This window comes from Deltaproteobacteria bacterium HGW-Deltaproteobacteria-18 (genome assembly GCA_002841885.1).
In the GTDB taxonomy this organism is placed as follows: domain Bacteria; phylum Desulfobacterota; class Desulfovibrionia; order Desulfovibrionales; family Desulfomicrobiaceae; genus Desulfomicrobium.
Window position 1 is genome coordinate 1 of record PHBE01000019.1, and the last position, 55939, is coordinate 55939.

Genomic DNA, 55939 nt, shown 5'->3' on the forward strand with positions numbered 1-55939 from the left:
GCGCAGGCAAATTCATCCTGGAGAAAATATCGTCCAATCTCCCGTCATCGTCCTTGGCCATGAAGCGGCGATATCCTCTCCGAGCCTCGTCCAGATGAGTGGAAAATTCCTTCAGCACAGGCTCACGATAGAGCCACTGCCGAGCCTCGTCGTCGGAAAGATACCCACGGTGGCTGCTCCATTCGTATTCTTCGAGCTTCTTGACCATGCCCGCCTTGAGAGGGTTGTGATGGATGTAGCGGACAAGGCCGAGCAGATATTCGTCCTCATCCACCAGGATGGCCTTGTATCGGCCGCGAAAGAGCTGACCGTCATGGTCGTGTCGGCGGTTGAAGGTTTGCGTGTACACACCGCCGACATGTCGCATGATGCGATTGATGTTGGCTTCGGGAGTGCGCAGGAGCAGATGGTAATGGTTGGGCATCAGGGCATATGCCGCGACCTGGGCGTTGAACATTTCGGAGACGGCTTCGAGCAGATCAATGAACGCTTGATAGTCCCTGGAATCCACAAAAATCTGTTCATGCCTGCGGCCACGGTTCATGATGTGGTACCAAGCGCCGGGGTATTCGATTCTTAAGGGTCTTGCCATGGGATTCGCTTAAACTCATAGGCAGGTTAAGTCAACGCGAGACTTGACCCCTATTTTGATCTAAGTCAACGCGAGACTTGCCCCCCGTTTGACCCCTATTTTGATCCCCCATTCCTCTGGTTGGGCCGTGCTCAAGGGCGCCGAGACCATATCGCTGTCAAACTTGGGTGACCGCGCCATATCCGCTGCAGTCAACGCGGCGTCGAGGCAGCGGACGTGGAACAAGAAATTGTCAAACATCGTCGCAGTCAGCCAGGCCGAATGCAAGGTTCAAGCAGGCTGAGGAGTTCGTGGACATGGGGTTCATCCTCTGGGTTTTCATCGCTGTGAAGACCTAATGAACCCCAGGTCTCCCATTCTGTGCGCATAAGGCTCAATGCAGTGCTGGTGCTCATCGATGAACCCCGGCGCTACGGCCAAGCCTTTGGCATCAATGGTTTCGATGTCCGGAATCTTGTCAGCTGAAATAATGGCGATTCGACCATCTTTGATACCAGCGCTGGATACAGCATCAAGCTCGCTTTCCGGATCCTAAGATGTACAGCTATTCTATTTAGCTAGAAACGATACACGCCCATAAGTCCGAGGTAAAATTGATTTTCATTACCTTCGTCCTCAACGATTGGGCTGTCGGCTGCATCATTCAAAAGATATTTGTAACCCAAATTGCCAACGACAGACCAGCACTCAGTGAATTTGTAGTCAGCGTTCACATACAGGCCGACATCTTTGAAGCCTCCGTCATCAACGCTGTAGTCCTGGAGCGTGCTTGAACCCCGATTACCTGCATCGATCCCGAAGTAGGTGTCCATATAGTTTTCGCTGGCATAAGTGCTTGAGACTCCAAACGTCATATTGAAGTAGTCGGAAAAGACATGTCTGTAATTACCGCCCAGGGTGACGAGAAAGCCGTCATGTTCGCCGGAAACGTCCGCAGCAAACTCAAGAGATGCACTCCAGGCCCCGAAGCGGCCTGTGAGAAAAAAACCACCCTCCACCGCAGCGTCAACATCCTTCATGGAATCGACCTGGTCGTTATCCACGTCGCCTCGCTCCATTCGGTACTGAAGCAGCGGACCAAACTCGATTTTTTTGTTCAGGATGTTCCCTTTCAGTTGATTGCCTTTTAACATTACATACTTTCCATCGTCCCAGTTATAGCGGGCATAAAGCAGAGGGACGGCGGTATAATCTTCCGACCCCTCATATTCTGGAACCATTCCCAGACCAAGTCCTATGGACGTGTTGAAATCCTGCGCAATCGCGGCCTGAGACAAAAGCAGGATGCTCACACAAGAGAAAAGCGCAAGTTTTAAGTTCCTCATTACTTTCTCCTTATCCGTGGTTAGGGTTAATGAGATGATAAATCTTGGGGCGACAAAGCGCAAAGAATCCAGAAATGCATCATCTGTCGCCACCGCCTGCGATGCTATATATGCGATATACAATTTTGCAAAAAGCAAAGGGGTCAAGTCTGCCTTTGGCTTTTATCAAGTACACGCATGGCAAATTTATTGCTAGTTATTCTCTGTTGCGCATCATTACAAGCCTATTGACTCCCAGGAATTGAATCGATCGAAAATTAGAACTCCAACATTCCAGTATCCCCAATAAAACTCACCGTCGAAACCTCTCTCTTCCCAGTCTGCAGAATTTCCGCCTTGTAGGCTCCTTTCCTGATTTCAACCTCTTCGCTCTGCCCCTTCCTGATCTCCATGCGGACCACCTCGGCGTTCTTGGTGTCGTAAAGCGTCACGTACGTGTCCGTTTTGGCCGAAAGCGTCAGTATCCCGTATTCCTCTGAGCGTGGGACTTTTTTTGGTTTTGGAAGTTCGTGGCGTTGAAAAACTACGGGAGCTGCGGGAGCCGGGGGAGTCGCAGGCACCGGTGAGGAAACAGTTATCGATGCAGGTGCGGCTGGTTTATGCGTGGGCGATTTTGGTGAGTTCAGGAGTACGGCTACAATCAGAAAAATCCCAATTATACCTGCCATCTTTAGCAGATCGAGTTGCCGTTCCCTGTCCGTCTCGTCCGCGCTGTTCCCGAATTTTCTGTTGAGGTTGAGAATATGCTGTCTGGATGTCTCTCGGGATCGTTCCAGCATGGTGCCGTTTATCTTGAGCAGGATGCGCTGCACCTCGCTTTCCGTCAGGAGGGGAGTGTTTTTGGCGTGGATATACCTTGGCAGACGACCGCTGCGGATGACGTTGTCCGGCATGTCCGTCTTGAACTCGGCGTCTCCGGTGAAAACGACCACGGAAAAGAGCTTGTCCTCTCCGATCTGGAGCAGGGATTCGAGTTCCTTGATGTGTTTGTAGTTCTGTCTGAGCGGGTTCTGGAACGAATTTTTGCTCTTGCCGAAGGTCTGTGTCCATTTGGGATGGTTCGGGTTTCCGAAGATCCATCCACTCATATTCTTTGTTTCGATGACGAAGACGCCGTATTCCGAAATGATGATGTGGTCGATCTGCGTGGTGCCGTCTGCCGTGGGGAGGGTGACGTCGTGGAATTGGCGATAATCATCCTGGTCGAGTTGAGTCGAGACGGTTTGTCTGACTAGGAATTCTCCAAGCCAGCCCTTGAATGATCTTGAAGGCAGTACGCCTTTTAAGACCACGATAACGATGATCGCCAAAATAATCAGCAACGGGCTTATCATGGGCCTGCCATCCAAGATCGGGTGGCCAAAGCGGAGCTTCGCAGGGAGAGGAATGCTGCGGGGATGGCGTATTTATTCATATAAAAGGGCTGTTGATGTACAAATTCTTAAGCATAAAGAATTTGTGAATGGTGTTAATTAGCAGCACAATTTGGAAGGATCAAGGGGGGATGCTGTATGACATCGAAGAAAAGTCAGTACGCACTTTTTTTGATGAGAGACAGGATGAAGCCGTTGACGCAAATGCGTCCGAGCTGTTTTCAATGACGAGGGGATGCGTGGCACAAAAAAAAGGTCCCGGACTGAAGTCCGGAACCTATACGTCCTTGGTGCCCTCACCATGACTCGAAAATGGGCTAACCGGGACTGGGTAACCCAAAAGCGCTTGTTCGTGGTCCTTGCGTCGCCGAATTTGCATCGTTTCGCGAAGAGCCAAACAGCGCGCTTACTCGCTAAGGGTGAGTCTTTTTACTTGCATGAATCGAGTACTCAAGGCTTGGAGCGCTTCACCACGTCTGCTTCCAGCAGCATTCGTACATAGCGCGTATACGGGATGCCCTTGGCCTTGGCCTTGGCTTTTACGGCCTCCAGCAGTCCCACGGGGATGCGCATGTTCAACGCCCCGTCCTTTGGCTCGATTTCAAATCGCATTGGCTGGAATCCGGAAAGGTCATATTGCGACAGATCGGCTTCCTCGACAAACTCTTCGGCGTCCGCATCGCTACGAAGCGACGGCATCTGTTTAGATTTGTTGTTCATAGTGATCGACCTCCTTTTTGTGCATATAGCGGGCGCTAATCGGTCGTAGCTTTGTCCAGCCATCAATTTTCTTCAGCATGAACACGAGGAAAACATAACGCCCCGCCTGGGTTTTCCCGATGGCCCTCATACGCGGCTCATCGGGGCAAGGGTCGGGCATGACGGAGGGTTCGCCTAATAACACCTCTTCGATTTCTTCACGGGATACGCCATGCTTACCGCATTTAGGCCAGTTGCCGCTATCCCAGTCGAATCCCGCAATTTGCATTATTAAAGTATAGTCATTTGTGTAGACAAAGGCAACTCGGCCTCTGGAACTCTTCACCATATTCTGGCGTTTACTTCGCATCGCGGATGTTGCGCCTGGATGGATTCAAAAGATGGGGGAAATGCGTGGCACAAAAAAAAGGTTCCGAACTTAAGTTCGGAACCTATACGTCCTTGGTGCCCCCACCATGACTCGAACATGGGCTAACCGGGATTAGGAAGCGCTAAGGATGATGGGAATCAGCCAGACACCGAACGAATATGTCGGATTATAGTCAGTTTTGTGCGCTTCGGGTGGCGTTTCGGGTGGCGTATCACTATGTAGATTTTGAGATCGATTGACCAAACATTCGGTTTAACAGGCCGTTGAAGAACGGTGATCTGCTGTGTCCGCGCAAAGGCAGGGTGCGGTATGTCATGCATAAGCGGTCTGGCTTTTTTCGTTTCCTCGCATTTAACCATTTTTTGGACGACCTACGAATTTCCGTTTTCAGCCAGTTAGCCGTAAGAAGGCGAGGTAGCAGGACGAACCATTACCGCAGTCCTCTGGCTGCGCTCGTTCATGTGGCGGCCTGCCCAGTAATCGCGCGGTACCGGGCAGGCCTTGAAATTGGGGGCAGGAATCAGATGGTCTGCTTTACCGACGTGATCGTCACTTCGAGAAGCCGGGTCTGGAAGGTGAATTTCGCTTTCATCATGTCGAAGTCTGGTCCGGATCTGATGAACTTGGCAGTGCCTTCAAGCAGAAAGCCCGTTCCCGGTCCCATCTTTCCCTGCACTTCCTTGCTCCCGAGAGTAAGTAGCACCTTGTCGTTGATCTGTACTTTCTTCTCTGTCTTCCTCATTTTCCAGGCAGGAATCAGGATTTTTCCATCTTCGGTCAGGTGAAGGTAGGAATTCCATGTGTTCACGACATGCGACTCGTTTTCGGCGCAGGTGACAATGGACACTACCCCTTCTGAGCTGACAACATCCCTGAATATTTGATTAAACATTTTTTACTCCGTGGCTGAGGGTTATTGTGGACAACATGTGTCCGCGATAGCTATGATCAAGGGGCGTTTTCGTCAAGACAAAAACGGGGCGAGTTGGTTACAGGCAGGGGAACGAAAGCTTGGAGGTTAGCCGTGCAGTTTAGTATCGGGGTAGAGTACGCGTTTCATTCTCTTTTTTACATGGTGGAGATTCCCGGCCGCAAGCCGCTTGGAATTAGGCAAATCGCGGAACTGAACGCTATTCCGGAGAGTTATCTGTCAAAGGTCTTCGCGAAGCTCAGCAAGGCCGGGATCGTCAGGTCCATTCCTGGTGTGAAGGGCGGTTACGAACTGGCCAGAAATTCCGAGAACATTTCCTTCTGGGATGTAATTGAGGCTATCGAGGGGCCGTCATATTTCTTCCAGTGCGCGGAAATCAGGAAGAATAACATCTTTGTGGATGACCCTTTGGCTTTCACGGACAAATGCCCTTGTCTGATCAAGGTCGTCATCCAGGAAGCAGAGGAACTGCTCCGGACCAGCCTGCGCGCTAAATCGCTACGCTGGCTGCACGACCAGGCGCATGCCAGTTTCCCTGAAAGCAGAAAGAACGCGATATTGGACTGGATCAAGGCGCTTTAACCCATGGGCCGAGGGTTTGGACCTTGAGAATAGGAAGACATATATAAGCTGAACGTCTCGCGAGTGTGGATGAATAAAAAAATCCGACTAGTTGATAACTAATTGGATTTTTTTTATTCATCTGGCGTCCTCACCATGACTCGAATATGGGCAAACCAGGATTAGGAACCGCTCAGAATACAGGGAATCGGCCAGACACCAATCGGATTATGTGGGGTTTGATTGATAATGCCTAATAAGGTGGCATCTCGGGTGGCGCTTTGGGTCATGCAAATTTGTCAGAGTTCTGTTGAAGCAGAGATGGCACGGAACTGCTCAGAACACGCTACGAAAGCCTTGACGAGTTCTGGGTCAAAATGAGTGCCTGAATGATTGACGATCTCTTCAATAGCCTGCTCGTGTGTCCAAACGGATTTGTAAGGTCTTTCACTAGTCAGTGCGTCATAAACATCTGCGATGGCAGTAATCCTTGCTGATAGTGGAATATCCTGTTCTTTAAGCCCGTGAGGATACCCTGTCCCGTCCCATTTTTCGTGATGATAAAGGGCGATGTCGCGAGCTAACGCCAAGTAACTGTCCTTGCCAAATTCTTTCCTGAAAACTTCGTTTGCTTGCAACAACGCTTCGCCAGCGATGATGGTGTGTTGCTTAATGATGTTAAACTCATCTGGAGTTAGGGCTTCTGGCTTGAGGAGTATTTGTGTAGGAATGGCCGTCTTTCCTATGTCGTGAAGCAAAGAAGCGAGTGTGACATCGTGAATGTAGGAGTAAGAGTGTGATAAAATATAATCTTTGTATATACTTGAAGATTTAATAATTTGATCAATTATTGCACTTGTATATTGTTGAATTCTTTCTAGATGCTGTCCTGTTGCGGCGTCATAGTGCTCAGCAAGTGAAGCAAGGGCGTGTATTGAAACGATCTGTGTTGCTTTGATTTCGCGAGTTTTTTCTAATACGGCACTTTCAAGGGACAAATTGCTAGTTGTAAGCTTTGATTCAAATTCGGTTCGAAAAATATTTGATATGCTTGCTTTGAATAATAAGGATGCAAATATTGCTGATAGAATTGTCCACATTAATGACGTGCAGATACGAAGCGCAAAATTATTGTTCATAATTGTGCGTTCTTGTTCTGAAATGTCATAATATATTTCGAATGCACCTTTAAACTTATCTTTGAGAACTGGTAGATAAACTTCTGCAACGCTTGAGTTGATACGTTCTCCTTCCATGGTAAGATTTTCTTTGCGCACAACTTTTGAATAAATTCTACCTTTTGAAACTATTTTTTGAAAATATTCATGCTGATTAATTTGGCCTATTTCATCATTTGTCGATGAAAATAATATCTTACCTTGGGAGTCAAAAATCCTGATTTTCAATATATTAAAGTCTAAAAGTAAATTGTTAATATCAGCTACAAACTTATCAGATATATCAATATCATCGTTAAATGTAAAAATATTCATTGATTTTCTGATATGGTTCGCAGTCCTCTTTGCTTCTGATTCGATGCTCATAAACTGAATTTCATTAAATTTTGGTATAATGAAAAACTCTTGGAAAAGAAGTAAAGATAATGAAATTAAAATAAATAAAAATGTAATTAATTTCAAAAACGAATTTCTGAAAATATTTAATATTACTTTCGATGTTAATATTTCGTTCATATATTCAAAATCCTGAATAAAGTTGTGAAATAATCAATTAATAGTATTATACATGGAGTGCATTTTGCGCTTTAGGCTTGCATATAAGTATGATGATATAAGGGTGCCTGTCTGAACTCTTAGAATTATTATACTCTTAGGGTGAAATTGGGCCTGTACGCCACCAGTTTTGTAATATTCTGATTTATAAGGAAAAAATTAAATTATCCGCGAATGTAGAAAAAAAGAAAGGTTCCGGCTAGTCTGTAACTATCCGGAACCTTTGATTGTTGGTGCCCCCACCATGACTCGAACATGGGCTAACCGGGATTAGGAACCGTTCAATATTCCGGGAACCAGCCAGACACCGGCCGGATAATATCGGATTATGATCGGTTTTCGCTGAAAAAGGTGGCGTTTTGGGTGGTGTCAAGTACGGGTTCTGTGATTTTTGTCGATCATTTGGGGAAAATATTTCGAAGCTAGTAGTTGACAGTATGGGTCACCGCGGTATAAAAATTGACAAATCAGTTGATAATTTATGCGGAATTGATCGGAGGTTTGATGTTAACAAGGACTTTGCCTTTCAAGAAGTTTTTAGACATGGAGTTTCCGCTTGGTTTTCAATCCCAGCTTCCTTTGGCTCTGGAGACGGCTTACTCGGAAGCATTTGAGGTCGGTCGCGTGAGTGGTTTGTCAGAGGGTGGAGTGACAAAGTTGTTGCCACCGCTTGAGAGTGAGCGCTTGTCGGATGCGCAAGGCCTTTTTGCACAAAACGCTGTTCACAATTTGGCATCTAGGTTTCCGTCGTTAAAAGCAAATTTTGGTTCCAATTCAAAAAGAAGACAGCATGTTCAAGTTAGATCAGAAAATACATTGCTAACTGTCCATAGAGTATATGCGCCTGAGTCAATGCCAAAAAATGCTGTCTATAGAAAAACAAATGCTGTGCAAAATATTCGTTTTTTCTCATTCGTAAGTGATTTTTTTGATCAAGATGAAAATATGACGTATATGTATTTATTGCATGGTGCATCAATTCAAGATAAATCTCAACTTGGATTCGTCACAATCGCTATTCCTGACCATGAGAATAAACGGTGTTTAGTTTCTAAAACCATTTTTATGCACTCAGATTATTCTGTAACATCTGAAGCTATAGAAATTGAATCTACAGCTATGATTACTTTAAAAATCGGTGCGAAAAAGAAGAAAATTACATCATTATGAGCAATTCGGTTTTATTTAATCGTTTTCGTTTAATAGATGCAAGAACTGCCAGGGGGTTAACACAGACGCAGCTTGCAGAAATTTCTGGTATCAAGAAACAATCTATTTCATGTTACGAAAATGGAAGACAAGTTCCTCGGCCTGAGAATATATTGAACTTGGCAGAGAAACTTGGTGTAACGTTGTCTTTTTTGCAAAAAGAAAGTTTTTCGTACTCCAACAATACAATTTATTTTAGATCCCAGCGGGGATTGTCCGCAAAAGAGTGGAAAAAAGCAGAAGTTAAGCTTCGGTGGTTTGAGGAAATTTTGTCATATTTTGAAGAGTATGTTGACTTAGTTTCTGTAAATATTCCGGATAAATTTGATGTTAGCGATAGGCTGGGCAGGGTAACTGCTGACGAAATTGAGGATATTGCGTCCTCTCTTAGAGAATATTGGGGTCTTGGACTTGGTCCAATATCGAATATTACTCGACTCATGGAGAATAATGGGGCGATAATTATTCGAGTTCCATTCGATGTAAAAGAAGAAGATGCTTTTTCGCAGTGGGTTAATGATTCAGCTACTCCTGTCGTAGTTATGGTTGCTGAGGATCCGAGTGCTTGTCGTGACAGATTTAGCTTGGCCCATGAGTTGGGACATCTAGTCTTGCATAGGGATGTTATTCGAACCCAGGATAATTTAAATCTTATAGAAGAGCAGGCTAATATGTTTGCGTCTGCATTTCTTCTTCCAGCGGCTTCGTATCCTAGAGAATTTAGATTTCCGACATTGGAAATATATCAAATGCTCAAGGAGCGCTGGAAAGTTTCTATCAAGGCTCAAATATTTCGATCAAAGGCTTTAGGACTAATTACTGAAGAGACTGCGCGTAATTTTTATATGAATATGGCGAGGCGAAAATGGCTAAAAAAAGAGCCATTGGACGAATCTATATCTTTTGAAGAACCAAAAGTTATCAAAGATATCGTTGCATTGTTGGCCGAGCAGCTTGATATTGATGTGGAAGATATTGCTGGCGCAACGGCGATCTCAGTGCAAGATGTTGTCCGTTTATGCAATTTGGAAGAATATAAGGTGAGTGAATGTGATATTACCCCAGTTTTGCGACAAAACAGGTCCAAGGTTCTGAAATTTTCGGGAAGTAAAATTGAATGTATTTAATGTTTAAAGTCTTCTAGACCACATTGAGTTGCAAGCTAGCTCTGGTCCCGTTGGTATACCGTTGGGTTCGTGTTTTCGCTTTATCCGAGTCTCTGCCAGCGTGCGGGAGTCCCGTAGCTCTGCTATCACTTCAGTCTGCATTTGGTTGTCGCGCAGGTGTGCAACGTCGGTCATCCCGTTGCTGAGATTCAAGAACTATTGCGCCACTGTTTCTGCGAACAACATGTGTCTATCTGCTGTCACTTGTGTTGTTTCAAGTCTGTATGATAATAAAGTAGTTATTAATTTAATTCGTTAATTAACGAAATGCACATTACTCTTTCCCAATGGTTTATGAATGGTGCTGAGTCGATAACAGGTTGTAGAATGACATTTTTTGCTGTTTCTATATCTAAAGAAAGTAAAGTTAAATCTTCGATTTGTCTTAAATAAATGCCAAGTCGTGATGCGGCTTCTAGTGAATACCGAAATCCTAAATCAAATGACACAAAATGAGTCATTGCTCTTCGCTTTTGAGATGGAGTCCACGCGTCTGGCGGATTAACGTAAAATTCCATTGCGTCACAGTCATCGGTGTCAATTATATGTCTAGCATGTAGCCATTGCTCGTGAAAAAAGCGGTCATCATCTAGATATGGATGCAATATGTGCTCTTCTTCGCAGGTTGCAAATGTATGTCCTTTGCCATCCATGTTGCAGTCCCTGCATGATGGAATCAGATTTAACGGAAAAATTGAGAACTGTGGGAAGTGCGCTTTGGGGAGGTAGTGGTCTAGGTTTTTTGGGCGTCCAATACCACCGCAAAAAGGGCATTTTTCTTTGGCTGATGCCATTATGATATCATAAATTGGTCGGGCTGGTTTGTCCTGATCTACGAAATAAGTTGAATATAATTTTAATAAGTCAGATCGAGACATGTTTCCTATTACAATCTGATTCTCATCGATGGTTTTCGGGGTAGGTTGTATGGTATAGAGTGATCCAGTTGGTGCAAGTCTCTCATAATTTTCAGCTTCAGATATTAAAATATCACTGCTGCTAATTACTTTGCCTCGAAAATCTGGGTTTCCTGTTATTCCTGAGCAGCATCTATTAATTGTTTCGACATAATCGAATGTTGGATGATTAAGTTTCAACATTAATCATCGCTCCTGTCGCGATGCATGACAAGTGCTTTTAGTAGCGAGCGAGCTTCTAGTCCAAGTTGATTGTTGTAATAGCCAATAATCTCTTTATAAGATCCCCCATCTGCAACAGATTTGACGAGTATATCGTGAAATCCTGATTTCGTTACTTCGAGTCCAAATACTTCTCTGGTCAATATTCCAACGTTTTCGCCGAATGTTTCAATGTCAGGTCTGTGTGTTTCTATCGCAGTTCCGACTCTGTTTATTTTCCATGAGCATGACTGTGGAATTTCTTGAAGTACAACAGGTGAGTGCGTTGCAATAATAGAAACGCCGTTTCTGTCGTAAAGTAACTCAGAAAGTGCACGGAGAAAAGCCGATAATAGAGGCGGATGAAGATGGCTTTCTGGCTCATCGATGATAACTAAAGTTTTCTCTTCAACTGTTGCAACAAGTCGTGTAATGGTTAATAAGACGACTGCGTGACCAGAACTTAGGCTCCCTATGATTTCTACAGCTTTTCTTTTAAGATCATCACCTGAATACTGAGCTATCTTTTTTAGCTGCATCATTTCAAAATTTTCGTCAGATTCGAGTGTGCTTATTGCCTTTATCCATCGACTTTGTTTGTAATTATCGATTAAGCATGAACTTATTGCGTTGGCAAAGTCATCATACAAATCATTAATTTTTTTAAGAGAACATCCATTTTTTTTTAGGCCGATATTAAAATAGCATGTTCCTAAAGATGGATTTGGTTGATCCTGTGGCGGTTGGAAAGAATCAAATGCACTGAATGAAACTGAAACTAGGCTACTGAAGTAGTCGTTTGATATAGGTTGAGGACTGAATCCCCCTAGGTCGTAAAATTTTGCAACCGAATTGCCTTTGCTGGTAATGGATTCAACCATGTTGTTAAGAAGCGTGGTCTTACCAGCGCCATTGCGGCCGATAATTGCATGGATGTTTGTACTCGGCATTGATTCAGCTTCAACTCTGAAACTCAAATCTATGCCAGCCACGCTGCTTGTTTCAGGTCTAACAAATTTGAATTCAAAATTTGTAAGTGGAGCGTGTCCGTTTAATACTCTATGATATTGTCCTTTAATAACGGATAGGCTTACAGATCTAAGTAAAGATGTATGGAAAACTGTTTCATGTTTATTGTGTTCAATTTTGCTTTGGTCGTGGACAATGTCTCTTAGTCCCGCAAGTACGCTATTTCTGATTGATCTGGTTAATGTTGATATTTTTCTGTAATAATCTACATCTTGTCCAACTGAAAAAAATGAATCTGGTAGACTTTCAAACTCGGGATCTAGTATTGAATAAGACGATTTGTCTGTTGTTTGGCCAGCAAACCCAATTTTGATATTTCCAATTCCGTGCAAAATGCCTTCTTCGTCATGAATGCTTAAATAAAACATTGTTTTGAATGAAAAATCATCCCAGTAGTCAATCATAAGATATGCTGTATTGATCCCTGTTTCTGGTATTTTCGCATTACGTTGAAGGATTATAAATTTCATTTTGTTTTTATCTCACATATAATTATTAGTTGATTCAGAATTACATTGTAATTCTGAGTGTTTTGTTCTTTATAACCATTGGTCGAATTTGGCTAATTTTTGTGATTTAAGAATCTACACAATAATGATTTGGGGCGTTCTCGTCGTGGTCCAAATAACGACATTTAGGGCAAATTTTCATAGCGTTCAGTTCTGTTCAATGTAGATGGATAGTTTCCTCTTCTTCATCAATTAAAAAATCTTGCTTTTTGTTTATCCCGTCGCCAATTATTTTTGCATTATATTCACCATACGGAAAATCAATCACGACTAAATCGTGCGGGGATATACTTTTCATCATAACTAATTTATTAGTTTTCTTATTTCGTATTACTACTGAAATCGTATTGAACGAAGTAAATAGCACTCTGCTAATTTCACCCTCAGTATTACTTTTTTTGGGGTATGATTTTGGTGAGGATATTTCATTGAAATTGTTTGTTACCGCTATCTCGTTGTAAACTGATTTTTGTGTTGGTTCTCCCGGCATTGATTGGCTAGGTCCAGGCATGGAGTTTCCAGTCACATTGATTTTTAAGATATTCCACCATTTATATTTTTCATAGGAGTAAAATTTAGTTTCAAACAGCTCGCCTTTTCCTGAATAATTTGAAACTTTAATATGCGCAGAATGTGATTTTCCCTCGTCGTTTATGACGTGAACAATTGCTTCGAGAGGATTTCTTGGTTGTCCGCTACTGACTCGGCCGCTAATGGTGACTTCGTTTCCTTGCTGCCAAGCATGAACATTCGAAAATATGTGCCCCTGTGATTCCCAATTACCTTCAGCAAAAGCATTAGTTCCCAAAATCAGCAAGCAGCCTGCCAGGAATATCAATTTTTTCATCTTTAAGGATCCTTTCCAAAAGAGCTTCTCTTCTTACTATTTTTAAAATTGTATTTTGAGATTCATCGGAAAGGGTATCTGCTAATTGTCCAATTTTCAATGAAGTCTGATTTTGTATGACATGGGCGGTGCGACCTGTGAGTAACCACATCGGGTCAACGCCAAATTTTTCAATTAAAGCTATGATAGTTTTGGCCCTTGGCTCTGACTTATTGTTCTCTAATCCCGTCAATGAAGGTTGCGAAATCTCAAGATTTTTCGCAAAAGCTGTTGTTGATAAATTATGTTTTTCACGAACTGATTTTATCCGATCGCCAATTGTCTCTTTCATAGCTTTTCCTATTGACGAGATTAAAAAAATATGAGTAAGAAAGGTTAACTTTTGAAGTTCATAGCATTTCCTTTCAAAAGTGAATTTTTTTTGCCTGCTTTAATAGGATTAACTATTCAATATATAGGTATATTTATGAAGAGTATCGTCTTCAGATCGGCGACCCGAAAATTGTCTGACCTTTCCACGGAACTCCTCCGTTCTGGCGAGTCGGATCTGATGCTTGAAGTCCAGCGCATGATTGTCCGGCTTTTTGAGATTCAGGACCAGCTTACCAAAAAGAACGAGGCGAAGCCATGAATCAGCAGTCATTCCCGCCCACGGCAAAAGTTCACTTCACGTCCATCTATGGCATCCAGGAAGCCGAGCTTTACTCGGATCTTCTTCAAGGGTTCCTCGACAATCCCAAATCGTTGGCCGGTGAGGTCCATGTCGAGCAGCCCTATTACCTCGCCGATACGGAAATGTTCCACATCTATATCAAGTTTTTCCCGCTGAAAGAAGAATTCCAGAACGTTGAACTCTGCTTGGAGTTCATGCGGATGTGCTTGCAGCGTGAACATATCAAACTTTTGAAACAACATCTTGGCATGTAGGAGGTACAACCCATGCAAAACGGTCTCATTTTCTGCGGTGCATTACTTGGCAAAAGTCACATCAAGTGGGGCGCAAAGGCTGATCGTAAAGAAGGCGAAATGCTGAATCTGTATATTTGCCCCAAGGCCAACGCTGGCAGCCTGGACGTTAAGCCTGAAGAGGTCATGGTGGCCACGGCTGATATCCCGATGGTCGAAACCAAGCTTCAGGCAATGAAGCAGTTCGACACGGTATTCCTTCAGGTTGAAAAACAGCGCGAACGGCTTGTTTTCAAATCCTTCGTGGATCTCAAGTAATGAAACGAATTTCCCTCTTCCTACTTTTGCCGATGGCCCCGGCAACGTGCCTGGCGTCCTTCGTCAAAGTCTGTCCGGATCTGGCGGGATGCGCTGAGTCTGAAATGGTCTGGCTGCAGATAGACCCGTTTGGCTCGCATCTGGATCCGGCTTTGATTGCTTTGGTTGTGGGAGGGGGCTTGCTCCTTTGGGGCACTGGCTGTGGCATCGGGATTTATCTGAATTCAATTCGGAAGTTCCGATAATCCGTTTCTTTATCAAATACTCATGGAGTTCATATCATGTTTGGTCGTATCAAATCCGGTTTCAAGTCCTGCTGCACTTTCGTCAAGAAACACGTTGGAAAGGCCCTTACCGTTCTCGGTGCCGGTACCGCTACCGTTGTTCAGTCCGTCCCGGCCCGTGCGGATCTGCTGACTGATACCCAGACGGCGATTTCCGGCGCAGCTGCCGACGCCCTGACCGTGGGCGGTTACGTCGTGGCCGGTGTGGCCAGCCTGATCGTGATCGGGCTCATCATCGCCCTGGTTCACAAGGTCAAGTAGGTTGTCACAGTGGAGATCATCCTTGGTTCATACTTGGTGATCTGCTTCCTGTTTGGTGTGAGAACAACGCTGTACTAAGGGGGCTTCGGCCCCCTTTTTATTCAAAAAGGCGCATTCTTATGTTGGACTCCAGGATTGTTACTCGAATTTTATTTTTTCTATGCGTCATCGTGTGGGGTGTCGTTGGTTTTGAGATATTGGCTTTTGCATCCTCAAGGTTCGACGTGGTTTTGACACCAGATCAAGCATATAATTCTGATGTATCTGTCGGAACTTATATACCTGGTTACAATAATGGCTATTATGTTGTTTACTCTATTGGAACAAAGGTTATTGGAACTTCTGCAACATCAAATACTTCAACTAAACTTATTTGGTATTCTTCTGGAGGAACAGGAAATCCTGAAACTTCACAAAGTTTAGTTAGATTTAGAAAATTTACATATAGAGAAATCACCAGCGGCCCAAATACAGGAAAATTTTACACAGATTATCAAGATCACTTTGTAAATTATGTAACTACGCCTCCAGCCAATCTTCCTCAAGACACAGACGGTGACGGCGTAAAAGATGATATTGATCCATGCCCGGATTCCTATGATGAAAAATTTAAGCTGTGGCGTTTAAAAAATGTTTGCACTGGCTCATACTATGTTTTTCAGATTACTGGTGAATGTGGCGTTACTGAGACATATACAAATCCAATATATAATAGTCAAAAGTCAGCGATAGATGATGCATCGGCGAATCCTGATTGCGCTCCCGTAAGCGCTATGGGTTCTGCGTCAATGTCCGCTCAAGATTTTGAGAACTGGTATGCACAGCATCATCCTAATGTAAATGTAGGCGGTTCATCTCCCGACGACGCTATCCCTGATCTATCAATTCCTGACCCTACAGGTGGTAATTCAACCGTCCATATTCCACCAAAGCCAGTTGATGCCTCAGACCCAGATAGTCAAAAAGTAATTGACCAAATTGAGCGCATGAAAGTTGCGGTTGAACAGGCCGTCCAATTATCCGGCCAGAATGTTGTGGGGCAAGTTCAAGTTACAGGCGACCAAATCGTTGCTGGCCTCAAGGGTGTCACGAACGCGGTCAATGGCCTTTCAATGGGCGGCGTTTCTACGGCTGTGAATTCGGCTGCGGCCACGGCCCATTCCGATTCCCAGGCCATGCTTCAAAAATTGGAAGAGATTAAAAACAAGCCCGTCTCAAATGCCACGGCAAGCGCAACTCTTGAGCTCCCATCCGTGTCTGTCTCTGGATCTTTCACCATTCCTGAATCTGGTGTTTTGGAACCAGTGTCCGAGGACCGCGTTATTGCCGCGAAACAACGATTCATGACTGCCTGGGATAATCTCAAGAACTCTTTCACCGGCATATTTGATGTGAGTCTTTCCGGTTCCGGATCTCTTCCCGTTTGGACGTGGCCGATGCTCGGCCAGAACGTTGTGATCGATTTCAACGAGTATTCAACTCAGCTGAATTGGATCGGGCTTGCGCTCTTGTTTATCGCTTCTGTGTACGCAATATTTATCGTTTTTGGAAATTAGAGGTCATTATGGACTGGGTAGTTAATCTTTTTAATATGATCCTGTCAGGATTTCAGGAAGTCATAAATTTTTTCACTGAAGATATTTTTGCTTTGATCATTAAGCTTGGTGATTTTCTATACTCATTCCTTGAAATGCTTTTTTATGACTGCCTTTATTACTGCATCATAACGCTGCAATACTTGATCGATATTTTTTTGCAGAATGTTGATTTGGCAGATTCTGTTAATACGCAATGGACATATTTATCCGCAGAACATCGAGCGGCTGCTGTGTTCTTTCGATTGCCACAAATCATGACAATTTTCGTTTCAGCTATGTCTGTTCGTCTTTTGCGTGCGTTAATCCCTTTCTTCTAGGTGCATTATGTCCGTAAAAATACATCACGGCCCCCCAGGATCTTATAAAACTTCCGGCGCAGTCATGGACGATTTCGTTGAAGCCGTCTTCTCTGGTCGCGTCGTGATCACCAATGTCCGGGGCCTGAACGATGAATCCAGAGTCAGGGAAGTGCTTTCCAAGGAATTTCCTCGGCGCAAAATTCCGGATTCCTTTGAACTGGTCTGGATCGACACGGAGACAGAAGAGGGCATTTACGCGATTCAGTCTTTTTGGTCCTGGGCGGATTGCGGCGCGTTCATCCTCATAGACGAAGCCCAAGCCTTTTGGCCTTCGGAAATGCGGCCAGGTGATTGGGCTCCTTTTGCGCTTCGTGGCGGTGTTGATGCTGCACGCATCCAGGGCCGCCCGCGCGACTATCCCGACGCCTGGACCCGTCATCGTCATTTCAATTGGGATATTGTTCTCACAACTCCGGATATCAAGCTGTTCCACGCCAAAATCCGTTCTGTCTCCGAAGCCGCCTATATCCACAAGAATCAAGCGCTGATTGGCATTCGTGGCCGCTACCTTGAGGGCATGCACCTGGCTTCCAATAACGGTTTTTCCTCGGACCTCTTTTCCGTCCGTCATCGCAAAATTCCATCATGGGTTTTCAAGCTCTATCAATCCACATCCACGGGGGTGGTCAGTGACACCAAAGCCGGTCAACCAATGTGGAAAGATCCGAAAATCATGGGTCTTACCATCTTTGTCCTTGTTATTGTGGCGTTTCTTGTCAGTCGCGGAAACCCTCTCAAGGTTTTTCGTCCCAAAGGCCCGAACGCTGATTCGGTTGATGCGCAAAACGCTTCGGCTGCGCTGGATCCGGCGTCCGCTGCTGTTCCTGGGCGTCCTGTTTCTGATCCGTTCAATGATCTGAGAGGCAAAACGATCTGGCTCCTTGGTTCCCAGTCCTACAAAACCGAGACTTGGACCATGGAAACCCTTCTTTTCGAGCTTCAAGGCCCTGACGAAACCACCGGGGCAATCATCACTTCCGATGCTCTGATCCATCTTGGCTATTCGATTACTCGGATCACGCGCAACCTGGTTTCCGTCGAGCGTGACGGCCAGGAATACTTTATCCGATCACGCGGGGTGCAAAGTGAGAAGAAAGATATTCTGTAGCCTTGTTCTCTTTGCCTGGGCCTCGTTTGCCTACGCCGGGAAGATCAATTTTTCGTTTTATGACGCTCCGATCCGAGACATTGCCGTCACCGTTTCAGAACTGACCAATACGGCAATCAGTGGATCCTTTGGTGATAAGCGCATGACCTTGGTGGCCGATGACATGGAAATCTCGGAGGTCTTGCCGATTTTCAGTTCAACGCTTTCCAGCATCGGCTTGACTCTGGTCAAAACCGATTGGGGCTATGTGGTCCGGACCGTCGAGCAAGGCGTGGATCCTGGTTCCGGCTGGTCCGTTCACACGCTGACGTTCTCCAAAGCCGAGGATCTGAAAAACGCGCTGACTGCCGCGCTCGGAACATCCGGCGCGGTGTCGGCAGTGGGAGACAATCAAATCCTGATCACCGGCCCGTCTGATCAGGTCCGCAAGTATTCATCCATGGTCCGGGCTCTTGATGTTGAACGCGCTCCGGACGTGGAACGCTTCCCCTTGAAGCATTTTCGCGTTTCCACGGCAATCGAACGGCTCAAATCTGAAAACAGCCAGGCCAAACTGATCCCGGATTATTGGGGCCACGCTGTCATTGTCCAAGGCTCCATTCAAGACCGAATGCTCATCCAGGCGACTCTTGCCGCTATGGATCAACCATCGCCGGGGATCGATAGCCGGGTCATCCCGATTCATACGCAGGATCCGGAGCAGATCCTTTCCATCATCACCGGCCTTTATGACGGCGTGTCCTCGTATATCGCCGGAAAATCCCTGCTTCTCTCCGGACCATCAGACCAGCTTGCAGCTGCCGAACGCATGATTGCCGAACTTGACGGATCTTCGGTCCAGGTCCGCGTGGAATGCGTGATTGCTTCGCTGACGGATCAGGAGTTCGAGGAACTTGGCATCCGGCTTTCCTCCGTCACGGGCAACGTCTCTGCCAATCTGAATTCCGCCGGCATCGCATCGCTAATTACTCCCGGCCCCGGCCTTCTGGTTGATATCGTCTCCGGTACGTTTTCCGGCTCTCTGGTTGCTGTCGAAACCAAGTCAAAAGGCGAAGTTCTTTCCTCGCCGGTGGTGTCTGCTCTTTCCGGACACCCGGCCCGTATCGTTGTCGGCCAGAACGTGCCTTTCATCGACAAGCAGACCAAGACCCAGTCCGGAGAATCCGAGTTCTCGGTTACGCGCCAAGACGTTGGCGTTTCCCTCTCCATAACGCCCAAGGTCGAGGGCGATTTCATATACCTGACGGTTGCTCAGGAAGTTTCCAACATCGACCCTTCCAAGACCAACGCCGTGGATCTGGTGACGGAAAAGAAGCAGATCGAAAGCACGGTAAAACTGGCTGATGGCGAGTCGATCTTTCTTGGCGGGGTGAAGTCCTCGGAGAAGGGTAGCACGCGCGAGTATGTGCCTATTCTCGGCTGGATTCCGCTTGTTGGTGAGATCTTCACCTATCGCAAGAAAACGGAGACCAGTCGGAATTTGGTCATATCCTTGCGGCCAACGATAATCCGTCAGTCTATTTGATCTTTGACTTGAGGTTTTCTGATTCTGAGTTTTCACCCCCTCCCCCTTCACACCCCTTTGAGGGGCGGGGGGGTGAAAACGCCTTTTAACATCGGTGTCGCGCCGAGCTTGGAACGGCAAAGCCAGTGCCACAGGGGTTTATTGTGGCGCGGGTTTGCAAGTGGAAAGTGAGCCACGGATCGAGGCTGCCGGGCGTGTTTGCGTTAGGGATGTGAACCCGAATGGGCTGAGACGATGAGGGGTTTATTCATTGGCTCAGTCTGGCCCGCGAGTCTTCGAGTGGTCGCCAGATTCCAGCCCGGCCCAGAGGGAAACGCCCAATATATTTGAGGAGAGGACCATATGGACCAGCTATATTTACAGATTTTGCATATCGTAATGCTTATCGGGCTCCTTTTCATGCTCATCGAGTACCGGAAAATCCGCACTTACGTCCGCCAATGTCAGCCAATTATTCAAGACCTTTATCAGGAATATCTGAAAAGCGACCCGTATTTTGTGGATCCCTTATCAGACGAATCAAGGACAGTCCCGAGCGCAAACCGGAGGAGCCGGACGGAGCCCCCGGAGGGAGGCGACGACGGAGCCGCGCGAGGGGATCACCCCCAAGTCTAACAGGGGGTGAACAAATTACATGTCATAAGTTTCTATATATTTAATTGTCCTTAATTATTAAGTTTTCTTATTTTTGAGGTTGCCATGTCAGATTTAGTTCATGCCGTTGAAATTGAGTGTCCCAGTGAGATGTGGACCGAGTGTCCAAAGTGTCAGGAACAAGTGAATGTCATTGATGCACTAGGAGGCCCCGAAAAGGCGTTTCCCGAATTACTGCGCGGTTTCCCGTCACCGACTCCGCACACTTGCAAGATAGTCGCAAACTTCGAATTTTCCTGCTCATCTTGTGGCTATCCCATGCGCGGCGTCTCCTTCAATCTCGAACAAGGCTGGTGAACCATGCTCGTGTGCAACTCCATCGACACGATCTGCCTAACGATCAACCTTGACCGCCAAACGCAGATGTACCTTTTGAACTGGCAATTCCGGCACAACCTGATTCCCAAAGGCATTTACCCGACCGACGCCGGAATCCCTCGTTATAAGTGGGGCCTGGAGCATGACGGGATCCGGATCTATTATTCCGATTCGGAAGTCCTGAAGCCGAACTGTTTTATCCGCTTTTCCTCGGAGTACATCCAGCGCGTAGGCTATCAAAAAGCGTATGCGCGTTGCTGCGGCCTCCTGAAATCCTTCGGTGTCCATCGGCCTGGGCGTGGCCTCAAACTCTCCCAGATCGACCTTGCCTTTGACTTCCAATCCGATCTTTCCCGGTATCTCGACAATCCGGCCTACCATGTGAAGACGCGGCTCCAGAACACGGTTTCCCGCAATGAAGCTGAAGGGCTTGTGTGGCGTCTGTGGGGCGTGGGTGGCTCCCGTGGCTATAAAGTCCGCGTCTATGACAAGCGGCAAGAGGCAAGCGCCGTGGTGGGCAAAGAGTACTGGCACGAGGTGTGGACCAATCAGGGCTTTACGCTGGAAGAACCGATTTGGCGGATCGAATACGAAATGCACCGTGACTTCCTCAAGGAATGGAAGATCGAGCGGCTAAGTCAGTTCCTGAACGCGCAACAGTCGATCCAGAAGCGTCTTTTTGACCTCTGGTCGATCAAGATCCGCGATGACTCCAATGTTTCGCGGTGCTCCAATGTCCCGGAATATGAATACCTGATCGAGCATTTCAGCCAGGATTTCATTGAACATGAAGTGGACCGCCGCCCGGAGGCTTACGAGCGAGCAGCGGACCAGCAGCTGATCCGCGCAGTCAACGCGCTGGTGGCATCGGTGACGAACAAGGCCGCCGCATTTTTCGCCAGGGGCCACAAAGTCCTCAACGCTGAGACCTTGGTTTCTCAACGTGTCGCGGGGTTCAATCGTCTGATCAAGGAAACCAGCCTTGGCAGCCCGGAGCAATTCCTTTTGGCGGCCACGGCTCTTTTGCAAAAGAAGGGCTACTATTACACGCCAGCCCACCAAATGTTGGAGGTTGCAGCATGATACACGTCATCGAACGAAACGAGCAATTCGGGATCCAGATCCTTCGGACCGGCAACGTTCAAGAGGCGTCCACGTTCATCATCGAGGGCGGATTCCCGGAAGCCAACGACGCGGCCCAGGACATGGAAGCGGCATATTATGAGGATCTGACCGCGGACGTTTACGTGGTCATTGATACACGCGGAGAAGGGTATGATTACGAAGTCATGTCTGTCTGATCTTGGCGCCCGATTGGACCGCAAACAGGTCCAGGCCATGCTTGGCATTTCAGAGGATACGCTGTTAGCTGATCCCGTCCGGTTCGGCGGTGTCTGGCTTGGTCCCCGAAAGCTGGTGTTCTTTGAAAAACTCATATCCGAAGCGATAAGGGAACTATATGCCAACCAAAAAGATCAGAAAAAACGGGACAATGTGGATAGGGCGGGTGAAACTCCCGAATGGGAAGCGAGTGGAGAAGGCGTTTCCGACGAAGCCGGAGGCGATGAAATGGGAGTCCATCCAGCGGTCCGCGCTTTCGCACGTGAAAACGGGCCTCACCTGTGGCCACTGGCTGAACCGAAGAATTGAGGAATATCAAGCGCGTGGTCTTGTCTCACTCGATGAGAAGAAAAGGTGCTTTTCTCGTTTCTTCGTCGATGTTGATGAGCATTTACCGGCGGCCATGATGACGCCTGGTCATGCTCTTCGTCATCTTTCCAAGCTGGCCGTGGAGATATCCGGCGATCGTGCGAACAGGTCCAAGCGTCACTTGATTGAAGCCTGGTCCTGGGGCGTTCGATTCCTCGGGCTGCCGCCTTTGAATCCATTCGCTCATGTCCCTGATTATCCTACGTGCTCCAAGGAACTCATTGTGCCCAAGGAAGATGATTTCTGGTCAGTCGTTGACCAGGCGCAGGACCAGCAGGAAAAAACGGCAGTCCTCTTCTTGTATTATACGGCTTGCCGTCGTGGTGAATTGTTGCGGCTCAAGTGGTCGGACATAGATTTTGATCGTGAAGCCGTTCGGCTCTCATGCAGGAAAGGGCGTAATGCTTCTTGGTTTTCTTCCTGGGTCCGGATTCCAGATGAACTTATCCAAGAGTTGAAGCGCTGGAAGCTGCAAGCAGGTCTAGGTTTACAGGTTTTTCGTATTCCTTATGCATTCCACTTTATTCAAGTCCTTTGCCGACGTGCGGGAGTTCCGCAGTTCGGCTTTCATTCCATCCGGCATCTTGTGGCCGTGCAGCTGTACCGCGCAGGGCACACGGTAGCCGAGATTCAAACCCTCCTTCGCCATCGATCCCCCCAGACAACGGAGATCTATCTTCGTTCATTGGGTGTATTTCAGACTTCAGAGGCCGTTGTGGAGTCGCTAGGGGTGGCGCGTCGGGTGGCGCGAGAAAAAAGAAAGGTTCCGGGTAGTCTATAACTACGCGAAACCTTTTTCAGATCTGGTGCCCCCACCATGACTCGAACATGGGCTAACCGGGATTAGGAATCCCGTGCTCTATCCACCTGAGCTATGGGGGCGGTCCGTTGTGGAGCAAATTCATTAGGCGAGGCGGGGGGTAAAATCAAGCATATTTCCCCTTTGAAAAAAGTCTTCGCGGGGTGCTTCCGGCCGGGAGGGGACGCGTCTCTTTCCCGGGAGAGGGCAGGAACGCGTTGAACATCCGTGCGGCTTTGTGTATTCTTGGTAAGTTGCCTGATTTCTCATTTCGGGAAAGGTGCGCCAACGAATCAAAATGGGTGATAAGCGATGGGTACATACGTTGCTGCTTCAGGGCCGGGTCAGGATGCCTATGGAGCCACGATCTTCGATTACGCCCTGGCCGGGGGCAAGTTCGTGGCCTTGACCGATGATGCGGCTTTTGTGGAACTGATCAAGTCGGTCCTCTATCACAGCATGGGCTTGTCGCGAAAATCATTCCATCATTTCACGCGCCTGGCCGATCTTTTCGAGCTTCTGCACGAGGACAAGGGGGGCAGATTCGTCATCTGCCTCGAACGTCGCGCGGCGGAGGCGGACATGTCTCAGGTCATGGAACGCATCATGCGGCTGTGCCCCGGCGCGGGCATCATCGTCCTGACCCAGGAAGTGGACCAGTACATCACGGCGCTTCTTGTCGAACAGGGCGCGCACAACATCATCACCAAACCCATTTCCGTGGCCTCGTTCAGCGAGAAACTGGCCTTCACCATCGCCCCCCAGGGCAAACTCAGCAAGCTCATCGAAAAGGGCAAGAAGCTGCTCGAAGCCGGTGGCTGGGGCGAGGCTCTGCTTGTGTCCGACGACATTCTGCAGCAGAAGTCCGACAGCGCGGTGGGGTTCATGATCAAGGGCGATGCCTATCTGGGTCTTGAAATGACCTCCCGGGCCGAAGAGATGTACCAGCGTGCCGTGAAGAGCGCTGAACTTTACCTGGCTCCGCTCAAGCGTCTGGCCGCGCTCTACGAGCAGGCGGGGGACGCCGGGAAGCAGCTTGAATGCCTGCGCCGGCTGAACGATATCAGCCCCCTCAACACGCAGCGCATCCTGCTCATCGGTGAGCTTGAGATCGCCCGCGGCAACACTGCCGTGGCCGAGGAGATGTTCCGCAACGTGATGCATCTGGCGCAGCGCGAAGCCAACGAATTTCTGTCCAACCTTTCGAGCAGGATCGCCGACATCTGCGCCAACCGCGATCCGGATATGGCCATCCACTATTCGAAAAAGGCCCTCGATCTGCGCGGCGACAACATTACGGCGGCCGATATAGCCACCGTCACCATCCTTGGCATCTCCCTGCGCAAACAGGGCAAATGGCGGGAGGCCATCGCCGAGTACCTGCGTGTGCTGGCCGTTGTGCCTGGTAGCGCGACCCTGCTCTACAACATGGCCATGGCCTACAGCGAAGGCGGCGAAGCGCCCAAGGCGCTCAGAGCGTTGGAGAAGGCTTTAAAGCTTGATCCAATGTTGCCCTCTTCAGGCAAGAACGTGGCTTTCAACATCGGAACCATCTTTCAGAAGGCTGGCCGAAACGGGACGGAGTTTTTCAAGAAAGCCTATGAACAGGACCCCAACGACAAGGTGCTCTGGTCTGCTCTGAAGCGGTCCCAGGCTCTGCACGAAAATATCTGACCGGCCCCGGCCGGGTTGTTTCTTTTTTTCATCCACAAGGAGTATTCATGGCAGCCCATCCCCTTGCCGGCGCATCCGTGCCGGAATCCATGCGCATAAATGTGCCCCGGCTCATCTCCGACTACTACACCCTGACGCCTGATCCTTCGCAGGCGGATCAGCTTGTGGCCTTCGGCACGTCAGGACACCGGGGCTGCGCTTTCAAGGCGTCCTTCAACGAGCCTCACATCCTGGCCATCACCCAGGCCGTTTGCGAATATCGCGCATCAAAGGGCATAGACGGCCCCCTGTTCGTGGGCATGGACCCCCACGCCCTTTCCGAGCCGGCCTTGCGCACGGTTCTGGAGGTGCTGGCCGCGGCCGGAGCGGACTGCCGGTTTCAGCAGGGCTTCGGATACACGCCGACGCCGGTCATCTCCCACGCCATATTGACCTACAACCGTGGCCGCGCCTCAGGACTGGCCGATGGCCTGATCATCACCCCTTCGCACAATCCGCCCGAGGACGGCGGCATCAAATACAATCCGCCCCACGGCGGTCCGGCCGGGACCGACGTTACCGGCTGGATCGAGAAGCGGGCCAACGCGCTGCTCGAAAACATCGGCTCGGTGCCGCGCATCCCCCTGGCCCGGGCCTTGAAGCAGGGTCAGTGCCGGGAGCATGACTTCATCCGTCCCTATGTCCTTGATCTGGAAAACGCCATCGACATGCAGGCCATCAAGAATTCGGGCATCAGTATCGGCGTCGACCCTCTGGGCGGGGCCGGGCTGCCTTTCTGGGAGCCCATTGCCGAGCATTACGGGCTTGATATCAAGGTGGTCAGCACGGTCCTGGACCCGGCCTTCATGTTCATGAGCCTCGACAAGGACGTCAAGATCCGCATGGACTGCTCTTCGTCCCATGCCATGGCCAAGCTCATTGCCATGAAGGATTCGTTTTCTATCGCCTTCGCCAACGATCCTGACGCCGATCGCCATGGCATCGTCACCGCCGGGCATGGGCTCATGAACCCAAATCATTACATTTCCGTGGCCATCGACTATCTGCTCGCGCACCGGCCGAACTGGTCGCCCTCGGCGCAGGTGGGCAAGACCCTGGTCACCAGTTCCATGGTCGACCGCGTGGTGGCGGCGCATGGACGCGGGGTGCGGGAAGTGCCGGTGGGATTCAAGTGGTTTGTGGACGATCTTCTGGCCGGGACATGCTGCTTCGGTGGCGAGGAGAGCGCCGGGGCATCCTTTCTGCGCCGCAGCGGCGAGGCCTGGACCACGGACAAGGACGGAATTCTTCTGAACCTGCTCGCCGCCGAGATTACCGCCGTCACCGGTAAGGACCCGGGGGACATCTACAGGGAGTTGGAATCGCGGCACGGCAGCCCCATCTACGAACGCCTGCAGGCACCGGCGGGCATGGCCCAGAAGAAGCTGCTCTCGTCGCTCTCGGCGGAGCAGGTGACCTCGTCCGAACTGGCAGGAGAGCCCATCCTGGCCAAGATCACCCATGCCCCGGGCAACGGCGCAGCCATCGGCGGCCTCAAGGTGGTCACGCAAAACGGCTGGTTCGCGGCACGCCCTTCGGGCACGGAGGACATGTACAAGATCTATGTGGAGAGTTTTCTGGGCCGGGAGCACCTGGAGCGCATCAAGACCGAGGCCCAGGATATGGTCGACGGGGTGCTGGCGGGGGCGTGAGGCCGCTGAAAAATCCGTTCTGGACTGCGTTGCGTGTCGATTTTGAAGGCCTCATGTAGCCGGCTACACTTCGCCCTTCAAAATCGACACACGCCTTGCCAGAACGGTTTTTGAGCGGCCTCGCCAGTAGACAAATCCCTTCCGGACTGCGTTGTGCGGGATGTGTCCTGAAGACCGAAGAGACTGGATCGCCGCGTCGAAGACTCCTCGCGATGACGTGTTTTTTCGGATCTCATCACGAGCATAATGCGGTACGTCATCGCGGGCGAAGCGCGGCACGTCATCGCGGGCGAAGCGCGGCACGTCATCGCGAGCGAAGCGCGGCGATCCATCCCCGGACTCACCAGTACGGATGAACGCAATTCCCCGCGCAGCGAGATGTCGTTCCCGCGCAGGCGCGAATCCATTCCCGACCCTTTTTTCCAACAAGAAACGCCCGCCATCGTTTCCGAGAGCGGGCGTCGTGCCGTCATTGCTGAAAATTACTTTTTCTTCTTGGCCCGTTCGCGGCGCAGCCAGTCGTACCAGGCATCCATGCCTTCGCCGGTGGTGGCTGAGAGGGCGAAGATCTCGATGTCCTTGTTGATGGAGCGGGCAAAGCCGCTGGCGCGTTTCACGTCGAAGTTGACGTAGGGCAGCAGGTCGATCTTGTTCAGGATCATGACCTTGGATTCGGCGAAGATGAACGGATATTTTTCAGGCTTGTCGTCGCCTTCGGTCACGCTCAGGATGGTGACCTTGTAGTCTTCGCCGACGCTGAATTCCGCAGGACAGACCAGGTTGCCCACGTTTTCGACGACGAGAATGTCGACGCCGTCCACGCCGAGTTTCTCAGCGGCGTCGCGAACCATGGAGCTGTCGAGATGGCAGCCGCCGGCGGTGTTGATCTGTACGGCGCGGGCCCCTGTGGCGGCCACGCGGCGGGCGTCGTTCTCGGTCTGGCAGTCGCCTTCGATGACGGCCATGTTGAACTCGTCCTTCAGATCGGTCAGCGTCCTTTCCAGAAGGGACGTCTTGCCCGAACCCGGCGAACTCATCAGGTTGAGGGTCAGGATGCCGCGGGCGCTGAGCTGGGCGTTGAGTTCAGCCGCGACTACGTCATTGGCCTCGAGAATATTGCGTACCACATCGACTTTCATGCTTTCCTCCACGTTATTCGGCTTCGATGTTATCTATGTAGAGTTCACGGCCGGAGATGATCTCGTGTCCCAATTCCGTCGTGCACTGCGGGCAGGGCATGATGACACGTTCTTCCAGGCTGGGGCTGAATTCGTGGCCGCACTGACGGCAGCGCACGACCATGGGTCTGACCTCGGTTTCCATCTTGGCACCCGCAAACGGAGTGCCCACGGTCAGGATTTCAAAGGAGGTCTCGAGGGCTTCGGGCACAATGGCCGAGATCTGGCCATAGACGATCTTGAACGAGTGCAGTTTGGTGAGGCCGTGCTTGGCCATTTCTTCGCCGATGATCTTGATCAGGCTTTCGGCAATGGACAGTTCGTGCATGTTGACTCCCTAACAGGTTGCGAAAAATGGTGGCCTGCTTTGTTGCTGCGGACAATTCAGATCCCGGGTGCATGCAAGAATGTCTTTGCGGGCACGCTTGCGCTTCGTCTCCGGGTTTTCTTTGTCCAAGCAGGTCGCCATTTTTGAACAGCATGGAAATTTGAAGTTTTTCAACAGTCAGCCAAGAGCTTATGAACGGCGCTCCGATGCGTAAGCCGTGTCCAGGGCATTGTCCAGAGCAATGCGGGACCTGGTCAGGACTCCGCCGGAAAGAGTGCAGCGGTACATCTCCCAGTCCTGGTGGTTGATGATATCGATGACGCCGCGCACGTCCGGGCCAAGAAGGGGCAGCAGGCCTTCAAGATCGCTGTCCACATCGAGGAAGACGCCTTCATGCACGAAATCAAGGACGTGTCCGCTGATCTCGCATTCGTATGCGGTCAAATGTTCCAGGCATGATTTCAATTGTTTGTCATCCAATCCGGCCAGATGGCCGTAAACGCGAAAGTCGTGGGGCATGGGCAGTCCTTGGGAGTTCAATCGGGGAGAACAAAGCAGGTGTAACCTTCGTGGGAGAGGACGGACACAAGGAATGGATCGGAAAAACGCCGATCCAATATGGCGATCTTGCTTTTCCCTCCCAGTACCGACCACGCCGGGACCTGAACCGCGATGCGGTTTTGCGTGCCTTCGTGCCAGGATGCCTGGATCATGCCCTGGCGCAGCAAGTCCTTGTCGCGCAGCAGTTGCAGCAGGGAGGCGAGCGTGTCGGGCATGTTTTTCCCGAAGGTTTCTTCGGGATTGCTCGGGTTCATGGCCCGGATAATCTCCAGATGCGTGGCCACGGGAACATATATGGATTCGCGTGGCCGGGACGGCAGACGCGAAAGCTCGTTGAACTGGTCCAGTTCGATGAGCTTTACCTGGGCCGCATCGAGCACCTCGTGCAGACCCTGGGGCAGAAGCGGGGAGTCTTTGGTCTGCCTGGACCAGATCATGTGTATGTTTTTTTGTCCGCCGCGCTCCATGATGGCTATTTGCGGTGAAAGCAGGGTCACGCCGACGCCGTTGCGGGAAAGCACCAGTTCCTTGCCCGCGCCCCAGAGCCGAAAATGCTTCGGAAAGGAGGAGGCCAGTTTTTCAAGCACTTCCTGCAAGTTCCAGCGCGGCGAGATGGTGCAGATCTTCATGCCCAATTTGTTGGCGTTTTCGATCCATCTGGCGTTTTTCGGCACGGGGCAGAAGAGGATCCTGCCTCCCCAGGGCGCATCCAGCAGAGGGGTTTCAGACAGTTTGACGATCAGCCATTCCGATCCGGGCAGGGGGAACATGCTTTCGTCTCCGGGCACGAACTTGAAACGCATCTGTTCCAGCATCGCTCTGACGAAAGGCAGGCCGGTTTTGGGCTCGCGTTCTGTTTTTGTGGTGGCGTTTGTCGAGTCGGACTGACCGGTGCCGTTCGTGCTGCCCACGGATGGCGGCAGGATTTTTGGTGGCAATGCCTCTGGGGCTGGCGGCGGCTGCGGCACATCGGGAACCGGCGGCATTGTCCGGGCCTGGAGTTGCGCGGGGCCGCTCCGGGCGGCCTGGGCCTGGCTTGGGGCGATGGTTTGAGTCACAACGGTTTGTGCGGGCTTTGCGGTCAGCGCCGCAGGTGGATCGGGGAGCGGGGCGGGAACCGGGGGCTTTTCGTCCTGGGCAGCGACCGGAAGGATGATCTTCTGTCCGACGCGCAGGGTGTTGCTGTTCGGGACCTCGGGGTTGAGTTCAAGGAAAAGGTCGAGATACTGGCTGTAGATCAAACTGTTTGGCACCCCCTGCTCCTTGAGAATTTGGATCAGCGTATCCCCCTGGCGCACGACGTAGGGCGCTTTTTCATATGATTCCGGAGGGACCGGTGCCTGGGGCCGTTTGATCCCGGCGTCAGTGGCGGAGGGGGCTTCCGGAATCTGGATGACCTGTCCCGGCAATAGCCGGTTGATGTCCGGGATATGCGGGTTCAGAGTCTGGATATCCGGCAGGATGCGTTGTATCTGTGAGGCGGAATAGCCTTTCGATTCCAGGATTTTGTAAAGCCATTCACCCTGTCTGACGATATGTTCGTCGCCGGACTTGCGGTCGACGCGGATATTTTTTTCGAAAAAAAGTCGCAGCGGTTTTTCTGAAAATCCCGGCTTGGTTATGCTTGTCAGGAAGCATAGAGCAAGAATAAGAAGAACCGCACGTCTCATGTTTTTCAAGCGTACCCGTTTTTTTTCTGCCTGTTATTTCCGGTAATGGAACCAAGGATATAGCAAAAAGGATGGAGGCTGTCACTGCACTTTGCGTAAAGGGATTCACCCGATCGACTGAAGGAGTATGTCATGTATGTAGGCCTTGCCATGGACAAACATGTCCCCACCATCACCACCGATACGCTGATTATCAAAGCGGATCGCATGATGGAGGAAAATAGACTATGGATTTTGCTTGTTGTCGAGGACGGAAAGCTCAAGGGATATGTAGCCAAGGAAGATATCCGGGCTGCATTGCCATCCGGTGCGACAACATTCAGCAAGCATGAATTGAATTATCTCTTGTCCAGAATGACGGTAAAGGAGTTGGTGCGCAGTTCAATGCCGACCGTGACTCCTGAAACTGAAATCGAAGTCGCGGCCAAGATCATGCACGACAAGGATCTGGCCGGTCTGGCCGTGGTCGACAAGAAAAACCGCCTCAAGGGATACATCAGCCGGGGTTCCATGCTGGCTGTACTGGTGGAGGAAATGGGACTGGAGCTTGGCGGCTTTCGTATCGTCATCGAGGCCGAGGATCGCAAGGGCCTCATGTCCGAGATCAGCAGGCTCTTTTTCGATCTGGGTGTGAACATACTGTCCACGTCCACCTTTTTTCGCGGCACGCAGCGTTTGCTGGTTTTCCGTGTGCGCGCCGACGACACCGATGCGCTGCAGCGGGTGCTGACGGATAAGGGTTACAAGATCGCCGGACCTGAACGGTTTGAGCAGGAGTGGGCGTAATCGGTTTTCTGCAGGACGCTTTCACCTAGGCGGAAGCGTCCTTTTTTCAGACATAGGTGACTTCAAGCCCCACGCCGACTTCTCGCAACGGCCTCACCGCCGCCAGCGCGATCTTCGAGTTCAGATCCGTGCAATGGCACGGGCTCAAATTTTCGGGTCCGATCCTGCGCAGGTATTCCACCGTTCCTTCCAGACGCTCCCGTGACGGGGAGAGCAGGTGCAGCCCTCCGATAATGTCCGCGATGCGGGATTCTCCGGTCAGATCCATGGCCCGGTCCACGATGTTGCAGATGCCCGCGTGGGAGCAGCCCGTGATGATGACCAGCCCCTCGCTTCCCTTGTAGACTAGGGCCGAATCATCCAGAATGCGGTCCGGCGTCTCTTCGCCCTGCTTGAAACCGATGCCTTCGGTCTGCTCGAATCCGATCCGGCGCGGTATCTCTCCCAGAAAAAGAAGGCGTCCGATTATCTCCTGCGGGGCCTTGCCGAGTCGCATTTCAAAATGTCTGGCCAGCTTCAAGGGCTCCAGAAGCGGCCCGATCTCCGGGCACTGGTCCAGGCCGATGCTGGTGAAGGCTTCGGGATGGGCGATCAGCACCGGACGTTTGCACGGCCGGCCCTCAATCCGCAGCTCGCAGAGGCGTCGGGTCAGGGCCTCAAGCCCCCAGGTATGGTCCATGTGTCCGTGCGAAAGCAGCACGAAATCCAGATCATCCAGGGAGAGGCCCATTTTCTGGGCGTTTTTCAGGAACAGGTCCGAATAGCCGCAATCGAAAAGAATTTTGCGGCCATCCGCCTCGATCAGCAGGGAAAGGCCCGGCTCGCCCTGATAATAACGGTCGATCAGGGTGTTGTTGTCAACCAGAACGGTGAGTTTCATGGCGAATTTCTGCCTTGAACCGAGCTTGATCCGGGTTCATTTCATATACGAGCAACAGTAGTCTGTGACGGTGCGTACCTTGAGGGAGAATTTGGCGTTGGCCGGGACTTCAAAGGCCGTGCCGCCGGTGAAAGTCTGCCAGTCGCTCGCACCCGGCAGCAGGACGTCCAACTCACCTGACTGGATTTCCATCAGTTCCTTTTCGGCCGTGCCGAATTCGTATTCTCCGGGCAGCATTATCCCGAGCGTTTTCTTCGTTCCGTCGGGAAAAACAAGGGTGCGGCTGGTGACGTTGCCGTCAGAGTAGATGTTCGCCTTCTTCAATACGGTGACATTGGAAAATTCGGACATGGCTGGTCTCGCTGGGTTTACGTTATGGTGGAAAATGCTTCGAGGCGGCCGTATATCTACCGACCGAAGAGAATGCACTAGTTCAGGCGGGCCCGTCTTGTCATCCCGCGCGTTCCCTTCGGGCGCAAAAAAAGGCCCAGCAGGGCCCTTTTCACTCCAGCTTGGAAGTGATGTTGTGGTCAATCCATTGCGGATCCCACCATTCGATGGGCTGCACCTCGATGCCGGAAATCAGCATGCCGAAGTGCAGATGGTCTCCGCCAGCCATGCCTGTGGCTCCGGTCTTGCCGATGATCTGTTCGCGCTGGACCGTCTCCCCTTTCTGCACGTGGATTTCGCTCAGGTGCGAATACAGGGATTGCAATCCGAATCCGTGGTCGATGACGACCACGTTGCCGTAGATGCCCATGAATTCAGCCAGGATGATGCGTCCGGTGTTTCCGGCCGGAACCGGAGAGGCCGCAAGTGACGCCAGATCCACGCCGAGATGAGTCTGGTTGTCCACTGCCTTGCTCTGGTACTTGTAGGTGCGGTTGTCGGCAAAGGCCGCCATGGGTGCGCTGTTGGGCAGGCGGACGAAAGTGCCGTCCCAAAGCTTCTGGGGCACGGTGTCCTTGCCGAGTTGAATCAGGGAGCCCACGTTCTTTGCCCGAAGCTCGGAGTTGACCTTGAGGAAAATATCCAGGGGCGTGGCCGCGTCGGGATAGAGTTCCGCGAACTGACCCATTTTGGACTGCAGGAAATTGTCGGAGATGTTGATGTCGTCGTGCCTGAATTTCTTTATGAGAGGGCGAAAGTTGAATCCTATGGTGGATTCGTTGCCCGCCAGATCCCCAGCTACCAGGATCGGGGTGACGGCCTTGGGATCGACATTGTAGGGCAGGGCGAAGAAGCACAGATACTTTCCGGGCTTATAGGGGTAGCCGGGGAAAAAGTGATCCCCGAGCTTCACGCCGCTTTGGGCCAGTTCCTCGTTGGTGCTGTAGACCACAAGGCCGGTTCCGCCATGGTTGACGTTATGCTGGCCGGAAAGAACGGAGATGACGGGAGGCTTGGAGTCGATGTCCATCTGGCGCACGATCTGGGCCCGGTTGCCACGTCCCAGACGGTGCCAGGAGGTGTCCTTGACCGTGATCGTCAGGGTCAGGGCCTCGTTCTTGATGCCGGCTTTGGGGAGAGCGAACTCTTCGCGCAGCTCCTTGGTGCCGACGGGCAGCGTCTTGTTGATGATTTCGATGCTGTTGCTGCCCTGGGTGGCGACGACATGCAGACTGCGCAATGCGGAGTCCTTGTCCGCTGCCGTGATGGTGAACACAGTCCTGTTGCTGGCCGTGGCTTGCTCGGGGGTCAGGGAAAGAGTCGGGGGATTCCACTCTGCCTTGACGTAATAGAGGGCTCCGAGGGCTCCAAGAAGAAGCAGGATGACAAGAAAGAAGGCTGAAGAGATGCGGTTTTTCATACCAAATGCTCGTTGTTTGAGGTCTTTTGTGTGGGGATGGCGGGCTTAGGGCCGTGTAGTTCCAGATATCGGGCGCGACTTTGGACGCGAAAAATCGCCGTAAGCATGTGACATGCTACGGACGCAGTTAGATTTTGGCAAGTTGAGAGGGCTGTTAAACGTTGATCAGCTGATTTCCCATTTGTTTCAGCATGTTATTGCGCACTAAACTTTGTCGCCAGACTTGGGGGATAAGATCCCGGCCGTACCATGCGCCAGCCAGCTGGCCGTACGCGGCCAGGGCGCGCGGGCCATGATGGAGGCATTTCAGGCTGCCCTCGGCAAAGGAATTGCTGTCGGCAAACGCGTTCATGGCCGCCAGCAGGGATGCTGAAGCCGCTGATTCGGATGGAATGGTTTTTTTTGAGCACAAGGCGGCTATTTCGGGGCTGAGGTCCGGGGGGAGCTCCGGTTGCAGAACCCTCGATTTTTCCGTGGTGCGCAGGGCTTCGAAGATCATGAGGGCCAGAAGCCGGCAGGCGTCCAGGCTCTGGGGGGAGGAGTGCGTGGTGGCGGTCGATTTGGCGCATGCGTCGAGCATGGTGTCTTTGGAATCCGTGAAAAACATGACCACCGGGGCCACTCGGGTCAGACAGGCATCGCCCTGGGTTCGGCTTTCGTCCAGCGGGTTCCAGGTGCGCTCGAAGCGCAGGATGGCCTGTTTGACGGTTTCGTCTATGAAGTCGCAGGTTTCGGTTGCACTCAGATAGCCGTAGCGGAACCAGCTCGTGTAGCGGACCATCTGGTCACGTTGGTCGATTCCACCGATTTCGATCAGGCTCTCGGCCAGGCTGAGAGCCATGGACGTCCCGTCGCCCCAAAGGCCTGGAATCAGAGGCGCATTTTCAGATACGCTGGAGGGGTTAGATTTTGCCAGCGCCTCGCAGACCGCAAGGCCGACGAGACTTCCAAGGACTTTGTCCGCATCAGGCCTTGGCACGATCAAGCTCCTCCTGCTCATATTTGCGCTGCACCTCGTCGTAGGCGTCGGCCAGTTCGCGCAGGATGGCCAGGGATTGCTGGGCTTCCAGCAGGTCGAGCTTGCGGATGGCGAAGCCAGCGTGGATGATGACGTAATCGCCAAGGGACGGCTCTCCGTCAAGGAGCATGAGAGATGCGGTGACAAAGGTTTCGCCTTCGCCGACCCGGCACTGTGCGACGCCGTTTTCAATGGATTCAATTTTGGCAGGTATGGCCAGACACATGGTGCCTCCTTAGTTCGGGGTGCAGGTTCCGCCGGCGGATTCGATTTCCTGGATCACGGAATCGATCATGACGGGCATGGACGAGACAGCCGTGGGCGAAAGTTCCAGGGCCATAGAGTCGTAGTCGAAGGGCTCCATGCCGATGACCACGGCTTCGGGACGGTTCCCGACAATTTCGCACATGCCAAGGGTGTCGACAAGGTCGGTCTGGTGCATGGAATCGCGAAAGGCCAGGCTTTTGCGCAGATCTTCGCCCATGAGCCGGTATACGGAGCCGGGCTTGTCGTCACAGAGTACCGCGTCGCAGACGATCAGATAGTCCGATTCGATGATCGGGCCCATCAGCCTGGTGCCGAGGGTTCCGCCATCCATGAGGGTGACGTTGTCCGAAAATTTGTATTTTTCCTGCATCTGCTCAATGCAGCGCACACCGATACCTTCATCAGTGAAAAGAATATTGCCCACGCCAAGAACGAGAATGCGTTTTTCTGTCATGAACGTATCCATGTTTTAGGAATTAAAAAGAAATGCTACGCAAATTTGTGGGTTGATTCAAGACAGGAAAGGGCCCCGATTTCGGGGCCCTTGTTCTTTTACAGAATCTTGAACTTGCGGACCTGGTTGGTCCTGGAGTCGATGACATGCACGCCGCAGGCGATGCAGGGGTCAAAGGAGTGCACGGTGCGAAGGATTTCCACCGGACGTTCGGCATCGGCGATGGGCGTGCCGATGAGCGCCTCTTCGACTGCGGACATCTTGCCGCCGGAGCAGCGCGGTCCGAAGTTCCAGGTTGAGGGTACGACGAGCTGGAAGTTCTCGATCTTGCCGCCCTTGATCTTGATCCAGTGACTGAGCGCGCCGCGGGGAGCGTTGACGTAGCCCACGCCTTCGGCTTCGTCGGGCATGGTCCAGTCCTGGTAGATCTTGTTGTTGCCGCTCTTCACGTTCTCGGCCAGTTCGTTGACCCAGTCCATGAGTTTGTCGGCGATGACCTTGGTCTCGATGCCGCGGGCGGCCGTACGCCCAAGGGTGGAGAAGAGTGCCGGGGCGCCGACGCCAAGATAGCCCAGTACGTAGTCAACGAGCTTCTTAACTTCCGGGTGTCCCTTGCCGTAGGCGATCAGAACCGTGGCCAGAGGTCCGGTTTCAACGGATTCGCCGTTGTAGCGGGGCGCCTTCATCCAGGAGTAGCGGTCGCGGTCCTCGTAGCTGGTGTACTGCGGTTCGGTCACGCCCGAGTAGGGGTGATGGGCCTTGTCGCCCTGGTACCAGCTGTGACGGACGTGTTCCTCGATCAGCTTGGGATCGAAATTGCCGACTCCGGCGATGTTGCGGTTCATGATCACGCCCTGGGGAATCCAGCGGCTGTTCATGTCGTTCTCGACGGAGGGGAATTCGCCGAAGCTCAGGAAGTTGGTGGTGCCGCCGATGCCGGCCCAATCCTTGTAGTAGGATGCCACGGCCAGCAGGTCCGGGATGTAGCATTCGTCGATGAACTGCTTGGTCTCCTGGAACAGGCCCACGAATTCGGCGATGCGTTCGTCGGTCAGACTTTCGTAACAGGTCACGCCGCCGACCACGGTGAACTGGGTGTGCGGGTTCTTGGCTCCGAAAACGGCCATGGCGCGGGCGGCCTTGACCTGCAGGTGCAGGGCTTCAAGGTAGTGCGCGGTGGCGATGAGGTTGACTTCCGCTGGGAGATAGTAGGCCTTGTGTCCGCCCAGGAAGTAGGCGTTGGTGAAAATGCCGAGCTGGCCGGAATCGACCAGGCCCTTGACCTTGTCCTGCACGGCTTTCAAGTCTTCGGCCTTGGTCACGCGGGTCGAGATGGAGTTGGCGATGGATGCGGCCTTTTTGGGGTCGGCGGTCAGCGCGCCGGTGACATCCACCCAGTCCAGGGCGTGCAGATGATAGAAATGCACGATGTGGTCATGCAGGAACTGGGCTGCCAGCACCAGGTTGCGGATGAGGCGTGCGTTGTCGGGCAGGTTCGCATCCACGCCGACGGCATTGTCCACGCAACGGGTGGAAGCCAGGGCGTGGGTGTAGGTGCAGACACCGCAGGAGCGCTGGGTGAAATGCTGCGCGTCGCGGGGATCGCGGCCCTTCAGGATCAGTTCCAGTCCGCGGAAAAGCTGGGAGCTTGACCAGACATTGGTGACCTTGCCCTGGTCCACTTCGACTTCGATCTTGAGGTGACCTTCGATGCGGGTCACCGGGTCCACGATGATGGGTCCCTTGAAGGTTGTATCCATTGGGGTGGCTATAACACCCGGAGCTTGGTTGGGTTTGCAACCGGACATATGTACTCTCCTCTGATTTCAGTAAATGTTGAGCCTTGAGCAACAGCCTTCTTATGCTTCTTCGTAGAAGGGGGAAGCGGCGTCCCAGAAATCGGGTTCACTACAGCCGATACAGGGATGACCGGCCTGAACCGGCCAGTTCGTCTGATTGAACTTGACCTTGGGGCAGTTGTTGTAGGTCATGGGGCCTTTGCAGCCGAGCTGGTACAGACACCAGCCCTTGCGGGCCTCTTCCGAATCAAAGGAGGGCGCGAACTCGCCGGCCTCGTAATGGGGCAGACGTTCGCACTGTTCGTGTACGGTTTCACCGAAGAACATGATCGGACGGTTGATGTCGTCCATTTCGGGGATGGCCAGGCTATGGGTCAGGAGATGAACGATGGTCCCGACCAGGTTGTAGGGGTTGGGAGGACAGCCGGGGATGTTCACTGCATTGACGCCCAGATGCTTGAGTGCGTCGTTGATGCCCTTGGCCTCGGTCGGGTTGGGGCTCGCAGCCTGTACGCCGCCGTAGGTGGCGCAGGTGCCGTAGGAAATCACGGCGATTGCCTTGGGCAGGATTTCGGAGTTGATTTCAAGCATGGTGCGACCGCCGACCATGCCGTAAATGCCGTTGTCCTTGGTCGGGATGGCGCCTTCAACAACGCAGAGGAAGCCGTTTGGAGAGTTCACTGCCGCGTGCAGTGCTTCTTCCGCCTTGTGACCGGCAGCTGCCATGATGGTTTCATGGTAGTCAAGGCTGATAGTGTCCAGAATCAGGTCGTCGATAAAGGGACGAACAGCGCGGAGAATGGATTCAGAGCAGCCTGTGCATTCCGCGTTATGCAGCCAGACCACGGAAGGACGCTTGGGAGAAGTCAGCGCCAGGGCGATTTTGTTGGCGAATGACGCCTCCATACCCATGACCGCTGCGATTGTGGTACAGAACTTCATGAAATCTCGGCGTGAGACCCCACTTTTTTCCAACCGCTCTTCGGCCCCGGGTTTGCCTAAACCTACAGAAACCTTCATAACACACCTCCATCAGTGTATGAATAAAAGACAGGCAACAATTGTTGTTGACCTGTCATGTCCACAATCGGTTTGGATGTTCGTCAGATTCGTGTTGTCGACTCGTGGTGTCCACAATCAGCAAGGATACTCTTGAATATTTCCTTTTCTTTCTCGTTACATGGCTATGTATTGGAGGTCAATACATAGTATGAAAATAATGATGTAGTATCGCAATTTTAGATATAAAAAGGGTTACGCATCACGGGGGCTGATTTGAATGCACGCGTGTTATTTTTTAAGTATCGGTGTTACTGACTGGGCGGTCACATTGCCTCTGCTGGCCTGAGTATTTCTTCAGGCCTGTTCTGATTCGGATGCGTCGAGGCCGTGCCTGATTGGCGGCTTTTATCCGTTATGACGGGTTTGCCCGGGTTCTTTGGATTTCCGGGGAAGGGCTTTCCCATTCTTGAACTTAGGCAAAAGGCTGCGTAGTGATGTCATTGTCTCGCCACGATGGGCCCCGGATGTTCGTCAATCCCTTTGCAAGGAGTTGTAATATGGACAAGCAGATAATTCTCGACGCCTTCATGTTTCGTCACGCCTGCAAGGAATTCGACCCGAAGATCAAGATCTCCGATGAGGATTTTTTGTTCGTTCTTGAAACCGCACGTTTGTCCCCAAGTTCCTTCGGATTCGAACCCTGGCAGTTTCTGGTTGTCCAGGACATGAATTTTCGCAGGAAACTCCTGCCGCACACCTGGGGAGGCAAGGGGCAGATCCCAACGGCGAGTCATTTTCTGGTCTGCCTGGCCATGAAGACACCCCTGCTCAAGTTCGACAGTGTCGGCATCGCGGATTTCATGCGCCAGATCCAGGAATTGCCCGAGGATCGCATCACCGCCCGCACGGAATATTACGCCACTTTCCAGCAGTCGGATTTTCGCCTTCTGGACAGCGACCGGGCCATGTTCGACTGGGCCTGCAAGCAGTGCTACATCGCCCAGGCCAACATGATGACGGCGGCGGCGCTCATCGGCATCGATTCCTGTCCCATCGAAGGCTATGCGCAGGACAAGGTGGACGAGGTGCTGGCGGAGGATTTCGGCGTGGATCTGGACGAGTACGGAGTGGCTTACATGCTTGCGTTCGGCTACCGGGCCAAACCGCCGAAGCGCAAGACGCGCAGACCTCTTGAACAGATGGTGCGCTGGTTCTAGATGTCCAGAAACACGCCGGAAGAAGAGAATATCGTGGCTGAAGACTACTCCATTGCCGAAGTTTCCAAATACTGCATGGCTACGGACCTGGGACTCGAGTGCGTCTGCTCGAAGCGGTCCTCGGTCACCATTGGTACGGGTACCACCTCCAAAAAGGAGGACAGTACACTCTACTACTATGCCAAGCAGATCGATGACGAGCTTTTGGCCCTGCAGTCCCTAAATGCCCACTGGGCGCCTTCGGGTCCGGCTCTGGAAGTGACCATGGAGGAGCTCATTACCCAGTATCAGCCTGAAGTGGACATGTTCCTGAAGCAGGTCAAACCCGTCATCCAGAAAATTGCCAAGGCCGTGGCCAAGGGCGACCGCCACCGGAAAAACGGAGAGCCCTATTCGGCGGCCATGGAGTACAACAACGCCTTGGGGCTGGATGAACAAAACGTCCGCGCCATGTTCGGCCTGGGGCTTACCTATCTGCAATACAATCAGCATGACAAGGCTGCGACGGTTTTCGAACAGCTCATCGCCCTGGACGGGTTTGCCTCGGCGGAGTTCAAGCATCTCTTCAATCAGTTCGGGATCGAACTGCGCAAGCAGGACATGCTGGACCATGCCTGCCGTTATTATTCCCGGGCCATAGAAGTTTGCGCCACGGACGAAAACCTCTATTTCAACCTGGCCCGGGCCTTTGTTCAGGGGAGCAGGCTCGGCGAGGCGGAAAATGCCCTGGAGAAGTGTCTGAGCATCAATCCCGGGCATGAGGAAGGCCAGAAGTTCAAGAAGTATCTGGGTGCGCTGTCCCTGAGCTGATCAGTGCCCCGTGCGCAGTTCGTGAATGCCCGCGCCCGGCAGCGGCGTGAGCATGATCGGTCCCGAGCCGGTCACATCCACCCAGCCGAAATGCCTCAAGCCATGCCCCATGATCGTGATTCCCGCCGACCCGTCAGAATATTATCGTAAAATTCAGAGCGAATAGGCTTTTCCCCGGCTGCAGGAGAGTTTGCGGTTCAGGCTCCCCGCCGTTGCGGCGTGGATGGAGATCCCGAGCAAACCATTTTGGGGCTCAGGCGGAGCGTGGTCATGGCCTGCGGGTCATTTCGGAGTCGGGTCATGCAGAGACATGTGCATGTGAGGGATGCCCGCCTCTTCGAACTCCTCCCCGCAGGCGGTGAAGCCGTGCCTGCGGTAGAAGCCCATGGCCCTGGTCTGGGCGTGAAGCTCGAAGCTGGTAAAGCCGTCCTTGCGGCACTGCTCCAGCATGAATTGCAGGAGTTTTGCGCCCATTCCCCGGCCGCGCCAGGCGCGGCGTACGGCCAGACGCTGCAGGAAGGCCCGGTCGCCCTGGTAGCGGATGCGGCCGCAAGCCACGGGCTCGTCGTCGATTTCGCCGAGAATGTGCAGGGCCGAAGCGTCATGCTTGTCCATTTCGTCGGCATACGCGATGCCCTGCTCCTCCATGAACACGATGGCACGGATCATCATCACCCGAAGCAGGTCTTCGGGCAGACTCACGCGTTTGAACATGTGGTGCTTCCTGTGCGCCGGGCCCTCAGGCCCGGCGCGGGTTTATTGCTATTTGGCAGGTCCGGCCGGCGCGGCTTCGGACTTCTGGGGAGCCGGTGCCGTCGTCTCCGCCGGAGCCGGGGCATCCTTGGTGGTGTTGGCCTGTTCGCTCAAAAAAAGCGGACGCGCATTGGCAAAGATCTGCTGGATATAGCCCTTGTCCCAGGCCATCCCAAGGGCCACGAAAAGGGCCAGCAACACGGCCCATTTTTTCCAGGGCGTCTTTTTGTCCGCAAAGGGGTCTACGGTGGAACGCTTGGCGCCCATGGGCAGTTCGGCGAGGGTGGTCAGGGTGGTCCCGAAGGGGATGTTGATGCGGGCCTTGGTGTTCACGGCCCAGCCGCCTGCATCGAGAATGGGAGCCAGATTGCGCTGGCGGAGTTTCAGGTAGGCGATGATCATGGACGGGCCCGAAATCATGAGCACGAGGCCGCCGACAACCAGTGGCATCTGCCACACGGGCATGGTCAGAAATCCGCTCATGACCGAGGCCAAGGCCGTTCCAAGAGCGCCAAGGGCGAGGCCGATGGCCGCGAAGATGCCGGCGAACTTGCCCACGTCGAAGGGCGTTGGCGGCTTGGCTGGGTCCGCACCCGGGGCCATGCCCGACAGCTTCGATCCGGCGGCCGTGTCCACGGCGCTGTCCTTGGCCGCCGCGAATTTCGCGATCTGCTCCCCGATCATGCGCCCGATGCGTTTGTAGGGCGAAAGAAAGGCCTGGCGCACGCTGATGGGATGCTCGACAATCTTGACGATGGTCGCGTCCCAGTCATTTCCGTTGCGGTCATAGAAGATGCCGTTACGACCGACCATGAGGTTGTCGGAGTCGCCTCCGGTGAAGGCCGCCGCGATATGCATCTGTTCCGTGCTGCCCCGCCGCGTGCAGCGGCAGTAGGTCAGATAGGTCTGGCTCAAGGCGGCCAGGGTGGCGTGCGTGTCGGGACTTGCCACGCGCACGCAGAGTTCGCAGGCCCGGCCGTCCAGATACAGTGTACCCGCCTGGAAAATGGCCTTGCGGTCCTGGGCGTAGAAATCCCGAAAGGCCACGAAATTGTTGAGCAGAACCAGAAGATCGCGGGTGAAGTGCACAAGCCTTGTGACTCCTTCGAAACTCTCCACCTGTTCGGCCAGGCTCAAATCCTCAAAGATGATCTTTTCCAGCTCCCTGCGGCTGTCGCCAGCCAGCAGTTCCTGCAGACGGGCGGTTCCAAGGCTTTCCACCTCGGCTCCGGCCTTGGCGGCCAGCCAGTCTTCGTGGGCCTTGAGAGTGTATTTTACCTGTTCCCACCGGGACTGCTCCAAGCTTTCCACATCCCCGAAAAGAGGGATGACCACCAGAGTCTTGAATGTCGCCAGGGCTTGCGTCCAGGCGGGATTGACGCCCGCCTCAAGGGGCAGGGGGCGATTTGCCTCGATTCGCGCCACGGGGAAGTGCGCAAGGTCCGCATCCAGGCGCAGCTCATGGGGCGAGATGGCTTCGTAGGCGGCCAGGGCGGGGCTGAGCGCTTCTTCGGCTCTGGGATCGTATGCGGCCAGGTTGCAGCGGGTGAAGTAGTCGTCCAGCTTGGCCTGCAGGGCATTAACGGCGTCTCGCGCCGCCGTGGTGTTTTCTCCGAAGGGCAGGATTGTCTGGGCATTCTCCAGCGCTAGGCTCTGCCACTGAACGTGGAGGGCGGCAGCCTGGTAGAACGCCTCGACCTGCTCCGCGCCGATGCCCGGCGAGCCGCCGCGATCCTGTACGCTGCCCACACAGGCCATGATTTCCTCAATGAGCGCCTGTGTGGCTTGGTCGTGGGCCGATATGGGGGTTATCACCCCGTCTCCATTGAAAGGTGATTCGTGCAGCAGTGCCTCCGTGCCGGCCACCTGCTCGATGGTGATGGCTTCGGCCCCTTCCTGGCCCAGAAAATTCTGGATCTGTCTGGCCGAGGCAAGAAGCCGCTGGCCTTCGGGGATGGAGGAATCTATGGCCGCGAGCGGCAAGGAGGAGCTTCCGGCCATGAGGGGACGAAGATCGCGCAGCACCATGCACACCCATTTCACGGCGGCCAGGATTTCAGGGACTCTGACCCGGCCGTCGCCATCGGTGTCGAGCATGGACAGGGTGCGCGGATCGAATTCGAGTCCGTCCACCGGGCAGCTCAAGGCTGCCCAAAGTTTCTGATCGAGTTCTCCAAGATGAAGAAGATCTTCGGAAGTATCGAGGCGAACCTGATCAAAACCGCCGAGGCGGAAAAAACGCCAGCGGTGCGAGGGTGACGGGCCTGTCTCCATGCGGTGCTCCTTGGTGAGGAAGATTGGGGGGGGCGATGGTGCGGCTATTTCTTACGCTCAACACGGAACCGATATCAAGGGCGAAAGCCCGTCATACATGAATCGTATGCCGCCGTCCGGATGCTTTGGCCCGTGTCCGAGAGCCCCTTTTCCCCGGTGTCGAGCTATCCGTGAAGAACGCGCATGAGCGCGGCGATCTTGCTCCGGATGTCCTCGGCGGCAGTGATTTCGGTGACCAGGGCCATGCAGCGGGCTCCGTGGGCGGCCACGTCCCCGAGGTTGTGCTCCTTGATTCCGCCGATGGCGACAAAAGGCAGATCGACACCCCTCACGACAAAATCCAGATATTCAAAGCCCACGGGCGCGCAGACATCCTCCTTGGTTTGCGTCTCGAATATCGGCCCGACTCCGATGTAATCCGCGCCCTGGGCCACTGCCGCACGGGCCTGCTCCGGGGAATGGGTCGAGAGGCCGATGGCCATGTCTTCACCGACGAGGCTGCGCACCGCCTCGACCGGCAGGTCTTCCTGCCCCACGTGCACCCCGTCGGCCCCCACCAGCAGAGCCAGGTCGATGTCGTCATTGACGATGAAGGCCGCGCCCGCCTCGCGGGTCATGGCTCGCAACTGGAGGCACTCCTCGAATTTGAGGCCCATTTTTTTCGCCTTCTCGCGGTATTGTATGATGCGTATCCCGGCGTCCAGCATGGCCCGGACCACGTCCGCATTGGTGCGGCCGAGGGAGAATTTTTCTGCGGTCAGCCCGTACAGGCCGCCTTCACGCATCAGTCGGGTGACACGATCGCGTCCGTTCATGTCCGCTCCTTATATAGGGTGTGAAAATGGTTCAGAATCACGTCGGCCTGCATGGCCGCCGCCATGCCGACGCTGGGGGACATGGGCGGATTCGGGATGTCGCAGGGCGTTACGTGGTCTCCGACAATGACGAGGCCCGGCCGCAAGGTTCTGACAGTCATGCTCCCGGCGCGGCCGTAGCCCCCGAGCCCGGATGCGCCGACCACGATTCTGCCTGTGAGCGCCATGGTCTCAACGATGAGCTTCTTGGTGCGCGGGTCATCCACTGCTTCGACCACGGCGTCGCAGGAATCGAAAAGGCCGTTCATATTTTGGGCGTTCACATGCAGGTGATGGGCCGTGATCCTGGCCGCCGGGTTTATGGCCAGCAGGTTGTCGCGCAGGGCCGCGACCTTGGGGCAGCCGACCTGGACCAGCGTGAAATGCTGGCGATTGAGGTTGGATGCCTCCACCACGTCCGCATCGGCCAGGACAATGTCCGTGAATCCGCTGCGGACGAGATGGACTGCGCAGTTGGAGCCGAGTCCTCCCGCGCCGATGATTCCGATCCGCACGGAACGCAGGAAAGAGAGAAATCCTCCGTCCAGATAACGTGCCAGGCCGTGTTCAAAGGTGTTCATGCGCTGGCCCCGATGGGTTCCCAGTCCTTGAATACGGCCTGATAGCCGCGGGATCGCAGCATAGCCTCGATCTCGGCCACGCTGCGCGGGTCGGAGATCTCGAACTGTCCGGTTTTGGCGGGTTTTGCGTGTCCGCCCACGGCAGTGCTGACTCCTGCCGACATGCGCGTCACGCCCAGCGGCAGGATGTTGTCGCGAAAGCCCGGGGCCTCGCGGGTGGAGATGGTGATGGACAGGCGCGGCAGGAAGATGCGCAGCGCGGTCATGGCTTGCACCAGTTCCCGGTCGGAGACGATGCACGCCGGCTGAAATGCTCCGGCATGGGGGCGCATGCGCGGCAGTGACACGGCAATGTCCACGCCGGGATAGCGTTTTTGCAGCCAGGCCGCGTGCAGGCCGGTGGCGTAGATTTCCTGCCGCCAGTCGGTCAGGCCCAGCAGCGCGCCGATGTTGACCACGCGCATGCCCGCCTCGGCTCCGCGCTGGGGGGTGTTCAGGCGAAACGCGTAGTCCCGCTTGGGACCGGCCGGATGCAGCTCCGCGTAAAGGATCGGGTCGTAGGTCTCCTGAAACACCGTCAAGCCGTCCACGCCCGCCCGCGTCAGCCGTGCGTAGTCCGCTGTTTCCATGGGATATACCTCCACGGAGATGGAGGGAAACAGGGGGCGCAGTACCTCCACGCAGGCTTCAAGGTAGTCCACGCCCGCCTTGCGCGGGGCCTCTCCGGTCAAAAGGAGCAGGTGCCCAAGGCCCGTGGCGGCGATGGCTTCGCCTTCGGCCCGGACCTCTTCCAGGCTGAGCTGGGTGCGCGGGATGCTGTTCGGGGCCGCGAATCCGCAATAGCGGCAGTGATTGGCGCAGTGGTTGGAGACATAGAGGGGCGTGAACAGGCTCACCGTGCGGCCGAAATGGCGCAGGGTCAGTTCGTGGGCGCGGGCGGCCATGGTCTCCAGATGCTCGTTCGCGGCCGGGGAGAGCAGGGTTAGAAACGCGGATGCGTCGATGCGATCCAAAGAGGCGGCACGGAGCACGTCATTTTCGGTTGCGGCCTTGAGATGCTGTTGCAGGGGCGTCTGGCTCAGACGCAAGGCTTCGGGCAGAAAGCTCATGACGCGCCATCCGTCCGGTCCAGGAATCCGGTCAGGGGCGAGGAAGCCTGGGCCAGGGTGGCGACTGCTCCGGGCCCAGCCAGCCAGGCTTCGCGTCCGGCCGCCACCGCCCGTCCAAAGGCCCGGCCCATGAGCACCGGGTCCGCGGCCGTGGCGATGGCCGTGTTGACCAGGCAGGCCGCCGCCCCCATCTCCATGGCTTGGCAAGCCTGGCTTGGAGTGCCGATCCCCGCGTCGACAATGATGGGCAGTTCCATCTCCTCGATGAGGATGCGGATCATCTCTTCGGTTTTAAGGCCCCGGTTGGTGCCGATGGGCGCGCCCAGCGGCATGATCGCCGCCGCTCCGGCGTCGACCAGGGAACGGGCTACATAGAGGTCGGGATTCATGTACGGCAGGACCACGAACCCGTCTCTGGCCAGGACTTCCGTGGCTTTGGCGGTCTCATAGCCGTCGGGCAGGAGGTAGCGGTTGTCAGAGATGACCTCGATCTTGATCCAGTCTCCGCAACCCATGGCCCTGGCCAGCCGGGCAATGCGCACGGCCTCGTCGGCGTTGCGCGCCCCGGAGGTGTTGGGCAGCAGGGTCATGCGGGAGGGGATGTGTTTCATGACATTGTCGGCCTTGCCGTCCAGATCCACCCGGCGCAGGGCCACTGTGATTACTTCGGAGCCGGAGGCCTCGCAGACCGGCGCGATGAGTGCGTCGTTGCCGTACTTGCCGGTGCCGGTGAACAGGCGGCTGCCGAGGCGCTTGCCGCCGATTTCGAGAAAGTCGGTATGTTCCATGGTGGTTCTCGCTGTTTGCTGTGTGAAAAGGTGCTTCGACGTCATTGCCCGGGCAGGATCACCCGCCGCCGACAAAGCTCAGCAGTTCGAGCCGGTCGCCGTCGCCAAGGGCAGTGGATGCGAATTTATCGCCGGGCACGATGCTCTGGTTCAGTTCAGCCACGACCACGGCTGGATCGAGGTTCATGGACAGGATCAGGTCCTGCAGGCTCTGGCCGGATTTCATGTCCAGGGTGCGTCCGTTGACGGTGATGTGCATGGGTGCCTCCGCGTTGTTGTTGCAAGCCGGGCGGAGCGCAAAAAGAAAACCGCGCCGGGGAGGGCGCGGTTCGATGAATGGATGTTTTTCCGGAACCAGCTTTCCTACGGCAGCATGATCTGCGTCAGGTCGTAAGGGTCGGGAACGTGTCCCCTCTCAGCCCATCGGGCTCCCCCAGCTTGTGCGGCATAGCCTTATGTGGATCGGGTGGGGTTGTAAAGGTGAATGCGTAGGGGCAGGCCCCCGTGCCTGCCCGTTTTCGGGCCACGAAACGCAGGGCGGCCACGGGGGGGGCGGCCACGGGGGGCCGCCCCTACGTATTCGGAATTCGGTTATTTGGCGTATTCGTATCTCTTGGTCACGCGGTCCGAGAGCTGGGCGTGGGCGAATCCGGCCTGGCGGGACTTGGAGAATCGCTCCTCGGCTTCCTGGCTGCACATGTCGCAGCCCTGAACCGGGACGTGCAGGCCCAGGGACTTTGGGGTCCTTGCGGTTTCGCTCTCGACGATGAGGAGCCCCGGGCAGTGCGGACAGTCCTTGAGCCGTTCGACCTGGGTCTCGGTGATGTCGTCGGTGTCATAGTAGATGGAGCGGCGGCGGGTGAAATATCCGTTCTCGCGCACGGCTTCCGAGGGTCTGGGGTTGAAGTAGACTTCCGGCAGCTGGTCACACAGCGCTTCGAGATAGTCGATGGTGGATTTTTGTTCGCGAATCTTTTCCCGGTCCAGATCCGGTTCCTGCACGGCGGAGAAATCCACTCCGGCCAGGGCCAGGCTGATGCCCAGGTTGACGTAGGGCAGCGCGCCCTTGATGGCGTATCCGCCTTCGAGCACCGCAATGTCGGGTTTGAGCATCTGGGTGAGCTTGGCGTAGCCTTGGGCCGTGAAGTTCATGTTGGTGATGGGGTCGGAGAAGTGGTTGTCCTGCCCGGCGGAGTTGATGATCAGGTCGGGCTTGAAGTGGTCGAGGATGGGCATGACAATCCTCTCCACGGTCATGAGATAGCCTTCGTCCGAGGTGCGCGGGGGCATGGGCACGTTGATGGTCCGACCCAGTGCCTTGGGACCGCCGGACTCAGAAGGGAAGCCCGTGCCGGGATAGATGGTGCGGCCGTCCTGATGCAGCGAGATGAAGAGCACGTCCGGGTCATGCCAGTAGATGTCCTGGGTGCCGTCGCCGTGGTGGCAGTCCGTGTCAATGATGGCCACGCGCAGGTTGCCGTAGTTTTCGCGGATCCACTCGATCATGACCGCTTCGATGTTGATGTTGCAGAAGCCGCGGCTGCCGTGGACCGTGCGCATGGCGTGGTGCCCGGGAGGGCGGACCACCGCGAAGGCGCGCTGACGCTCCTTTTGCATGACCAGCTGGGCGGCGCGGATCACGCCTCCGGCGGAGATGAAATGCGAATCGGTGCAGACGGACTGCACGCTGGGAAAGCAGAAATGGGCGCGCATGATGTCTTTTTCTTCGGCCACGAGGGGACGGTATTCGCGGATTCCTTCAATGTCGAAGATGCCTTCTTCCCGGAACTGGTCCTGGGTGTAGAGCAGTCGCTCCTCCCGTTCGGGATGGGTCGGAGAGATGGCCCAGTCGAAGGCCGGGAAGAATATGATGCCGAGGCTTGATTTTGCGGTGAGCATGGTCCCTCCGTTCAGGATGCCAGGGTGGTGATGACGCCGGGTCGCATCTGACAGCGGACACGGATGTTGCGGCCGATGGTGTAATGCCCCTCGACCATGTTGAAAGCATCGGCCTGGATGACCTGGATGTCGCCTTCCTCGGCGGGGATGCCCTGACGGTCCAGTTCAGCCCGCAGCATGGTGGTGGCGTCGTGTACGGCTTCTTCCAGCGTGTAGGTGCGCTTGACGGCCTTGTGGATGCCAAGGCCCGGCACGGTAAAGCTGCCGCGCGAGGTGTCCACGGTCAGGACCAGGGACTGGGTCGGGCGGGTCAGGCATGCGCCGATGGCGTTGGCGACTTCGGCGTGCTGAGGGGCCACGACGGGCAGGCCGAAGGTTTCTTCCAGGAGCGGGACCATGGCTACGGCCGGGCCGCCGATGACCAGGATGCTCTTGGGGCGAACGACCCTGTCTTCCAGAAGTTCCTGGATGGTGTAGACCGGGCGGGCATTGATGGCCGCCAGGAAAGCGGAAACCTTTTTCTTGAGGATGTCCATGGCCAGGCCGACAGCCTGTTCGGCGCATTCGCGTGCGGACAGGCCCTGGGTCATGGCCACTTCCTTGATGCCTTTGGCCGAGCGCTCCCGGTCGCCGAAAGAGGCGTGGCCGAGAACGTTCATGGCGTCCATGAGTGCCGGGGCGGGCCCGCCGGCAGCCATGCAGGGCCCGTGGCGGTCCGGTCCGACCCGCAACTGCCCGTCGCGGGAACTGATGAAAGAGTCTCCGCCGATGCCGATGGATTCGACTTTTAGCGCCCGCACCAGGGTGGGGTGCTCGCCGATGGAGATGCCGTCGCGCTCCAGAAGCGGGACGCCGTCGAGGAGTACGGCAATGTCCGTGGTCGTGCCGCCGATGTCGAGGATGAGCGCGTCCTCCTGCACCGGGGAGGTGCTCAGGATGCCCATGACCGAGGCGGCTGGTCCCGAGAAGATGGACTGCACCGGAATCTCCCGCGCCAGCTTGAGCGGCATGGTTCCGCCGTCGGCCTTGACGATGTTGATGTCGGCCTGGATGCTGAGGTCCCTCAGGCTTTGTTCCAGGGCGTCGGCAAAGGCGTTGAAGGTGCGCCAGACGGCCGAGTTGTAATAGACGGTGCTGATGCGCCGTCCGAAATTGAGGGATTCGGACACACGGTGTCCCTGGGTCACGAAATCGGCTTGAGGGGCGAGGGCCTCGGCAATGGCCGTTTCCTGCTCGGGATTGCGCGTACAGAACTTGCCCACCACCCCGTAGACGCGGATGTTTTCTTCGCGGCAGCGCGCGGCCAAGGGCTTGATCTGTTCCACCCGGGCCTTGGCGGAGATGGCCCCGCGATGGTCGACGCATCCGGACAGGATATGGTACTGGGAGCCCAGCGCGTACGCTCCCGCGTCGATTCCCGGTCCGGGAATGACGAACATGCCCACTTTTTCAGTGTGGCCGGTGACGATGGAGTTGGTGGACAGAGTAGTGCTCAGGTTGATGGTGCGGATTTCCGCGCCCTTGCAATCCTTCAGGATGGCGCACAACGCCTCGGTGATGGTCGCGAGCAGGTTGTCGTGATCCGTTGGGACCTTGGCCATGGCTTCCACCCGGCCGTCCCGGATGCAGACGCCGTCCGTGTGGGTTCCTCCGACATCGATTCCGATAAGCATAAGTCCGATCCTTGGGCTGACTGTTGGCCGCGACGGGTGTAGCGGCTCCCGGTCGCCTCGTTGATTCCTCAATGATCTTGAGGAGGAGGACGAGGCTTCGGGCTTGTGTTTTTTTCAGGTCTGTCGCACCCCGGAGCGGGAACAAGGCGGCAGCGGGGTTCAGGCAGGAAACACAAGTTGCTTTTTCAAGTTGCATATTTACCGGACTGAAGACGAAGCGCAAGCAGAATTCAGTAAACGGAGGGAAATCATGGATAAACAGCTGGTGGACGGTTTTTTGTCCTGCGTGCGGCAGGCAGGCGGGGTGGTGCGCGAGCAGTGGAATGACGCCAAGGAGATTACCTTCAAAGGTCGCATAGACCTGGTCACGCAGACCGATTTGGCAGTTGAAAAGCTGTTGCTCGAAGGGTTGCCGACGTTGCTTCCAGGCTCCACGGTACTGGCCGAGGAATCGCACGTATCCCTTGATCCCGGCGCGCTGACCTGGATCGTCGACCCTGTGGACGGCACCACCAACTACGCCCACGGTCTGCCCATTGTCGCCGTATCCGTGGCCCTGTGGAAGGACGGGCGAGTCGAGATGGGCGCGGTCTACGTGCCGATGCTTGAGGAACTTTTCTGGGCCGTGCGCGGTCAGGGCGCTTTTCTGAACGGGACCCGCATAAGCGTCAGCAAGGAGGCGAGCATGCAGAATTCCCTCATCGCCACGGGATTCCCCTATTCTTTTTATAACGAGGTGGACCAAATCTGCCAGCGGTTGCAGCGGGTGCTGCTGGCGTCCCAGGGCATCCGGCGCCTGGGCTCGGCGGCAGTGGATCTGGCCTATACGGCCTGCGGACGTTTCGAGGGATACTACGAGACCGGCCTCAAGCCCTGGGACACCGCGGCCGGTTGGCTGCTGGTGGAGGAAGCCGGGGGAAAGGTAAGCGGCCTTGACGGCGCGTTTGAACTTGGCGGCCACATGATCGTGGCCACCAACGGCTTCATTCACGGGGAACTGCTGTCCCTGCTCCGTATGGAGGACGCAGCTGAGAGCTCCCTGTGATCAGACGCCGAGTTTCAGGGAAGAGGAAAGAGGGATGAGGCCCCCCTTGGAATTGTAGAGCGATTCGCTTTGTGCATCCTGGCCGAACGTATCGTTTTCCTGGGCCTGGTTCTTTTGCTGTCTCTTTTTCTGCTGTCCCATGTCCCAGGAAAGCTGACCTTCTCTCCATCTTCCCTGAGCCTGGGGTTTGTCCACGCGTAAACTCATCTTCGCCTCCTCGGCCGTCCATGGCCACGGGTATTGCGTCAAAAGGGGCGTCCATGCCCTGTTTGAGGTATCGGACGATTGGCGAAAAACTTGAATTTGAGAGCGCAAGAGAAATGCAAAAGGCCCCGGATGCACGCATCCGGGGCCTGATTGCGGGGTTTGCCCGCAATGAGCGCCATGCTCCTTTTTTCATACCAGATCGTCGAGGAGGGTGCCCCGTCCCGTGTAGGTGGGCATGAGCACATCCTTTTGAAACGAGTATGAGTTCTCGGTTCTGTTCTGATGACGGTGCGTGTTCACGTTCATGGTATCGAGCGTTTTGGTGACTACGGCCGCCCCGAATGTCTCCTTGTCAAAGGGCTGAGCATTCGAGGCGCCAGCGCCGTTCATGTAGTCGAGGGTTTTCCCGACAACGGCGGCTCCGAAGGTCTGCTTTGCATAGCCCTGGGAGCTGCTCCCAAGGGTTCCTCCAATGTCCATAACTCCTCCCTTTAGTGTCAGAACATGACGCCTGATCAAACCTATCGGATGGAATACATGAAAACTTGAGTCCGGGAAAGGGGCGGCAGACGGCGCGGTGTTATTGAGCTTTGGCTCAAAGCTGACCGATATTGACAATTTCAGGCGTCGAACCAGCGCAGTCCGGGCATGCCGGGCAGCAGTCCCTGCTTCGTGCAGTGTTCGCCAAAGAGGGCCAGGGAGGCTTTTTCACGGGGTCCAAGATCATAGCTCATGGCCCGCCAGTAGCGCAGCAGGTCCGGACTGGTCAGCCAGGCCGGGAGTTCGGGCAGGCGGGAGAGGGCTTCGAAATGGCTGTCCAGATCGGCGGTGATGGACCCGATGTGCTGCTGCAGGACGGTCAGAAGCTTACGGGTGTGAGCGGGCAGGCTGCGGCGCACGATCCAGACCGCGAAAACAAAAGGCAGCCCGGTCCAGGTCGACCACTCGGTGGCCAGATCGACAACGTGATACCCTGCGGGCGGTTCGGCGAAGTGGCGCAGAGCGAGGTTGCCGATCTCCAGGAAGGGGCGTCCGGTGGACAGACCGTGTCCGGGTTCGACGGTCATCCAGTGCGGCTCGGGCAGCTTCCATTTCTGGGCCCACAGGACCTTCAGGAGGGCGGTGGAGGTTGCCGATGCTCCGGTCAGGCAGACCGGGCCCGGATTGCCGGCAAGCCAGGCGGGCAGTTCGTCCAGTGGAGCGGGGGAGAGAAAGAGGACGCTCTGCACTTCCTTGCGGGCGCAGATGGAGGCTCCGGGTAGGAGAAAGTATTTTTCGGCGTGGAGAAGGTATTCAAATGAAGAGGACGGCGAGATGTCCAGTTCGTCATCGGCCAGAGCCCGGTTCAGACTGCTGGGGTGATCGGGCACATAGTGAAAATCCGGGCCTTCGGGGCAGGTTTTGGCCAGGAGGTGGAAAATATGCCAGATGTTGAGATAGTCGATTCTGCCGATCTGAAGTGTCATGATAAATAAAAAAGGCGGGGCTTCCCCCGCCTTCCTCTTCTTGAGATGAACGCCTGGCTTACAGCTGAGCCATGAGGGTGGCGCGGATGTCGTCGATGGAGCCTTCGCCGTCAAGTTCGATGTACTTGAAGCCGAATTCCTTGGCCAGGTTCTTGTAATAATAGGAAGCCGCCAAGGTGCCAGTGGTGGTATCGTAGTAGATGTTGTGGCGCTTGTCGATGGCGTCTTCGTCCTGGTCGTCGGCGCGGGCAGAGAGTTCGCCGCCGCAGACGCGACACTTGTCCCCGTCGGGCTTGATGGCGTCGATGAAGATATTGTTGGGATGGTTGTTGTCGTTCTTGCAGAGGCGGCGACCCATGATGCGGTTCTTGGCCACTTCGCGGGGCAGGAGGATTTCAATGACGAAGTCCAGCTTTACGCCGTCGGCCTGCAGGGCTTCCCACAGTTTCTGGGCCTGCACGATGGAGCGGGGAAAGCCGTCCAGCAGCCAGCCGTTGGGGCTCGCGTTCTTGAGTACGTCGAGGACCATGGGGATGGTGATGTCGTCGGGAACGAGCTCGCCACGATCGATGAATGCCTTGGCCTTCAGGCCAAGTTCAGTACCGCCGCCGATGTGCTTGCGGAAAATTGCACCGGACTCGATGTGGTCCAGATCGTATTTCTTCTTCGCCAGGGAGCCCTGGGTTCCCTTGCCACTGCCATTGGGTCCGAAAATCAGAATATTCAAGGCGTAAACCTCCTGTAAAAAATTTCACAAAGTACTATAGCCAGCCCTTGAGGCTGTCAATCAAAGATCGGAAGCGTGCTTGTCAGGACTCATCGGCGTGCGTAGAGTTGTCGTAAATCAGCTGTGAACGGGGGACGCATGGGACTTCTGGATGAATGGGGCGACGCGTTGGTGGAAGAAGGGCTGCGTGAGGCGGCCGACACATTTTTCGGGGCTCGCACGGCCCTTGAGGATGAGATCGCTTTTTTCGAGTCTCAGGTCGCAAGGCTCAAGGGGCAGGTTGCAGATATCCGGTCCTGGTTCGCAGGTCTCAACTGCCTGCTCGGGTCCGAGACGGACATCAGGCTTTTTTTTGATTCGCTTCACGTCACCCTCGATGACCCGGCCCTCTACGTGCACAAGGTTTGCAGCCTGCAATTCCGCAGACCGCGCAGCTTCACCCGCAAGGGCCTCTTCGCCAAGACCGTGTGGGAGATCTACGAACCTTTGGCGCGCATGATCGAGTCCTACATGCACGGGACCCCCTACTCCGACCCGATGCATCCCGGCCGGGTGATGGTCACCGCCAATCATGACCGTCTGCGCAAGTTCTGCGACGAGATCAACACCCGCATCAAGTCCGTCAACGAGTCCAACCGTCCCTCCGAATCCCTGGCCTTTGCCAAACGCATGGATCAGACCCAGGTGTTCAAGGAGTCCCTGACCGGCGGCGGTGGACAGACCTGGACCCTGGACCGGGACCTGGCCTACGCGCCCCTGGCCTTCGAGGATTACGATTTGCCCGCCTTCCCGGATCTGCCGCTTGACGCCAAGGCGCGTGCGGCGCTCGAAGAATGCTGTGCGAAGATCTTCAGCCGCCAGCGTGAGCATGTGGATGCCATCCTGGACGAGGTCTTCGACCCCGAGGACAAGACGATCTGCGTGCTGGAACGCAGCGGGCACTAGGCGGTCCTGGACGGATGGGCCAATGCGGGTCTTGCCGCTAGGTTTGGATGCTGTCCCAGCCTCTTCGCTGATTCGGTTTTTTGCGATTTCGGCATCTTCATTCATGCCTTCAGTATCCACGGTTCGGCCAGTTCCGCCTTCCTGCGACAGGTCTTCATCACTGAAAATTCATCCGCACATCGCCGCGATACCAAGGATACGGTCTCGGCAAATGGGCTTCCTTCAGCTTTGGAAGCCATGCAGGCGCTGGAGGCTGCCCGGCAGAGCAGCTCTTCATGCCAGACGAATCTGGTTCAGGATTGTCATTTTGCTTAAAGCCTGACAGGTTGAAAATGAAATTTTTGAGCAGGCAGACCTCGAAATCAAGGAGCCGACTATGAATGTGAAAGCGAGCGAACTCTTGGCGAAGATCAGGGATATGTATCCGGAGATCGAGAAGAACAACATTCAAATATCGTGTTATTACGAAGAAAAAACCGAAGCCTGGGTGGTCGACTTCGAGTACGAAGATCACTCACTGGAAACCCATCTGGACAGGAAGGACGTCGAGGACTGCCTGGCCGGGGAGAAATGCGTGCATATGGGCGTGCAAGTCGGGCGATTCGTGGAGACCTATTGCCTCAAGGATGACATCTGCCCGACAGGCACCAAGAAATGATTCTGTGCCGGGTTCCCTGAGAACAAGGTTTTTTAGCCCTTGGCTGGAGTGAAACCTCCTTCGTTCTCGATCCGGCCGCGCATTGACGTGTGAGATTCATCGCGCGCTGAAAATATTGCGGACTTCATGGCCCGGGCGACCGCCAAACACATTTTCAGCGGTTCAGCCATCAAAGAAAAAGGGATTTCAGGTTACACGCTGAAGTCCCTTTTGTTTTCTCCCGGCATTTCCAGGTGGGGCGAAGACACGTTCGTTCAGAAGAAGACGTGTTCTTCCTGTCGTTCATGAAGCAAGTGCTTCAAAAGGCCGATTTGACGGGAGGCTGGGGCTGATGGATTGGCCCAGGGCAAAATGGGTCGCGATCCTTGGCGATGTCCAGGCCAAGTCCGGAAACTACCGCCGGACAGCCGCCGCATGTCGCTATGATTGAGCATTCCCGGCAGGCTTCGCTTCGGCTTCGGTACGAGACGGCTGCTTGCCCGTCGTAAATTT

At 54.2% G+C, this 55939-nt stretch carries 60 protein-coding genes, 1 tRNA gene and 1 riboswitch (1 of these 62 cut by a window edge); of the genes, 23 read left to right on the plus strand and 38 right to left on the minus strand.

Annotated features, from left to right (window positions below):
* The 7 genes from CVU60_15195 to CVU60_15225 all read right to left on the minus strand — a co-directional run.
* Nucleotides 1–592, minus strand: a 592-nt coding sequence (locus CVU60_15195) for a transposase (protein PKN40577.1), incomplete at its 3' end; no start/stop codon positions are given.
* Between the two features lie 60 nt (nt 593–652).
* Entirely contained in the window at nt 653–832 is a 180-nt protein-coding gene (locus CVU60_15200) for a hypothetical protein (GenBank protein ID PKN40492.1), read from the minus strand.
* A 317-nt stretch (nt 833–1149) separates the two neighbouring features.
* Nucleotides 1150–1917, minus strand: coding sequence for a hypothetical protein (locus CVU60_15205; GenBank protein ID PKN40493.1), 768 nt, complete (start codon nt 1915–1917; stop codon nt 1150–1152).
* 257 nt (nt 1918–2174) lie between these two features.
* The gene (locus CVU60_15210; GenBank protein ID PKN40494.1) at nt 2175–3251 is read right to left on the minus strand and encodes a hypothetical protein; all 1077 of its coding nucleotides are present in this window, start codon (nt 3249–3251) and stop codon (nt 2175–2177) included.
* Between the two features lie 489 nt (nt 3252–3740).
* Nucleotides 3741–4010: a hypothetical protein gene (locus CVU60_15215; GenBank protein PKN40495.1), complete on the minus strand. Its 270-nt coding sequence runs from the start codon at nt 4008–4010 to the stop codon at nt 3741–3743.
* Nucleotides 3994–4278, minus strand: a complete 285-nt coding sequence (locus CVU60_15220) for a hypothetical protein (GenBank protein ID PKN40578.1) — start codon at nt 4276–4278, stop codon at nt 3994–3996. The genes CVU60_15215 and CVU60_15220 overlap by 17 nt, the downstream gene beginning before the upstream one ends.
* Before the next feature lie 622 nt (nt 4279–4900).
* Complete coding sequence (locus tag CVU60_15225; protein ID PKN40496.1) at nt 4901–5272, minus strand: FMN-binding protein; 372 nt, start codon at nt 5270–5272, stop codon at nt 4901–4903.
* Between the two features lie 132 nt (nt 5273–5404).
* Here CVU60_15225 and CVU60_15230 point away from each other — a divergent pair, with 132 nt between their 5' ends.
* Entirely contained in the window at nt 5405–5893 is a 489-nt protein-coding gene (locus CVU60_15230; protein ID PKN40497.1) for an Rrf2 family transcriptional regulator, read from the plus strand.
* Nucleotides 5894–6171: 278 nt separating this feature from the next.
* Here the strand turns inward: CVU60_15230 and CVU60_15235 are convergent, their stop codons facing one another.
* Complete coding sequence (locus CVU60_15235) at nt 6172–7566, minus strand: metal-dependent phosphohydrolase (protein ID PKN40498.1); 1395 nt, start codon at nt 7564–7566, stop codon at nt 6172–6174.
* Nucleotides 7567–8771: 1205 nt separating this feature from the next.
* On the opposite strand from CVU60_15235, the gene CVU60_15240 reads away from it, so the two are divergent.
* Nucleotides 8772–9941 (plus strand): hypothetical protein, encoded by a 1170-nt coding sequence (locus tag CVU60_15240; protein PKN40499.1) that lies wholly within the window; start codon nt 8772–8774, stop codon nt 9939–9941.
* Nucleotides 9942–10222: 281 nt separating this feature from the next.
* On the opposite strand, the gene CVU60_15245 is transcribed toward CVU60_15240, so the two are convergent.
* From CVU60_15245 to CVU60_15255, 3 genes are all read right to left on the minus strand, one after another.
* Nucleotides 10223–11080: an endonuclease gene (locus CVU60_15245; protein ID PKN40500.1), complete on the minus strand. Its 858-nt coding sequence runs from the start codon at nt 11078–11080 to the stop codon at nt 10223–10225.
* Nucleotides 11080–12597 carry a hypothetical protein gene (locus CVU60_15250; protein PKN40501.1) on the minus strand — a complete coding sequence of 506 codons (1518 nt, stop codon included), beginning with the start codon at nt 12595–12597 and terminating at the stop codon, nt 11080–11082. Before CVU60_15250 ends, CVU60_15245 begins: the two co-directional genes overlap by 1 nt.
* An 836-nt stretch (nt 12598–13433) precedes the next feature.
* Nucleotides 13434–13814 carry a hypothetical protein gene (locus CVU60_15255; protein ID PKN40502.1) on the minus strand — a complete coding sequence of 127 codons (381 nt, stop codon included), beginning with the start codon at nt 13812–13814 and terminating at the stop codon, nt 13434–13436.
* A gap of 51 nt (nt 13815–13865) precedes the next feature.
* Between CVU60_15255 and CVU60_15260 the strand changes: the two genes are divergently transcribed.
* From CVU60_15260 to CVU60_15320, 13 genes are all read left to right on the plus strand, one after another.
* A complete protein-coding gene (locus CVU60_15260; protein ID PKN40503.1) occupies nt 13866–14114 on the plus strand; it encodes a hypothetical protein in 249 nt (82 codons plus the stop codon).
* Complete coding sequence (locus CVU60_15265; protein PKN40504.1) at nt 14111–14410, plus strand: hypothetical protein; 300 nt, start codon at nt 14111–14113, stop codon at nt 14408–14410. Before CVU60_15260 ends, CVU60_15265 begins: the two co-directional genes overlap by 4 nt.
* A 12-nt stretch (nt 14411–14422) precedes the next feature.
* The gene (locus tag CVU60_15270; GenBank protein ID PKN40505.1) at nt 14423–14707 is read left to right on the plus strand and encodes a hypothetical protein; all 285 of its coding nucleotides are present in this window, start codon (nt 14423–14425) and stop codon (nt 14705–14707) included.
* A complete protein-coding gene (locus CVU60_15275; protein ID PKN40506.1) occupies nt 14707–14952 on the plus strand; it encodes a hypothetical protein in 246 nt (81 codons plus the stop codon). Before CVU60_15270 ends, CVU60_15275 begins: the two co-directional genes overlap by 1 nt.
* 36 nt (nt 14953–14988) lie before the next feature.
* A complete protein-coding gene (locus CVU60_15280) occupies nt 14989–15252 on the plus strand; it encodes a hypothetical protein (GenBank protein ID PKN40507.1) in 264 nt (87 codons plus the stop codon).
* 986 nt (nt 15253–16238) lie between these two features.
* Entirely contained in the window at nt 16239–16808 is a 570-nt protein-coding gene (locus CVU60_15285) for a hypothetical protein (protein PKN40508.1), read from the plus strand.
* Nucleotides 16809–16816: 8 nt separating this feature from the next.
* Nucleotides 16817–17167, plus strand: a complete 351-nt coding sequence (locus tag CVU60_15290; GenBank protein ID PKN40509.1) for a hypothetical protein — start codon at nt 16817–16819, stop codon at nt 17165–17167.
* Between the two features lie 7 nt (nt 17168–17174).
* Complete coding sequence (locus tag CVU60_15295; protein ID PKN40510.1) at nt 17175–18317, plus strand: hypothetical protein; 1143 nt, start codon at nt 17175–17177, stop codon at nt 18315–18317.
* Complete coding sequence (locus CVU60_15300; GenBank protein ID PKN40511.1) at nt 18295–19842, plus strand: hypothetical protein; 1548 nt, start codon at nt 18295–18297, stop codon at nt 19840–19842. The genes CVU60_15295 and CVU60_15300 overlap by 23 nt, the downstream gene beginning before the upstream one ends.
* A gap of 342 nt (nt 19843–20184) precedes the next feature.
* A complete protein-coding gene (locus tag CVU60_15305) occupies nt 20185–20457 on the plus strand; it encodes a hypothetical protein (protein PKN40512.1) in 273 nt (90 codons plus the stop codon).
* A 339-nt stretch (nt 20458–20796) separates the two neighbouring features.
* Entirely contained in the window at nt 20797–21897 is a 1101-nt protein-coding gene (locus CVU60_15310) for a hypothetical protein (GenBank protein ID PKN40513.1), read from the plus strand.
* Nucleotides 21894–22115 carry a hypothetical protein gene (locus CVU60_15315; protein ID PKN40514.1) on the plus strand — a complete coding sequence of 74 codons (222 nt, stop codon included), beginning with the start codon at nt 21894–21896 and terminating at the stop codon, nt 22113–22115. The genes CVU60_15310 and CVU60_15315 overlap by 4 nt, the downstream gene beginning before the upstream one ends.
* 158 nt (nt 22116–22273) lie before the next feature.
* Nucleotides 22274–23305, plus strand: coding sequence for a hypothetical protein (locus CVU60_15320; protein ID PKN40515.1), 1032 nt, complete (start codon nt 22274–22276; stop codon nt 23303–23305).
* Nucleotides 23306–23328: 23 nt separating this feature from the next.
* Here the strand turns inward: CVU60_15320 and CVU60_15325 are convergent.
* Nucleotides 23329–23406 (minus strand) — tRNA-Arg (locus CVU60_15325).
* Nucleotides 23407–23635: 229 nt separating this feature from the next.
* On the opposite strand from CVU60_15325, the gene CVU60_15330 reads away from it, so the two are divergent.
* Both CVU60_15330 and CVU60_15335 read left to right on the plus strand, forming a co-directional pair.
* Complete coding sequence (locus CVU60_15330; GenBank protein ID PKN40516.1) at nt 23636–24997, plus strand: hypothetical protein; 1362 nt, start codon at nt 23636–23638, stop codon at nt 24995–24997.
* Nucleotides 24998–25044: 47 nt separating this feature from the next.
* Nucleotides 25045–26688 carry a phosphoglucomutase, alpha-D-glucose phosphate-specific gene (locus tag CVU60_15335; protein ID PKN40517.1) on the plus strand — a complete coding sequence of 548 codons (1644 nt, stop codon included), beginning with the start codon at nt 25045–25047 and terminating at the stop codon, nt 26686–26688.
* Nucleotides 26689–27170: 482 nt separating this feature from the next.
* Here CVU60_15335 and hypB read toward each other — a convergent pair whose 3' ends face one another.
* The 4 genes from hypB to CVU60_15355 form a co-directional block, all read right to left on the minus strand.
* The gene (gene hypB / locus CVU60_15340) at nt 27171–27827 is read right to left on the minus strand and encodes a hydrogenase accessory protein HypB (GenBank protein ID PKN40518.1); all 657 of its coding nucleotides are present in this window, start codon (nt 27825–27827) and stop codon (nt 27171–27173) included.
* Between the two features lie 13 nt (nt 27828–27840).
* Nucleotides 27841–28194, minus strand: coding sequence for a hydrogenase maturation nickel metallochaperone HypA (locus CVU60_15345; protein ID PKN40519.1), 354 nt, complete (start codon nt 28192–28194; stop codon nt 27841–27843).
* Between the two features lie 189 nt (nt 28195–28383).
* Nucleotides 28384–28713 (minus strand): hypothetical protein, encoded by a 330-nt coding sequence (locus tag CVU60_15350; GenBank protein PKN40520.1) that lies wholly within the window; start codon nt 28711–28713, stop codon nt 28384–28386.
* Nucleotides 28714–28730: 17 nt separating this feature from the next.
* Nucleotides 28731–30434 carry a hypothetical protein gene (locus CVU60_15355; GenBank protein ID PKN40521.1) on the minus strand — a complete coding sequence of 568 codons (1704 nt, stop codon included), beginning with the start codon at nt 30432–30434 and terminating at the stop codon, nt 28731–28733.
* A 123-nt stretch (nt 30435–30557) separates the two neighbouring features.
* Here CVU60_15355 and CVU60_15360 point away from each other — a divergent pair, with 123 nt between their 5' ends.
* Nucleotides 30558–31211 (plus strand): acetoin utilization protein, encoded by a 654-nt coding sequence (locus CVU60_15360; protein PKN40522.1) that lies wholly within the window; start codon nt 30558–30560, stop codon nt 31209–31211.
* A gap of 46 nt (nt 31212–31257) precedes the next feature.
* Here the strand turns inward: CVU60_15360 and CVU60_15365 are convergent, their stop codons facing one another.
* The 8 genes from CVU60_15365 to CVU60_15400 form a co-directional block, all read right to left on the minus strand.
* Nucleotides 31258–32091 (minus strand): MBL fold metallo-hydrolase, encoded by an 834-nt coding sequence (locus CVU60_15365; GenBank protein ID PKN40523.1) that lies wholly within the window; start codon nt 32089–32091, stop codon nt 31258–31260.
* A gap of 36 nt (nt 32092–32127) precedes the next feature.
* A complete protein-coding gene (locus CVU60_15370) occupies nt 32128–32442 on the minus strand; it encodes a hypothetical protein (protein ID PKN40524.1) in 315 nt (104 codons plus the stop codon).
* Nucleotides 32443–32593: 151 nt separating this feature from the next.
* Nucleotides 32594–33901 carry a peptidase M23 gene (locus CVU60_15375; protein PKN40525.1) on the minus strand — a complete coding sequence of 436 codons (1308 nt, stop codon included), beginning with the start codon at nt 33899–33901 and terminating at the stop codon, nt 32594–32596.
* A gap of 154 nt (nt 33902–34055) precedes the next feature.
* Nucleotides 34056–34901 (minus strand): hypothetical protein, encoded by an 846-nt coding sequence (locus tag CVU60_15380; protein PKN40526.1) that lies wholly within the window; start codon nt 34899–34901, stop codon nt 34056–34058.
* Nucleotides 34867–35145: a HypC/HybG/HupF family hydrogenase formation chaperone gene (gene hypC, locus CVU60_15385; GenBank protein ID PKN40527.1), complete on the minus strand. Its 279-nt coding sequence runs from the start codon at nt 35143–35145 to the stop codon at nt 34867–34869. Before hypC ends, CVU60_15380 begins: the two co-directional genes overlap by 35 nt.
* Nucleotides 35146–35154: 9 nt before the next feature.
* Complete coding sequence (gene hybD, locus CVU60_15390; protein PKN40528.1) at nt 35155–35640, minus strand: HyaD/HybD family hydrogenase maturation endopeptidase; 486 nt, start codon at nt 35638–35640, stop codon at nt 35155–35157.
* 98 nt (nt 35641–35738) lie between these two features.
* Nucleotides 35739–37448, minus strand: coding sequence for a hydrogenase 2 large subunit (locus tag CVU60_15395; GenBank protein PKN40529.1), 1710 nt, complete (start codon nt 37446–37448; stop codon nt 35739–35741).
* 51 nt (nt 37449–37499) lie between these two features.
* On the minus strand, nt 37500–38459 hold the full coding sequence (locus tag CVU60_15400) for an oxidoreductase (protein ID PKN40530.1): 960 nt from the start codon (nt 38457–38459) through the stop codon (nt 37500–37502).
* A gap of 539 nt (nt 38460–38998) precedes the next feature.
* Here CVU60_15400 and CVU60_15405 point away from each other — a divergent pair.
* Together CVU60_15405 and CVU60_15410 are read left to right on the plus strand one after the other, a co-directional pair.
* Complete coding sequence (locus CVU60_15405; protein ID PKN40531.1) at nt 38999–39658, plus strand: NAD(P)H-dependent oxidoreductase; 660 nt, start codon at nt 38999–39001, stop codon at nt 39656–39658.
* Nucleotides 39659–40468, plus strand: coding sequence for a hypothetical protein (locus tag CVU60_15410; protein PKN40532.1), 810 nt, complete (start codon nt 39659–39661; stop codon nt 40466–40468). It begins immediately after the preceding gene.
* Nucleotides 40469–40750: 282 nt separating this feature from the next.
* Here the strand turns inward: CVU60_15410 and CVU60_15415 are convergent, their stop codons facing one another.
* The 9 genes from CVU60_15415 to CVU60_15455 form a co-directional block, all read right to left on the minus strand.
* Complete coding sequence (locus CVU60_15415; protein PKN40533.1) at nt 40751–41182, minus strand: GNAT family N-acetyltransferase; 432 nt, start codon at nt 41180–41182, stop codon at nt 40751–40753.
* A 48-nt stretch (nt 41183–41230) separates the two neighbouring features.
* On the minus strand, nt 41231–43495 hold the full coding sequence (locus CVU60_15420) for a hypothetical protein (protein ID PKN40534.1): 2265 nt from the start codon (nt 43493–43495) through the stop codon (nt 41231–41233).
* Between the two features lie 164 nt (nt 43496–43659).
* The gene (thiE, locus tag CVU60_15425) at nt 43660–44310 is read right to left on the minus strand and encodes a thiamine phosphate synthase (protein PKN40535.1); all 651 of its coding nucleotides are present in this window, start codon (nt 44308–44310) and stop codon (nt 43660–43662) included.
* On the minus strand, nt 44307–44930 hold the full coding sequence (locus tag CVU60_15430) for a thiamine biosynthesis protein ThiF (GenBank protein ID PKN40536.1): 624 nt from the start codon (nt 44928–44930) through the stop codon (nt 44307–44309). Before CVU60_15430 ends, thiE begins: the two co-directional genes overlap by 4 nt.
* Entirely contained in the window at nt 44927–46039 is a 1113-nt protein-coding gene (locus CVU60_15435) for a 2-iminoacetate synthase ThiH (GenBank protein ID PKN40537.1), read from the minus strand. The genes CVU60_15430 and CVU60_15435 overlap by 4 nt, the downstream gene beginning before the upstream one ends.
* Nucleotides 46036–46827, minus strand: a complete 792-nt coding sequence (locus tag CVU60_15440; protein ID PKN40538.1) for a thiazole synthase — start codon at nt 46825–46827, stop codon at nt 46036–46038. The genes CVU60_15435 and CVU60_15440 overlap by 4 nt, the downstream gene beginning before the upstream one ends.
* 58 nt (nt 46828–46885) lie before the next feature.
* Nucleotides 46886–47086, minus strand: coding sequence for a thiamine biosynthesis protein ThiS (gene thiS, locus CVU60_15445; GenBank protein PKN40579.1), 201 nt, complete (start codon nt 47084–47086; stop codon nt 46886–46888).
* An 84-nt stretch (nt 47087–47170) separates the two neighbouring features.
* A riboswitch (TPP riboswitch) is annotated at nt 47171–47272 on the minus strand.
* 146 nt (nt 47273–47418) lie between these two features.
* Nucleotides 47419–48726 (minus strand): histone deacetylase, encoded by a 1308-nt coding sequence (locus CVU60_15450; GenBank protein PKN40539.1) that lies wholly within the window; start codon nt 48724–48726, stop codon nt 47419–47421.
* 11 nt (nt 48727–48737) lie between these two features.
* On the minus strand, nt 48738–50399 hold the full coding sequence (locus CVU60_15455; GenBank protein PKN40540.1) for a hydantoinase: 1662 nt from the start codon (nt 50397–50399) through the stop codon (nt 48738–48740).
* A gap of 250 nt (nt 50400–50649) precedes the next feature.
* On the opposite strand from CVU60_15455, the gene CVU60_15460 reads away from it, so the two are divergent.
* Complete coding sequence (locus tag CVU60_15460) at nt 50650–51444, plus strand: inositol monophosphatase (GenBank protein ID PKN40541.1); 795 nt, start codon at nt 50650–50652, stop codon at nt 51442–51444.
* Here the strand turns inward: CVU60_15460 and CVU60_15465 are convergent, their stop codons facing one another.
* From CVU60_15465 to CVU60_15480, 4 genes are all read right to left on the minus strand, one after another.
* Complete coding sequence (locus CVU60_15465; GenBank protein PKN40542.1) at nt 51445–51651, minus strand: hypothetical protein; 207 nt, start codon at nt 51649–51651, stop codon at nt 51445–51447. It abuts the gene before it with no gap.
* A gap of 189 nt (nt 51652–51840) precedes the next feature.
* A complete protein-coding gene (locus tag CVU60_15470; GenBank protein PKN40543.1) occupies nt 51841–52131 on the minus strand; it encodes a hypothetical protein in 291 nt (96 codons plus the stop codon).
* A 140-nt stretch (nt 52132–52271) separates the two neighbouring features.
* Nucleotides 52272–53117, minus strand: a complete 846-nt coding sequence (locus tag CVU60_15475) for a solute-binding protein (protein ID PKN40544.1) — start codon at nt 53115–53117, stop codon at nt 52272–52274.
* Between the two features lie 58 nt (nt 53118–53175).
* Nucleotides 53176–53844 (minus strand): adenylate kinase, encoded by a 669-nt coding sequence (locus CVU60_15480; GenBank protein PKN40545.1) that lies wholly within the window; start codon nt 53842–53844, stop codon nt 53176–53178.
* Nucleotides 53845–53982: 138 nt separating this feature from the next.
* On the opposite strand from CVU60_15480, the gene CVU60_15485 reads away from it, so the two are divergent.
* A complete protein-coding gene (locus CVU60_15485; protein PKN40546.1) occupies nt 53983–54789 on the plus strand; it encodes a hypothetical protein in 807 nt (268 codons plus the stop codon).
* Between the two features lie 376 nt (nt 54790–55165).
* Entirely contained in the window at nt 55166–55447 is a 282-nt protein-coding gene (locus CVU60_15490; GenBank protein PKN40547.1) for a hypothetical protein, read from the plus strand.
* A 298-nt stretch (nt 55448–55745) separates the two neighbouring features.
* Here the strand turns inward: CVU60_15490 and sbtM are convergent, their stop codons facing one another.
* Nucleotides 55746–55939 carry the 3' portion of a selenobiotic family peptide radical SAM maturase gene (gene sbtM / locus CVU60_15495; protein PKN40548.1) on the minus strand. Its footprint extends 1420 nt past the window's final position, so only the last 194 of its 1614 coding nucleotides appear in the window; the start codon falls outside the window, past its right edge; its stop codon occupies nt 55746–55748.

What these genes read in the sequence shown, in the direction of transcription:
- CVU60_15410 (PKN40532.1), top strand. Translation starts at nt 39,659, where the DNA reads ATGTCCAGAAACACGCCGGAAGAAGAGAATATCGTGGCTGAAGACTAC.
- CVU60_15405 (PKN40531.1), top strand. Translation starts at nt 38,999, where the DNA reads ATGGACAAGCAGATAATTCTCGACGCCTTCATGTTTCGTCACGCCTGC.
- CVU60_15285 (PKN40508.1), top strand. Translation starts at nt 16,239, where the DNA reads ATGAAAGTTGCGGTTGAACAGGCCGTCCAATTATCCGGCCAGAATGTT.
- CVU60_15335 (PKN40517.1), top strand. Translation starts at nt 25,045, where the DNA reads ATGGCAGCCCATCCCCTTGCCGGCGCATCCGTGCCGGAATCCATGCGC.
- CVU60_15380 (PKN40526.1), bottom strand. Translation starts at nt 34,901, where the DNA reads ATGAGCAGGAGGAGCTTGATCGTGCCAAGGCCTGATGCGGACAAAGTC.
- CVU60_15240 (PKN40499.1), top strand. Translation starts at nt 8,772, where the DNA reads ATGAGCAATTCGGTTTTATTTAATCGTTTTCGTTTAATAGATGCAAGA.
- CVU60_15290 (PKN40509.1), top strand. Translation starts at nt 16,817, where the DNA reads ATGGACTGGGTAGTTAATCTTTTTAATATGATCCTGTCAGGATTTCAG.
- CVU60_15490 (PKN40547.1), top strand. Translation starts at nt 55,166, where the DNA reads ATGAATGTGAAAGCGAGCGAACTCTTGGCGAAGATCAGGGATATGTAT.
- CVU60_15320 (PKN40515.1), top strand. Translation starts at nt 22,274, where the DNA reads ATGCCAACCAAAAAGATCAGAAAAAACGGGACAATGTGGATAGGGCGG.
- CVU60_15470 (PKN40543.1), bottom strand. Translation starts at nt 52,131, where the DNA reads ATGGACATTGGAGGAACCCTTGGGAGCAGCTCCCAGGGCTATGCAAAG.
- CVU60_15475 (PKN40544.1), bottom strand. Translation starts at nt 53,117, where the DNA reads ATGACACTTCAGATCGGCAGAATCGACTATCTCAACATCTGGCATATT.
- CVU60_15310 (PKN40513.1), top strand. Translation starts at nt 20,797, where the DNA reads ATGCTCGTGTGCAACTCCATCGACACGATCTGCCTAACGATCAACCTT.
- CVU60_15375 (PKN40525.1), bottom strand. Translation starts at nt 33,901, where the DNA reads ATGAAAAACCGCATCTCTTCAGCCTTCTTTCTTGTCATCCTGCTTCTT.
- CVU60_15345 (PKN40519.1), bottom strand. Translation starts at nt 28,194, where the DNA reads ATGCACGAACTGTCCATTGCCGAAAGCCTGATCAAGATCATCGGCGAA.
- CVU60_15280 (PKN40507.1), top strand. Translation starts at nt 14,989, where the DNA reads ATGTTTGGTCGTATCAAATCCGGTTTCAAGTCCTGCTGCACTTTCGTC.
- CVU60_15235 (PKN40498.1), bottom strand. Translation starts at nt 7,566, where the DNA reads ATGAACGAAATATTAACATCGAAAGTAATATTAAATATTTTCAGAAAT.
- CVU60_15460 (PKN40541.1), top strand. Translation starts at nt 50,650, where the DNA reads ATGGATAAACAGCTGGTGGACGGTTTTTTGTCCTGCGTGCGGCAGGCA.
- CVU60_15330 (PKN40516.1), top strand. Translation starts at nt 23,636, where the DNA reads ATGGGTACATACGTTGCTGCTTCAGGGCCGGGTCAGGATGCCTATGGA.
- hypB (PKN40518.1), bottom strand. Translation starts at nt 27,827, where the DNA reads ATGAAAGTCGATGTGGTACGCAATATTCTCGAGGCCAATGACGTAGTC.
- CVU60_15205 (PKN40493.1), bottom strand. Translation starts at nt 1,917, where the DNA reads ATGAGGAACTTAAAACTTGCGCTTTTCTCTTGTGTGAGCATCCTGCTT.
- CVU60_15250 (PKN40501.1), bottom strand. Translation starts at nt 12,597, where the DNA reads ATGAAATTTATAATCCTTCAACGTAATGCGAAAATACCAGAAACAGGG.
- hypC (PKN40527.1), bottom strand. Translation starts at nt 35,145, where the DNA reads ATGTGTCTGGCCATACCTGCCAAAATTGAATCCATTGAAAACGGCGTC.
- CVU60_15465 (PKN40542.1), bottom strand. Translation starts at nt 51,651, where the DNA reads ATGAGTTTACGCGTGGACAAACCCCAGGCTCAGGGAAGATGGAGAGAA.
- CVU60_15255 (PKN40502.1), bottom strand. Translation starts at nt 13,814, where the DNA reads ATGAAAGAGACAATTGGCGATCGGATAAAATCAGTTCGTGAAAAACAT.
- thiS (PKN40579.1), bottom strand. Translation starts at nt 47,086, where the DNA reads ATGCACATCACCGTCAACGGACGCACCCTGGACATGAAATCCGGCCAG.
- CVU60_15220 (PKN40578.1), bottom strand. Translation starts at nt 4,278, where the DNA reads ATGCAAATTGCGGGATTCGACTGGGATAGCGGCAACTGGCCTAAATGC.
- CVU60_15315 (PKN40514.1), top strand. Translation starts at nt 21,894, where the DNA reads ATGATACACGTCATCGAACGAAACGAGCAATTCGGGATCCAGATCCTT.
- CVU60_15200 (PKN40492.1), bottom strand. Translation starts at nt 832, where the DNA reads ATGTTTGACAATTTCTTGTTCCACGTCCGCTGCCTCGACGCCGCGTTG.
- CVU60_15210 (PKN40494.1), bottom strand. Translation starts at nt 3,251, where the DNA reads ATGATAAGCCCGTTGCTGATTATTTTGGCGATCATCGTTATCGTGGTC.
- CVU60_15485 (PKN40546.1), top strand. Translation starts at nt 53,983, where the DNA reads ATGGGACTTCTGGATGAATGGGGCGACGCGTTGGTGGAAGAAGGGCTG.
- CVU60_15295 (PKN40510.1), top strand. Translation starts at nt 17,175, where the DNA reads ATGTCCGTAAAAATACATCACGGCCCCCCAGGATCTTATAAAACTTCC.
- CVU60_15370 (PKN40524.1), bottom strand. Translation starts at nt 32,442, where the DNA reads ATGTCCGAATTTTCCAATGTCACCGTATTGAAGAAGGCGAACATCTAC.
- CVU60_15215 (PKN40495.1), bottom strand. Translation starts at nt 4,010, where the DNA reads ATGAACAACAAATCTAAACAGATGCCGTCGCTTCGTAGCGATGCGGAC.
- CVU60_15400 (PKN40530.1), bottom strand. Translation starts at nt 38,459, where the DNA reads ATGAAGGTTTCTGTAGGTTTAGGCAAACCCGGGGCCGAAGAGCGGTTG.
- CVU60_15415 (PKN40533.1), bottom strand. Translation starts at nt 41,182, where the DNA reads ATGTTCAAACGCGTGAGTCTGCCCGAAGACCTGCTTCGGGTGATGATG.
- CVU60_15420 (PKN40534.1), bottom strand. Translation starts at nt 43,495, where the DNA reads ATGGAGACAGGCCCGTCACCCTCGCACCGCTGGCGTTTTTTCCGCCTC.
- CVU60_15435 (PKN40537.1), bottom strand. Translation starts at nt 46,039, where the DNA reads ATGAGCTTTCTGCCCGAAGCCTTGCGTCTGAGCCAGACGCCCCTGCAA.
- hybD (PKN40528.1), bottom strand. Translation starts at nt 35,640, where the DNA reads ATGACAGAAAAACGCATTCTCGTTCTTGGCGTGGGCAATATTCTTTTC.
- CVU60_15225 (PKN40496.1), bottom strand. Translation starts at nt 5,272, where the DNA reads ATGTTTAATCAAATATTCAGGGATGTTGTCAGCTCAGAAGGGGTAGTG.
- CVU60_15305 (PKN40512.1), top strand. Translation starts at nt 20,185, where the DNA reads ATGGACCAGCTATATTTACAGATTTTGCATATCGTAATGCTTATCGGG.
- CVU60_15455 (PKN40540.1), bottom strand. Translation starts at nt 50,399, where the DNA reads ATGCTTATCGGAATCGATGTCGGAGGAACCCACACGGACGGCGTCTGC.
- CVU60_15430 (PKN40536.1), bottom strand. Translation starts at nt 44,930, where the DNA reads ATGAACACCTTTGAACACGGCCTGGCACGTTATCTGGACGGAGGATTT.
- CVU60_15395 (PKN40529.1), bottom strand. Translation starts at nt 37,448, where the DNA reads ATGTCCGGTTGCAAACCCAACCAAGCTCCGGGTGTTATAGCCACCCCA.
- CVU60_15440 (PKN40538.1), bottom strand. Translation starts at nt 46,827, where the DNA reads ATGGAACATACCGACTTTCTCGAAATCGGCGGCAAGCGCCTCGGCAGC.
- CVU60_15450 (PKN40539.1), bottom strand. Translation starts at nt 48,726, where the DNA reads ATGCTCACCGCAAAATCAAGCCTCGGCATCATATTCTTCCCGGCCTTC.
- CVU60_15365 (PKN40523.1), bottom strand. Translation starts at nt 32,091, where the DNA reads ATGAAACTCACCGTTCTGGTTGACAACAACACCCTGATCGACCGTTAT.
- CVU60_15275 (PKN40506.1), top strand. Translation starts at nt 14,707, where the DNA reads ATGAAACGAATTTCCCTCTTCCTACTTTTGCCGATGGCCCCGGCAACG.
- CVU60_15265 (PKN40504.1), top strand. Translation starts at nt 14,111, where the DNA reads ATGAATCAGCAGTCATTCCCGCCCACGGCAAAAGTTCACTTCACGTCC.
- CVU60_15350 (PKN40520.1), bottom strand. Translation starts at nt 28,713, where the DNA reads ATGCCCCACGACTTTCGCGTTTACGGCCATCTGGCCGGATTGGATGAC.
- thiE (PKN40535.1), bottom strand. Translation starts at nt 44,310, where the DNA reads ATGAACGGACGCGATCGTGTCACCCGACTGATGCGTGAAGGCGGCCTG.
- CVU60_15270 (PKN40505.1), top strand. Translation starts at nt 14,423, where the DNA reads ATGCAAAACGGTCTCATTTTCTGCGGTGCATTACTTGGCAAAAGTCAC.
- CVU60_15245 (PKN40500.1), bottom strand. Translation starts at nt 11,080, where the DNA reads ATGTTGAAACTTAATCATCCAACATTCGATTATGTCGAAACAATTAAT.
- CVU60_15360 (PKN40522.1), top strand. Translation starts at nt 30,558, where the DNA reads ATGTATGTAGGCCTTGCCATGGACAAACATGTCCCCACCATCACCACC.